At 67.5% G+C, this 55,912-nt stretch carries 51 protein-coding genes and 2 tRNA genes (2 of these 53 cut by a window edge); 30 read left to right on the forward strand and 23 right to left on the reverse strand.

All coding sequences use genetic code 11. The features are described from left to right. Positions 1-592, reverse strand: the start of a protein-coding gene (gene xseA, locus ABE434_RS05770) for an exodeoxyribonuclease VII large subunit (protein WP_319210540.1). 749 nt of this gene lie to the left of the window's left edge; the window shows 592 of its 1,341 coding nt (coding positions 1-592); the start codon lies at positions 590-592; its stop codon lies beyond the left edge, outside the window. Positions 593-652: 60 nt separating this feature from the next. Next, complete coding sequence (queG, locus tag ABE434_RS05775) at positions 653-1,741, reverse strand: tRNA epoxyqueuosine(34) reductase QueG (protein ID WP_346478147.1); 1,089 nt, start codon at positions 1,739-1,741, stop codon at positions 653-655. Between the two features lie 72 nt (positions 1,742-1,813). On the opposite strand from queG, the gene ABE434_RS05780 reads away from it, so the two are divergent. The 6 genes from ABE434_RS05780 (at position 1,814) to ABE434_RS05805 (ending at position 9,366) form a co-directional block, all read left to right on the forward strand. After that, positions 1,814-3,292, forward strand: coding sequence for an NAD(P)H-hydrate dehydratase (locus tag ABE434_RS05780; RefSeq protein WP_346478148.1), 1,479 nt, complete (start codon positions 1,814-1,816; stop codon positions 3,290-3,292). Between the two features lie 2 nt (positions 3,293-3,294). Continuing rightward, entirely contained in the window at positions 3,295-3,777 is a 483-nt protein-coding gene (tsaE, locus tag ABE434_RS05785; RefSeq protein ID WP_346478149.1) for a tRNA (adenosine(37)-N6)-threonylcarbamoyltransferase complex ATPase subunit type 1 TsaE, read from the forward strand. Positions 3,778-3,865: 88 nt separating this feature from the next. Beyond that, positions 3,866-5,467: an N-acetylmuramoyl-L-alanine amidase gene (locus ABE434_RS05790; RefSeq protein ID WP_346478150.1), complete on the forward strand. Its 1,602-nt coding sequence runs from the start codon at positions 3,866-3,868 to the stop codon at positions 5,465-5,467. Positions 5,468-5,574: 107 nt separating this feature from the next. Then, a complete protein-coding gene (gene mutL, locus ABE434_RS05795; protein ID WP_346478151.1) occupies positions 5,575-7,452 on the forward strand; it encodes a DNA mismatch repair endonuclease MutL in 1,878 nt (625 codons plus the stop codon). A 10-nt stretch (positions 7,453-7,462) separates the two neighbouring features. Then, the gene (locus ABE434_RS05800; protein WP_346478152.1) at positions 7,463-8,404 is read left to right on the forward strand and encodes a DUF1684 domain-containing protein; all 942 of its coding nucleotides are present in this window, start codon (positions 7,463-7,465) and stop codon (positions 8,402-8,404) included. Positions 8,405-8,406: 2 nt separating this feature from the next. After that, positions 8,407-9,366 (forward strand): TraB/GumN family protein, encoded by a 960-nt coding sequence (locus ABE434_RS05805; protein ID WP_346478153.1) that lies wholly within the window; start codon positions 8,407-8,409, stop codon positions 9,364-9,366. Positions 9,367-9,488: 122 nt separating this feature from the next. Here the strand turns inward: ABE434_RS05805 and phaR are convergent, their stop codons facing one another. The 3 genes from phaR to gluQRS all read right to left on the reverse strand — a co-directional run bounded on the left by phaR (position 9,489) and on the right by gluQRS (position 11,878). Beyond that, positions 9,489-10,046, reverse strand: coding sequence for a polyhydroxyalkanoate synthesis repressor PhaR (gene phaR / locus ABE434_RS05810; RefSeq protein ID WP_346478154.1), 558 nt, complete (start codon positions 10,044-10,046; stop codon positions 9,489-9,491). Between the two features lie 132 nt (positions 10,047-10,178). Next, positions 10,179-10,919: an acetoacetyl-CoA reductase gene (gene phbB, locus ABE434_RS05815; RefSeq protein WP_152153448.1), complete on the reverse strand. Its 741-nt coding sequence runs from the start codon at positions 10,917-10,919 to the stop codon at positions 10,179-10,181. Positions 10,920-10,972: 53 nt separating this feature from the next. Continuing rightward, positions 10,973-11,878, reverse strand: a complete 906-nt coding sequence (gene gluQRS, locus ABE434_RS05820; protein ID WP_346478155.1) for a tRNA glutamyl-Q(34) synthetase GluQRS — start codon at positions 11,876-11,878, stop codon at positions 10,973-10,975. Positions 11,879-11,971: 93 nt separating this feature from the next. Here gluQRS and htpX point away from each other — a divergent pair, with 93 nt between their 5' ends. Further along, a complete protein-coding gene (htpX, locus tag ABE434_RS05825) occupies positions 11,972-12,844 on the forward strand; it encodes a protease HtpX (protein WP_346478156.1) in 873 nt (290 codons plus the stop codon). A gap of 343 nt (positions 12,845-13,187) precedes the next feature. Here the strand turns inward: htpX and ABE434_RS05830 are convergent, their stop codons facing one another. Beyond that, positions 13,188-14,015, reverse strand: a complete 828-nt coding sequence (locus ABE434_RS05830) for an inositol monophosphatase family protein (RefSeq protein ID WP_019182815.1) — start codon at positions 14,013-14,015, stop codon at positions 13,188-13,190. Positions 14,016-14,134: 119 nt separating this feature from the next. Between ABE434_RS05830 and ABE434_RS05835 the strand changes: the two genes are divergently transcribed. From ABE434_RS05835 to ABE434_RS05845, 3 genes are all read left to right on the forward strand, one after another. Further along, positions 14,135-14,908 (forward strand): RNA methyltransferase, encoded by a 774-nt coding sequence (locus tag ABE434_RS05835; protein ID WP_346478157.1) that lies wholly within the window; start codon positions 14,135-14,137, stop codon positions 14,906-14,908. 94 nt (positions 14,909-15,002) lie between these two features. Beyond that, positions 15,003-15,893, forward strand: coding sequence for a phosphate/phosphite/phosphonate ABC transporter substrate-binding protein (locus ABE434_RS05840; protein WP_194243668.1), 891 nt, complete (start codon positions 15,003-15,005; stop codon positions 15,891-15,893). Continuing rightward, the gene (locus ABE434_RS05845; RefSeq protein WP_346478158.1) at positions 15,890-18,016 is read left to right on the forward strand and encodes an EAL domain-containing protein; all 2,127 of its coding nucleotides are present in this window, start codon (positions 15,890-15,892) and stop codon (positions 18,014-18,016) included. Before ABE434_RS05840 ends, ABE434_RS05845 begins: the two co-directional genes overlap by 4 nt. A gap of 7 nt (positions 18,017-18,023) precedes the next feature. On the opposite strand, the gene epmB is transcribed toward ABE434_RS05845, so the two are convergent. After that, on the reverse strand, positions 18,024-19,028 hold the full coding sequence (epmB, locus tag ABE434_RS05850) for an EF-P beta-lysylation protein EpmB (protein ID WP_346478159.1): 1,005 nt from the start codon (positions 19,026-19,028) through the stop codon (positions 18,024-18,026). Between the two features lie 126 nt (positions 19,029-19,154). On the opposite strand from epmB, the gene efp reads away from it, so the two are divergent. The 5 genes from efp (at position 19,155) to ABE434_RS05875 (ending at position 23,428) form a co-directional block, all read left to right on the forward strand. Next, complete coding sequence (efp, locus tag ABE434_RS05855) at positions 19,155-19,724, forward strand: elongation factor P (protein WP_019182820.1); 570 nt, start codon at positions 19,155-19,157, stop codon at positions 19,722-19,724. 210 nt (positions 19,725-19,934) lie between these two features. Continuing rightward, positions 19,935-21,278, forward strand: coding sequence for a TRZ/ATZ family hydrolase (locus tag ABE434_RS05860; protein WP_346465981.1), 1,344 nt, complete (start codon positions 19,935-19,937; stop codon positions 21,276-21,278). A 16-nt stretch (positions 21,279-21,294) separates the two neighbouring features. Further along, positions 21,295-22,026: a bifunctional 2-polyprenyl-6-hydroxyphenol methylase/3-demethylubiquinol 3-O-methyltransferase UbiG gene (ubiG, locus tag ABE434_RS05865; RefSeq protein ID WP_179458455.1), complete on the forward strand. Its 732-nt coding sequence runs from the start codon at positions 21,295-21,297 to the stop codon at positions 22,024-22,026. Further along, entirely contained in the window at positions 22,019-22,702 is a 684-nt protein-coding gene (locus ABE434_RS05870) for a phosphoglycolate phosphatase (RefSeq protein ID WP_346478160.1), read from the forward strand. Before ubiG ends, ABE434_RS05870 begins: the two co-directional genes overlap by 8 nt. Before the next feature lie 18 nt (positions 22,703-22,720). Next, positions 22,721-23,428 carry a squalene/phytoene synthase family protein gene (locus ABE434_RS05875; RefSeq protein ID WP_346478161.1) on the forward strand — a complete coding sequence of 236 codons (708 nt, stop codon included), beginning with the start codon at positions 22,721-22,723 and terminating at the stop codon, positions 23,426-23,428. A gap of 31 nt (positions 23,429-23,459) precedes the next feature. Here ABE434_RS05875 and ABE434_RS05880 read toward each other — a convergent pair whose 3' ends face one another. The 3 genes from ABE434_RS05880 to yidD are packed head-to-tail and all read right to left on the reverse strand — an operon-like array spanning position 23,460 to position 25,909. Next, entirely contained in the window at positions 23,460-24,305 is an 846-nt protein-coding gene (locus ABE434_RS05880) for a M23 family metallopeptidase (RefSeq protein ID WP_346478162.1), read from the reverse strand. Beyond that, the gene (locus ABE434_RS05885; protein WP_176989404.1) at positions 24,305-25,651 is read right to left on the reverse strand and encodes a dihydroorotase; all 1,347 of its coding nucleotides are present in this window, start codon (positions 25,649-25,651) and stop codon (positions 24,305-24,307) included. Before ABE434_RS05885 ends, ABE434_RS05880 begins: the two co-directional genes overlap by 1 nt. Continuing rightward, positions 25,652-25,909 carry a membrane protein insertion efficiency factor YidD gene (yidD, locus tag ABE434_RS05890; RefSeq protein ID WP_121038212.1) on the reverse strand — a complete coding sequence of 86 codons (258 nt, stop codon included), beginning with the start codon at positions 25,907-25,909 and terminating at the stop codon, positions 25,652-25,654. Between the two features lie 272 nt (positions 25,910-26,181). On the opposite strand from yidD, the gene dksA reads away from it, so the two are divergent. After that, positions 26,182-27,453, forward strand: a complete 1,272-nt coding sequence (gene dksA, locus ABE434_RS05895) for an RNA polymerase-binding protein DksA (RefSeq protein ID WP_176989405.1) — start codon at positions 26,182-26,184, stop codon at positions 27,451-27,453. Between the two features lie 799 nt (positions 27,454-28,252). Here dksA and ABE434_RS05900 read toward each other — a convergent pair. The 3 genes from ABE434_RS05900 to cysS all read right to left on the reverse strand — a co-directional run bounded on the left by ABE434_RS05900 (position 28,253) and on the right by cysS (position 31,462). Next, positions 28,253-29,506: an MFS transporter gene (locus tag ABE434_RS05900; protein ID WP_346478163.1), complete on the reverse strand. Its 1,254-nt coding sequence runs from the start codon at positions 29,504-29,506 to the stop codon at positions 28,253-28,255. Beyond that, positions 29,503-29,943 carry a SufE family protein gene (locus tag ABE434_RS05905; protein WP_346478164.1) on the reverse strand — a complete coding sequence of 147 codons (441 nt, stop codon included), beginning with the start codon at positions 29,941-29,943 and terminating at the stop codon, positions 29,503-29,505. Before ABE434_RS05905 ends, ABE434_RS05900 begins: the two co-directional genes overlap by 4 nt. Positions 29,944-30,094: 151 nt before the next feature. Beyond that, the gene (gene cysS / locus ABE434_RS05910) at positions 30,095-31,462 is read right to left on the reverse strand and encodes a cysteine--tRNA ligase (RefSeq protein ID WP_346478165.1); all 1,368 of its coding nucleotides are present in this window, start codon (positions 31,460-31,462) and stop codon (positions 30,095-30,097) included. 255 nt (positions 31,463-31,717) lie between these two features. Between cysS and ABE434_RS05915 the strand changes: the two genes are divergently transcribed. The 11 genes from ABE434_RS05915 (at position 31,718) to ABE434_RS05965 (ending at position 43,424) form a co-directional block, all read left to right on the forward strand. Further along, positions 31,718-32,290, forward strand: a complete 573-nt coding sequence (locus ABE434_RS05915) for a hypothetical protein (RefSeq protein ID WP_346478166.1) — start codon at positions 31,718-31,720, stop codon at positions 32,288-32,290. A 361-nt stretch (positions 32,291-32,651) separates the two neighbouring features. Next, positions 32,652-33,662, forward strand: a complete 1,011-nt coding sequence (locus tag ABE434_RS05920) for an N-acetylornithine carbamoyltransferase (protein WP_176989410.1) — start codon at positions 32,652-32,654, stop codon at positions 33,660-33,662. A 130-nt stretch (positions 33,663-33,792) separates the two neighbouring features. Next, the gene (locus tag ABE434_RS05925) at positions 33,793-34,986 is read left to right on the forward strand and encodes an argininosuccinate synthase (protein ID WP_346478167.1); all 1,194 of its coding nucleotides are present in this window, start codon (positions 33,793-33,795) and stop codon (positions 34,984-34,986) included. A gap of 154 nt (positions 34,987-35,140) precedes the next feature. Continuing rightward, positions 35,141-36,229: an acetylornithine deacetylase gene (locus ABE434_RS05930; RefSeq protein WP_346478168.1), complete on the forward strand. Its 1,089-nt coding sequence runs from the start codon at positions 35,141-35,143 to the stop codon at positions 36,227-36,229. Positions 36,230-36,302: 73 nt separating this feature from the next. Further along, a complete protein-coding gene (locus ABE434_RS05935) occupies positions 36,303-37,628 on the forward strand; it encodes an acetylglutamate kinase (protein ID WP_319211915.1) in 1,326 nt (441 codons plus the stop codon). A 5-nt stretch (positions 37,629-37,633) separates the two neighbouring features. Next, a complete protein-coding gene (locus ABE434_RS05940; protein ID WP_346478169.1) occupies positions 37,634-38,233 on the forward strand; it encodes a GNAT family protein in 600 nt (199 codons plus the stop codon). After that, positions 38,230-39,183: an N-acetyl-gamma-glutamyl-phosphate reductase gene (gene argC, locus ABE434_RS05945; RefSeq protein ID WP_346478170.1), complete on the forward strand. Its 954-nt coding sequence runs from the start codon at positions 38,230-38,232 to the stop codon at positions 39,181-39,183. Before ABE434_RS05940 ends, argC begins: the two co-directional genes overlap by 4 nt. 74 nt (positions 39,184-39,257) lie before the next feature. After that, a complete protein-coding gene (argH, locus tag ABE434_RS05950; RefSeq protein WP_293981763.1) occupies positions 39,258-40,553 on the forward strand; it encodes an argininosuccinate lyase in 1,296 nt (431 codons plus the stop codon). Between the two features lie 70 nt (positions 40,554-40,623). Then, positions 40,624-40,884: a YciI family protein gene (locus ABE434_RS05955; RefSeq protein WP_346478171.1), complete on the forward strand. Its 261-nt coding sequence runs from the start codon at positions 40,624-40,626 to the stop codon at positions 40,882-40,884. A 13-nt stretch (positions 40,885-40,897) separates the two neighbouring features. After that, positions 40,898-42,046, forward strand: coding sequence for a glutamate 5-kinase (gene proB / locus ABE434_RS05960; RefSeq protein WP_346478172.1), 1,149 nt, complete (start codon positions 40,898-40,900; stop codon positions 42,044-42,046). Between the two features lie 115 nt (positions 42,047-42,161). Then, a complete protein-coding gene (locus ABE434_RS05965; RefSeq protein ID WP_346478173.1) occupies positions 42,162-43,424 on the forward strand; it encodes a glutamate-5-semialdehyde dehydrogenase in 1,263 nt (420 codons plus the stop codon). Between the two features lie 107 nt (positions 43,425-43,531). Here the strand turns inward: ABE434_RS05965 and pgaD are convergent, their stop codons facing one another. From pgaD to ABE434_RS05990, 5 genes are all read right to left on the reverse strand, one after another. Further along, complete coding sequence (pgaD, locus tag ABE434_RS05970) at positions 43,532-44,017, reverse strand: poly-beta-1,6-N-acetyl-D-glucosamine biosynthesis protein PgaD (RefSeq protein ID WP_346478174.1); 486 nt, start codon at positions 44,015-44,017, stop codon at positions 43,532-43,534. Further along, a complete protein-coding gene (gene pgaC, locus ABE434_RS05975) occupies positions 44,014-45,261 on the reverse strand; it encodes a poly-beta-1,6-N-acetyl-D-glucosamine synthase (protein ID WP_346478175.1) in 1,248 nt (415 codons plus the stop codon). Before pgaC ends, pgaD begins: the two co-directional genes overlap by 4 nt. A 7-nt stretch (positions 45,262-45,268) precedes the next feature. Then, positions 45,269-47,158 carry a poly-beta-1,6-N-acetyl-D-glucosamine N-deacetylase PgaB gene (pgaB, locus tag ABE434_RS05980; RefSeq protein ID WP_346478176.1) on the reverse strand — a complete coding sequence of 630 codons (1,890 nt, stop codon included), beginning with the start codon at positions 47,156-47,158 and terminating at the stop codon, positions 45,269-45,271. 16 nt (positions 47,159-47,174) lie between these two features. Further along, complete coding sequence (pgaA, locus tag ABE434_RS05985; protein WP_346478177.1) at positions 47,175-49,211, reverse strand: poly-beta-1,6 N-acetyl-D-glucosamine export porin PgaA; 2,037 nt, start codon at positions 49,209-49,211, stop codon at positions 47,175-47,177. 345 nt (positions 49,212-49,556) lie between these two features. Beyond that, a complete protein-coding gene (locus tag ABE434_RS05990; protein WP_346478178.1) occupies positions 49,557-50,768 on the reverse strand; it encodes an MFS transporter in 1,212 nt (403 codons plus the stop codon). Positions 50,769-51,407: 639 nt separating this feature from the next. Between ABE434_RS05990 and ABE434_RS05995 the strand changes: the two genes are divergently transcribed. Next, the gene (locus ABE434_RS05995; RefSeq protein ID WP_346478179.1) at positions 51,408-51,599 is read left to right on the forward strand and encodes a hypothetical protein; all 192 of its coding nucleotides are present in this window, start codon (positions 51,408-51,410) and stop codon (positions 51,597-51,599) included. A 5-nt stretch (positions 51,600-51,604) separates the two neighbouring features. Beyond that, positions 51,605-52,003 (forward strand): hypothetical protein, encoded by a 399-nt coding sequence (locus ABE434_RS06000; RefSeq protein WP_346478180.1) that lies wholly within the window; start codon positions 51,605-51,607, stop codon positions 52,001-52,003. A gap of 80 nt (positions 52,004-52,083) precedes the next feature. Here ABE434_RS06000 and ABE434_RS06005 read toward each other — a convergent pair. The 5 genes from ABE434_RS06005 to ABE434_RS06025 form a co-directional block, all read right to left on the reverse strand. After that, positions 52,084-52,160 (reverse strand) — tRNA-Pro (locus ABE434_RS06005). Between the two features lie 139 nt (positions 52,161-52,299). Beyond that, positions 52,300-52,376 (reverse strand) — tRNA-Pro (locus tag ABE434_RS06010). Positions 52,377-52,424: 48 nt separating this feature from the next. Further along, positions 52,425-52,538 (reverse strand): cytochrome bd-I oxidase subunit CydX, encoded by a 114-nt coding sequence (cydX, locus tag ABE434_RS06015; RefSeq protein WP_019182852.1) that lies wholly within the window; start codon positions 52,536-52,538, stop codon positions 52,425-52,427. Positions 52,539-52,568: 30 nt separating this feature from the next. After that, positions 52,569-53,723: a cytochrome d ubiquinol oxidase subunit II gene (gene cydB, locus ABE434_RS06020; protein WP_176989427.1), complete on the reverse strand. Its 1,155-nt coding sequence runs from the start codon at positions 53,721-53,723 to the stop codon at positions 52,569-52,571. Between the two features lie 15 nt (positions 53,724-53,738). Next, positions 53,739-55,328 carry a cytochrome ubiquinol oxidase subunit I gene (locus tag ABE434_RS06025; RefSeq protein ID WP_176989428.1) on the reverse strand — a complete coding sequence of 530 codons (1,590 nt, stop codon included), beginning with the start codon at positions 55,326-55,328 and terminating at the stop codon, positions 53,739-53,741. Between the two features lie 227 nt (positions 55,329-55,555). On the opposite strand from ABE434_RS06025, the gene cydD reads away from it, so the two are divergent. Continuing rightward, positions 55,556-55,912, forward strand: partial view of a thiol reductant ABC exporter subunit CydD gene (cydD, locus tag ABE434_RS06030; RefSeq protein ID WP_346478181.1) — the start only. It continues 1,374 nt past the right edge of the window; the window shows 357 of its 1,731 coding nt (coding positions 1-357); it begins with the start codon at positions 55,556-55,558; the stop codon falls past the right edge of the window.

Consider the following 55,912-nt stretch of genomic DNA (forward strand, 5'->3'; position numbering starts at 1 on the left):
CGTCGTAACGGCCGCTGGCATCGGCCGAGCGCAGCAGCGCCGTGAGCTGCGCGGCAGCGCTGTCGCCCTGCACCAGGCTGGGCAGCAGATCGACCTCGAGCATCGGGAAACGGCGCTCGAGCACGCTCAGCACGTCGCGCACAGCAGCGCCGGTCGGCGAGGTGATCACCGCCAGGCGACGCACATGCGCTGGCAGCGGCCGCTTGCGCTCGGGGGCGAACAGGCCCTCGGCCTCCAGGCGTGCCTTGAGCTGCTCGAAAGCGCGGCGCAGGGCGCCTTCGCCGGCTTCTTCCATGTGGTCGAGCACCATCTGGTACTCGCCGCGGGCTTCGTACAGGGTCAGCCGGCCACGCGCGAGCACGCGCATGCCTTCGCGCGGCACGAACTTCAGCCACTGGCTCTTGGGCTTGAACAACGCCGCACGGATCTGCGAGCGCGCATCCTTCAGCGTGAAATACATATGGCCCGAAGCGGGGCGCGTGACGCTGCCCAGCTCGGCCTCCACCCAGATCAGCGGGAACGCGCCTTCCAGCAGGTCGCGGGCCAGGATGTTGAGCTGGCTGGGCGTGAGAATCTGCGCGCTGCGGTCCATGGAGGGATCAGGCCAAACGGTACGGACGGGACACCATGGTCGCACGTCGGCGGGGATGCTTCATCCCGCCGTGGCGCGCGCGGCGTGCTGCTGCAGGGCCCAGGCCACATGCTCGCGCACGATCGCCGAGGGATGCTCGCGCCGTGCGTGCAGCGCAGCGAGTGTCTCGGCGTGGGTCGGCGCATTGCCCAGTGCCACGGCGATGTTGCGCAGCCACCGCTCATGCCCGCTTCGGCGGATCGGGCTGCCCTCGGTACGGCGCAGGAACTCGTCTTCCTCCCAGGCGAACAGCTGGGCCAGCGAGGCGGTGTCCAGGTCGTTGCGCGCACGGAAATCCGGCTCGTCGGTGCGCTTGGCGAACTTGTTCCAGGGGCAGACCAGCTGGCAGTCGTCGCAGCCGTAGATGCGGTTGCCCATCGCCGTGCGCATTTCTTCGGGAATCGCACCGTCGTGTTCGATGGTGAGATAGGAGATGCAGCGGCGTGCATCCAGGCGGTGCGGGGCGATGATCGCCTGGGTCGGGCAGACATCGATGCAGCGCGTGCAGGTGCCGCAGTGCGCACTGGCCGGCGTATCCACCGGCAGCGGCAGGTCGATGTAGATTTCGCCGATGAAGAACCACGAGCCGCCCTGCTTGTCGATCAGGCAGGTGTGCTTGCCGATCCAGCCCAGCCCCGCGTTGCGGGCGAGTGCGCGCTCCAGCACCGGAGCCGAATCGACGAAGACGCGGTAGCCGAACGGTCCGATTTCGGCGGCGATGCTGTCGGCGAACTTCTGCAGCCGGTTGCGCATCAGCTTGTGGTAATCGCGGCCCAGCGCATAACGCGCCACGTAGGCGCGGTCGCCATCGTGCAGGGTGTTCCAGGCCTCGGCGTCGTCCTTGTGGCCGTAATCCATGCCGACCGAGATCACCCGCACGGTGCCCGGCAGCAGTTCGTCCGGCCGCGCGCGCAGCGTGCCGTGCCGCGCCATCCATTCCATCGTGCCGTACAGGCCCTTGCCCAGCCAGTCGGCCAGGTGCGCTTCGTCCTCGCGCAGATCGATGCCGGACACCCCGCAGCGCTGGAAGCCGTGCACGCGCGCGATCGCACGAATGCGTTCGGCGGCGCGGGCCAGATGGACGGGGGCGGGCAGGGGGACGGCGGACATGGCCTGGGCGGAAACGGAGCCTGGGAAGGGCGCGGCAAGGCTGCGCCTGGGCGACAAGTATAGAATCCCGGCATGCCCGAGCTTGCTGAACTGTTCGATATCGCCGCCGCGCGCCGCCTGGATGCGCAGGCCAGTGCCCTGCGGGGCGATGGCGGTGCCTCACTGATGGAACAGGCCGGCCAGGCCGCCTGGCACTGCCTGCTGGAGCGCTGGCCGCAGGCGCAGCGGATCGGGGTGGTGGTCGGTGCCGGCAACAACGGCGGCGATGGCTACGTAGTGGCGCGCCTGGCCCGCGAGGCCGGCCGCCCGGTGACGGTGCTGCGGCTGGACACCGATGCCCCGGCGACGCCGTTGTCCCGGCAGGCCGAGCAGGCCTTCATCGCCGCCGGCGGTGGGGTGGAACGCTTCGATGGCCGCATGCCGGCGATGGACCTGCTGGTGGACGCGCTGTTCGGCATCGGCCTGAACCGCGCCCCGGCCGGTCCGGCCGCCGATCTGATCACGGCCATCAACGCGGCGGGCGTGCCGGTGTTGTCGCTGGACGTCCCCAGCGGCGTGGATGTGCAGACCGGCAACGTGCCGGGCGTCGCGGTCCGCGCCACGCTCACGCTGCAGTTCATCGTGCGCCACCAGGGCCTTTACACCGGCGCGGCGCTGGAACATGTCGGCGGGCGTCGCCTGGCACCGCTGGAGCTGCCTCAAGCCGCTGCGGCAGGCGTGCAGCACAGCGCCGAGTGCTGGCAGCCATCGCGCCTGCGTGAGCAGCTGCCGGCGCGCCGCGCCAACACCCACAAGGGCGAATCCGGCCACGTGCTGTGCGTGGGCGGCAATCTCGGCAGCGGCGGGGCGGTGATGCTGGCCAGTGAGTCGGCGTTGCGCGCCGGCGCGGGGCTGGTCAGCGTGGCGACCCAGCCACCGCACGTCGCACCGCTGCTCGCGCGCCTGCCCGAAGCGATGGTGCATGCCGTGCAGGACGCGCAGGAGCTGCAGTCCCTGCTGCCCCGTGCCGGGGTGATCGCGATCGGGCCCGGCCTGGGCCAGGACGACTGGGCGCACGAACTCTGGCGGCAGGTGCTGGCCAGCGGCAAACCGCTGGTGATCGATGCCGACGCCCTGAATCTGCTGGCCAAGGCGCCACGGACACTCAGCGACGCGATCCTGACCCCGCACCCGGGCGAGGCGGCGCGGCTGCTCGGGCTGACCACCGCGCAGGTGCAGGCCGACCGCTTCACGGCGGCGACCGCGCTGGCCGCGCGTTTCCACGCCGTGGTGGTGCTGAAGGGCGCCGGCACCGTGGTCGCCGCGCCCGACGCGCTGCCGCGGGTCGTGGCCGCCGGCAACCCCGGCATGGCCGTGGGTGGCATGGGCGACCTGCTCACCGGCATCATTGCCGCCCTGCGCGCGCAGGGGCTGGGCGCCTTCGACGCCGCCAGCACCGGCGCGCTGCTGCACAGCCTGGCCGGCGATGCCGCCGCCAGTGACGGCCAGCGGGGCCTGCTTCCCACCGATCTGCTGGCGCCGCTGCGCCGGCTGGTCAATCCGGACGTTTGAACATGATCGAGTTTTTCCTCGCGCAGCCTGAAGACACCGACCTGCTCGGGCAATGGCTGGCCGCGACCCGGCCGCCGCAGGCGGTGATGCAGCTGCAGGGCGACCTGGGCGCCGGCAAGTCCACCCTGGCCCGCGCACTGCTGCGCGCGCTGGGCGTGCAGGGCGCGATCCGCAGCCCCACCTACACCCTGGTGGAGCGCTATCCGCTGGCCGACGGCCATGAGGCCTGGCACCTGGACCTGTACCGCATCGGCCAGGCCGAAGAGCTGGATTTCCTGGGGCTGGACGAAGGCAGCGCTTCGCTGTGGCTGGTCGAATGGCCCGAACGCGGTGCCGGCGCGCTGCCGCCCACCGACCTGGAAGTGGCACTGGACATCCAGGGCCACGGACGCCGTGCCCGGCTCACCGGGACCAGTCCGGCGGGTCGCGAATGGCTCCAACGGCTGCCTCAAGGGGGTGACTTGCAGGCCCTTTCTGTCGGCTGACACTAGGAAACACCGGCAGGTTACGGATTATTAAGGGAAAAGGAGTTGCATTTCATTCAGCGCGGTGATTGAATCCTGACCTATGCCAATGGGGAAATCTCTCGCTGCCCTCTGCACTGCCGTCGGACTCTGTCTGGCGAGCGCGCTGTCGTGGGCGGGCGAAGTCCGCCAGGTGGCCGTGGAGACCGGTGCGACCGGGACCCGTGCGGAGATTTCGCTGGCCGGCAGCGGGGGCTACAAGACCCTGTCGCTGGCCGGTCCGAACCGCCTGGTGGTCGATTTCCCGGACTCCAGCGCGATCCGCAACCTCAAACTGCCTGCGCCGAAGGGCGTGGTCACCGCGGTCCGCACCGGGCAGCCGGTACCGGGCACCTTCCGCGTGGTGTTTGACCTGGCCGAATCGGTCGCGCCGTTCCGCCCGCAGATGATCAAGCAGGGCGATCAGTCGCGGCTGGTGATCGAGTGGCCGGGCGATGCGCCGGCCGCGACCACCGTTGCCACTGCGCCCGCGCCAATGCCTGCCGCTGCGCCTTCGCCAGCGGCGTCGACGCCGGCCGCCGCGCCCGCACCGACCCCCGCGCAGACCGCCGCCCAGTCCGCACAGGCGCGCAGCGATGCCGCGCGCGCCACGGCCTTGCTGACGGCTTCGGTGCGCCAGCAGGCCAGTGCCACGGTCGCCACCTCGGCGCCTGCCCCGGGCCCGACGGCGACCACCGCGACCACCGTGAATGTCGCGGCTGCCGGCACCGCCAACGCGGCCAGCAACAGCGCCTCGCCGGCGGCGATCCTGGCCGGTCAGGCAACCGGCGCCGTCGTCGCCAGTACGCCGGTTCCCACGCCGGTGCCGACGCCGACCCCGGTCACGCCGCAGGACAATCCGCGTCCGGCGATGCCCAGCGATGCCTCGCGGGTCAAGATGCGTGCCGGGATGCGGCCGCTGGTGATCGCGATCGATCCGGGCCACGGCGGCCAAGATCCCGGCGCGGTCGGCCCGACCGGCAAGCGCGAAAAAGACATCACCCTGGCGGTGGCGCGTGAACTGGCCCGCCAGGTCAACGCAACGCCCGGCCTGAAGGCTTACCTGACCCGCGACAGCGACGTGTTCATCCCGCTGCCGATGCGCGCGCAGAAGGCACGTGCGGCCAAGGCCGACATGTTCATTTCGATCCATGCCGATGCCGCCGAGAACCGTGCGGCGACCGGCTCGTCGGTGTATGTGCTCTCGACCAAGGGCGCCTCCTCGCAGCGCGCCCGCTGGCTGGCCGACAAGGAAAACGCCGCCGATCTGGTCGGTGGCGTACGCCTGCAGCAGACCGAAGGCACCCTGGCCAACGTGCTGCTCGATCTGGCCCAGAGCGGCTACATGAAGGCCTCCGAAGACGCGGCCGGGCACGTGCTCGGCGGCCTGAAGCGGATCGGCAAGAACCACAAGCCCAACATCGAACGCGCCAACTTCGCGGTGCTGCGCACCTCGGACATGCCGGCGATGCTGGTCGAAACCGCCTTCATCTCCAATCCGGATGAAGAGCGCCGCCTGATCGACCCGGCGTACCAGCGCCAGATTGCCGGTGCGGTGCTCGATGGCGTGCATACCTTCTTCAGCCGCCAGCCGCCGCCGGGCACCCTGTACGCCGCGCGCGCCCAGGCCGAAATCGACGCCGCCGGTACCGTGGCGGGTGGCAGCAAGTAACCCCTGCGGGTTGCATCGCCCGGCGCACGCTATCATCACGGGATGACGTCCGTTTCCCGCCTCCGCCTCGCCGCCCCGCCTGCCACCTCCGCTGCCGGGAGGTGCGCATGAGCATCCGCCAGCTCCCCGACATCCTGATCAACCAGATCGCCGCCGGCGAAGTGGTCGAACGCCCTGCGTCCGTGGTCAAGGAACTGGTCGAGAACGCGCTGGATGCGGGTGCCACCCGGGTCGATATCGACCTGGAAGAGGGCGGCGTGCGGCTGATCCGGATCCGCGACGACGGCGGTGGCATCGCACCGGAAGAACTCGCGCTGGCGGTGTCGCGCCACGCCACCAGCAAGATCGCCAGCCTGGATGATCTGGAATCGGTGGCCACGCTCGGCTTCCGCGGCGAAGCGTTGCCGTCGATCGCCTCGGTGAGCCGCTTCACCCTGAGTTCGCGCCGCGCCATCGACGAGCACGGCTCCGCCCTGCAGATCGAAGGCGGCCGGCTCGGCGAAGTGACCCCACGCGCACATGCGCCCGGTACCACGGTGGAAGTGCGCGAGCTGTTCTACAACGTGCCGGCGCGCCGCAAGTTCCTGCGTGCCGAGCGCACCGAACTGGGCCATATCGAAGAGTGGCTGCGTTCGCTCGCGCTGGCGCGCCCGGATGTCGAGCTGCGCGTATCGCACAATGGCAAACCCTCGCGCCGCTACAAGCCCGGTGATCTGTATTCCGATGCGCGCCTGGGCGAGACCCTGGGCGAAGATTTCGCCAACCAGGCGCTGCGCGTGGACCACAGCGGTGCCGGCCTGCGCCTGCATGGCTGGATCGCGCAGCCGCATTATTCGCGGGCCAGCACCGATCAGCAGTACCTGTACGTCAACGGCCGCTCGGTGCGTGACCGCAGCGTCGCGCACGCGGTGAAGATGGCCTACGGCGACGTGCTGTTCCATGGCCGCCAGCCGGCGTATGTGCTGTTCCTGGAACTGGACCCGACCCGCGTCGACGTCAACGTGCATCCGGCCAAGCATGAAGTGCGTTTCCGCGATTCGCGGCTGATCCATGACTTCGTCTACCGCACGCTCAAGGAAGCCTTGGCGGAAACGCGCGCTGGCATGACCGCGGCCGGTCCGCAGGTGCATGCCACCGAGAGTGTTGCCACTGCGGCGCCCGCCTACGGTCTGCCGTCTTCCGGCGGCAGCGGCTATGCACTCGCCGGTAATGGAGCAGGCGGTGGTGGTGGCATGGGTGCCGACTGGCGCCCGCAGCAATCACCGCTGGGGCTGCGCGTGGCCGATGCGCCATCCGCCTATGCAGCGCTGTATGGCGCGCCCGGCGGAACCCCGGCGGCGGGCAGCTTGCCGCCGATGCCGACTGAAAACGGTCTGCCGGTGACCGCCGCCGACAGTGGCGTTCCACCGCTGGGCTATGCGATCGCGCAGCTGCATGGCATCTACATCCTGGCCGAGAACGCCGAAGGCCTGATCGTGGTGGACATGCATGCCGCGCACGAACGCATCGGCTACGAACGCCTGAAAACCGCGCACGATGGCATGGGCCTGCATGCGCAGCCGCTGCTGGTACCGATCACCCTGGCGGTCGGCGAACGCGATGCCGATACCGCCGAGCGCGAGGCCGAGACCTTGACCTCGTTGGGCTTTGAAATCACCCGCGCCGGCCCCGGCTCGCTGCACGTGCGCAGCATTCCGGCGCTGCTGGCCAATGCCGAACCCGAGGCGCTGCTGCGCGACGTGCTGACCGACCTGCGCGAACATGGCCAGAGCCGACGCATCGCCAGTGCCCGCGACGAATTGTTGTCGACCATGGCCTGTCACGGTGCGGTGCGCGCCAACCGGCGCCTGACGGTGCCGGAAATGAACGGACTGTTGCGCGACATGGAAATCACCGAACGCTCGGGTCAGTGCAATCACGGCCGACCGACCTGGGCGCGTTTTTCACTGGCGGAAATCGACCGCTGGTTCCTGCGCGGACGTTGAGGGGAAGGTCATGGGGAAGCACTGGGGAGTGTGGGCCGCCGCGTTGCTGCTGGCAGTGGGCGTGTCCGCATGTGGCGGCGGGAACGAGGCGGCGCCGGCCAAGGTCGCCATCGATCCGGCCTTCGAAGCCGGACAGCAGCAATGGCGACAACAGCGCTACGAGGAACTGCATGCCGCCGATGGCTGGACCAGCCTGGTCGGCCTGCATTGGCTGGAGCACAAAGCGCATTACATCGGTCGCGGGCCCGGCAGCGGCATCCGCCTCGCCGTGGGCCCGGACAAGCTCGGCATGGTCGCGCGTGAAGGCACGACCGTCTGGTTCACGCCGGAGCGTGGCGTGCCGATGCGCGTGGACGGCAAACCGGTCACCGGCCGCATCCGCTTCTTCAGCGATCGTGATCCCACCCCGACGGTCATCGCTTTCGACGATGACAAGGGCCGGCTCAGCCTGATCCATCGAGGCGAGCGTTTCGCGCTGCGGGTCAAGCATGCCGATGCGCCGTCGCGGACGAACTTCACCGGCCTGACTTACTGGCCGGGCGGTCCCACCTGGCGCGTCAGCGCGCGCTTCGTGCCGCATCCGGCCGGCAAGACGCTGCCGATCGTGGACATCACCGGGCTGACCACCAACATGCCCAATGCCGGCGCGCTGGAATTCGAGCGCGACGGCCGCACCTGGCGGCTGGAAGCGATCGGCGAACCGGGTCGCGACCTGTTCGTCATCTTCGGCGACCGCACCAGCGGCCACGGCAGCTATCCGGCGGGTCGTTATCTGGATCTGCCCGCGCCCGATGACCAGGGCCGCGTGGTGATCGATTTCAATCACGCCTACAACCCACCGTGCGCGTTCACCCCGTTCGCGACCTGCCCGCTGACGCCCCCTGAAAACCGCCTGGACCTGCGCGTGGACGCGGGCGAGCAGGCGTACCACGCTCCCGAAGGAGAGGTTTGAACATGTCGATGTTGTCGCGCCTGTTGTCCCCGATGCTGATCGCCGCGGGCCTGTTGATCGGGGCCGATGGTGCCGCCGCACGTCCGGCCGCGCCCGCCGCGCCCGTGGCCAAGGCCACCCCGCCGGTTCCGCTGCTGTGGAAAGTGACCGGCCCCGGCGACAGCCGCCTGTACCTGCTGGGCTCGTTCCACCTGCTGCAGCCCAGCGACTACCCGCTCTCGCCGGACGTCGACGCCGCGTTCGCGGCCTCGCAGCGCGTGGTGTTCGAGCTGTCCCCGCAGGACATGGAATCGCCGCAGCTGGCGCAGAAAATGGTGCAGGCCGCGGTGCGTACCGATGGTTCGGAGCTCAAGCGCGATCTGGATGCGGCGACCTGGACCAGGCTCCAGGCCTACGCACAGGAGAACAAGCTGCCGCTGGCCCAGTTGCAGGGCATGAAGCCGTGGTTCGTCGGCCTGACCATCACCCTGAGCCAGTTCACCAAGATGGGCCTGGACCCGGCGCTCGGCCTGGATCGTCATTTCATGACCCGCGCCGCGAGCGCAGGCAAGGCGACCGACGGGCTGGAGGACATCGACACCCAGGTCGCGGTGCTGTCGGGGATGTCGGCCAAGGAACAGCAGCAGATGGTGGCCGAGGCACTGGAGCAGGCCGGCAAGGGCGATGAGATGGGCCGCAAGCTGCACGATGCCTGGCGCCGGGGCGACGACAAGCTGCTGTGGACCTCGATGGCCACCGAAATGCGCGGCCAGTACCCGCAGCTCTACAAGCGCATCAACAGCGACCGCAACGACGCCTGGGTGCCCAAGCTGCAGCAGCACCTGCAGGCCGGGCAGGGCGGCACGATGGTGGTGGTCGGCACCCTGCATCTGCTGGGCAACGATGGCGTGGTCGAAAAGCTGCGGGCCAAGGGCTACAAGGTCGAGCGCGTCTGCACCGGCTGCGCCAAGCCCAGGCGCTGATGCGCGCGGGCGGGACGGCGACAGGGCCGACTGGCCGGCGACGCTGACGTCGCCCGGCCTCTGAACGAAAAAAGGCGCGGCCCGTGGGCTGCGCCTTTTCTCTGTGTGCGGGGACCGCGGACTCAGCGGCGGGTCTTGCCCGCGCCCGGTGCCGGGGTTTCCGGCTTCTTGCCGGTGCCGGTGCCCGTGCCCGTGCCCGTGCCTGTGCCGGTACCCGTTCCGGTGCCACCCGGGCGGCCGCCGAAGCCGGTGCCCATGTTGCGCTGGAAGTCCTGCCACATTTCCATGTTGCGCTCGGTCAGCTGGTTCATCATCGCCCACGGGGTCTGGCCGAGGAGATTGCCCATCTGCTGGCGGAACTGCTGCTGCTGGTCCAGGAAGACCTGCATGCTGCGCTCCAGGTAGTTGCCCATGAAGCCCTGCAGCGAGTCGCCGTAGAAGCGGATCAACTGGCTGAGCAGCTGGGTGGACAGCATCGGTTCGCCGTCCTGCTCCTGGTCGGCGATGATCTGCAGCAGCACCGAGCGGGTCAGGTCATCGCCACTCTTGGCGTCACGCACCTCGAAGTCCTCGCCATCCAGGATCAGCTGGCGCACATCCTCTATGGTGATGTAGCTGGAGATTTCCGTGTCGTAGAGCCGGCGGTTCGGATACTTCTTGATAATGCGGGTCGCAGCCATGAAGCAGTCACTCATCACAGTAGGCGCGCAGCATGGCGCAGTGCAGCAGCCTATGCAACCGCCATAGGTAGCAAGGGGCCGCATTTATGTTGCGCAACATGGGGTGCAGCAAATTCGCCCTTCTCCGGGGCCTTACCACCCCATGTGGTGGCCGCCGTTGATGTCCAGGTTGGAGCCGGTGATCCAGGACGCTTCGTCGTTGACCAGGAAGGCCACCGCGTAGGCGATCTCTTCCGGCTTGCCGAGGCGGCCGGTGGGGATGTCGGCAATGATCTTGGCACGCACCTCGTCCGGCACGGCCATGACCATGTCGGTGGCCACATAGCCGGGCGAAATCGTATTCACGGTGATGCCGAAGCCCGCATTCTCACGCGCCAGGGAAATGGTGAAGCCGTGCATGCCGGCTTTGGCGGCGGCGTAGTTGGCCTGCCCATACTGGCCCTTCAGGCCGTTGATCGAGCTGATCTGGATGACCCGGCCCCAGCCGCGGCGGCGCATGCCCTCGATGACCGGGCGGGTGACGTTGAACACCGAGTTGAGGTTGGTGTTGATCACATCGTGCCACTGGTCCGCGCGCATGCGGTGGAACGTGGTGTCGCGGGTGATGCCGGCGTTGTTGATCAGGATCTCGACCGGGCCCAGCGCCGCTTCGACGGCCTGCACCATGCTCTCGGCGGTGCCGGGGTCGGACACATCGCCGGGGAAAATCGCCACATCGCAGCCGCGGGCCAGCATCTTCTCGCGCCAGGCCTTTGCTTTTGCTTCGTCACGGTAGTTGGTGGCGACCCGATGGCCCTGGTCGGCCAGACGTTGGCAGATGGCAGTACCGATACCGCCGGTACCACCGGTGACCAGTGCGACGCGAGATGTCATGAGCAGCTACTCCGAAAGGCAGGGCCAACAAGGGGGAAAGCGATTCTGCAACATCAGCGGGCAAAAGGGGCAGCCTCGCCAGCCGCGTGCAGGGTTGAAATGTCGCCCGGTGGCAACCGTGCCGGATCGAAGCTGGCGGCGGCCTGCCGCAGCCAATGGTCGACCTCGTCGACCGCCGCGCCGATGGTCGGGTCCTGGCCGAGCTGCCGCCACGCCTGGCGCAGGGCCGGCAGCGGTTGCGCGGGGTCGATCGGCAGCGCCGCCTCGGACTTGGACAGCTTGCGCCCGTCGGGGCCGAGCAGCAGTGGCAGATGCAGGTAGCGCGGCGTCGGCAACCCGAGCGCCTGCTGCAGCAGGATCTGGCGCGGGGTCGAGTCGAGCAGGTCGGCCCCGCGGACCACGTCGGTCACCTGCTGCGCGCCATCGTCGACCACCACCGCCAGTTGGTACGCCCAGTAGCCGTCGGCCCGGCGCAGCACCACGTCGCCGACCTCGGCATGCACGTCCTGGACGACCGTGCCCTGCAGCCCGTCATCGAAGCGGACCACGCTGCCCGGTGGCACCCGCAGCCGCACGGCAGGGTGCGCGCGTTCGGCGCGGGCCACGCAGCGGTGGTGGATGCCGCCCTGCGCGGCCAGCTCGCTGCGGCTGCAATGGCAGACAAACGCCTTGTCCTCGCGCAGCAGCCGCTCCAGCGCCGCTTCATACAGCGCGTCGCGCTGGCTCTGCTGCACCACCGGCCCGTCGCTGACCAGTCCGCAGGCGGCCAGCATGGCCAGCTGGCCGCTTACCGCGCCGGGCACCGTTCGAGGAGGATCGACGTCCTCCACCCGCACCAGCCAGCGGCCGCCGGCGTGGCGTGCGAGCAGCCAGCTGCCCAGCGCCGCCAGCAGGGAGCCGGGGTGCAGGGGGCCGGTGGGCGAGGGCGCAAAGCGCCCGCAATAGGAGGGATCAGACATGGACTATGAATCGTCGGTCAGTTTGCGACTTGAATTCAAGCTGAAGTCACCGCAGATTTGCACTCATCAACCTCCCACGAGCGTCCTTTTCCCATGTTCAGTCGCATTGCTCTCTTCCTTCTGACCAACTTTGCGGTGCTGATCCTGGCCGGCATCGTGATGTCGGTACTGGGTGTCGATCCCAACCGGATGGGCGGTCTGCTGGTCTTTGCGGCCATCTTCGGCTTCGGCGGCTCGTTCATTTCACTGCTGCTGTCCAAGTTCATGGCCAAGCGCTCCACCGGCGCGGTGGTGATCACCGAGCCGCGCAACCAGACCGAGCGCTGGCTGCTGGCCACCGTGGAACGCCAGGCCCGCGAGGCCGGCATCGGCATGCCCGAAGTGGCGGTGTATGAAGGCCCTGAAATCAATGCCTTCGCCACCGGCGCCAACCGCAACAAGGCCCTGGTCGCGGTCTCCACCGGCCTGCTGCACAACATGAGCGAAGACGAAGCCGAAGCCGTGCTCGGCCATGAAATCGCCCACGTCGCCAATGGCGACATGATCACCATGGCCCTGCTGCAGGGCGTGCTCAACACCTTCGTGATCGTCCTTGCCCGCATCGTCGGCGGCTTCATCGACAGCGCCCTGTCCGGCAACCGCGAAGGCGGCGGCCGCGGCTTTGCGTACTACATCATCGTGTTCGTGCTGGAAATGGTGTTCGGCCTGTTCGCCACCATGATCTCCATGTGGTTCTCCCGTCACCGCGAATTCCGCGCCGATGCCGGCGGTGCCCACCTGGCCGGCCGCCAGAAGATGATCGCCGCGCTGGAACGCCTCAAGGTCAACCACGGCCAGAGCACCCTGCCGACCCAGATCGCTGCCTTCGGCATCGCCGGCGGCGCTGCCAAGAAGCTGTTCATGAGCCACCCGCCGCTGGACGAGCGCATCGCCGCGCTTCGCGCCGCCAACAACACCGTGGTGTAACCCACACCGCAGTGCGCTGACCAGAACGCCCGGCTTTCGCCGGGCGTTTTTGTTGGCGGGCAGGTGCCCCCAGTGGACTCAGCAGCACGAGTTCTTCCATCCGCCACATCGAGATCTGTCGAGAGGCCGGTGGGTAGCCTGGGCCAAGACCGTCAGGGCGCCATGGATGGCGCCCACGAGCCCCCAGGGATGGGTTGACGGCGCGTCTTGGCCCAGGCTACCCACCGGCCTCTCGCCCCCGGCAATGGAAGCGCTGCCGTTGCCGTCGCCGTCATAGACCCAGCCCCACATACAACAACGGCGCCCGAAGGCGCCGTCATCATGCAGATCAGATCCAGCCCGATCAGAACTTCGCGTCGAACTCCGCCGCGTAGCCGGTATTGACCAGAACCTTCTGCAGCGCATCGCTGATCTTCACGTTGCCCGCGACGATCTGCTGGGTTTCCGGACCACGGCTGTCCATGCGGGCCGGGGTCGCGCCCTTGAAATCGCAGACCCGGCCACCGGCCTCACGGACCAGCAGCACGCCGGCTGCGATATCCCATGCCTTCACGCCGGCCTCGAAGTACGCATCGGCGCGGCCACAGGCGACATAGGCCAGATCCAGCGCCGCCGAACCGGTGCGACGCACATCTTCGGCCTGCACCAGCAGCGCATCGACGGCCTTCAGCTGCGCACTCGTGCGCTGGCGCTCACGCGGGGCAAAGCCGGTATGGATCATCGCGCCGCCCAGATCCTTGCGCTCGGCAATACGGATACGGCGGTCGTTGAACACCGCGCCCGCGCCACGGCTGGCGGTGAACAGCTCATTGCGGAGCGGATCGAAGATCACCGCGTCGATCGGCTCACCGTTCTCGACCAGGGCGATGGACACGCAGTAATGGGGGAAGCCGCGCAGGTAGTTGCTGGTGCCGTCCAGCGGATCGATGACCCACATGTAACGGTTGACCGACTGCACGCCACCTTCCTCACCCATGATCCCGTACTCGGGATAGGCGCGCTTGAGTTCCTTGACGATGACCTTTTCCGCATCTGCATCGACTTCACTGGCATAGTCCATGCGGCCCTTCTGCACGACGTTCAACGCCTCGAGCTTGTTGATGTTGCGCAACAGGACGTTGCCGGCGAGGCGGGCGGCCTTGACCATGACGGTGACGGCGGGTTTCTGCATGGCGAAAAGCTCCCGTAAAGGCAGAGTAGGGGTTTGGCGGGGGAAAAGAGCGGTCCCGGCGCAGAGGCCGGTCGCACAGTTTACCATTTGTCGCTGTCCTGCTCCCATTTGGCCTGTTCATGTCCGTTGAAACCGCTCCCGCCCGCATCCGTTTCGTCCTGGTCGGCACCCAGCACCCCGGAAACATGGGGGCGGCCGCGCGTGCCATGAAAACCATGGGCCTGGGCCGCCTGGTCCTGGTGGCCCCGGAAAAACCGCTGGATGAAGAGGCCTTCCGCCGCTCCGCCGGCGCCGAAGATGTCCTCGGTGACGCCCCGGTCGTGGGCACCCTGGCCGAGGCCGTCGCCGATTGCCGCTTCGTGCTGGGCTGCACCGCCCGCTCGCGTCGGGTGCAGCTGGAAGAACTGCTGCCGGCCGTGGCTGCCCAGCGGGTGCTGGCCAAGGCCGCCGAGCCGGCCGAAGTCGCCTTCGTGTTCGGCCGCGAGCGCACCGGCCTGACCAATGAAGAGCTGCAGCTCTGCCATGCGGCCGTGCACATTCCCTCCAACCCGGAGTTCAGTTCCTTGAACCTGGCCGCCGCCGTCCAGGTGCTGGCCTATGAAGTGCGCATGGCCATCCTCGGCGCCGCCGAGGCCCCGGTCGCTGCCCCGGCCGACCCCGGTTTCGGCGAAGCGCCGGCCAGCCATGCCCAGGTCGAAGGCCTGTTCGGCCAGCTCGGCGATACCCTCGATGAGATCGATTTCCACAAGGGCCGTGCGCCCGAATCGGCGATGCGCAAGCTGCGCCGCCTGTTCCTGCGGACGGAACTGAGCGAACAGGAAGTGCGGCTGCTGCGCGGCATCCTGTCCGACGCGCAGCGGATGGCGCGGTTGGCAACGAATAAGCCCCTGTAAGCTGACGCAGTTCTCATTTTTTCGGGTAGTCTGTCTCGATTCCTTGGGGGGAGTGATGGGCTTGTCGAGACTGCGAAGGCTGCTGCAGAGCGTAATGCTGTGTCTGGCCATCGCCGCGATGACCGGTCCGGCGCTGGCCGGACCCGCCCACGTCCTGGTGCTGGGACGGATCAGCGACGACCCGAAGTCACACTATGCGCAATTGCAGCCCCTGCTCGATTACGTGATCCCCCGCATGCACGACGTCGGCATCACCGAAGGCCGCATCCTCATGGCACGCGATGCCCAGCAGATGGGCAGCTACCTGCGCCGTGGCCGGGTCGACTGGGTGACCGAAACCTCCGGTACCGCCGTGGCCCTGGGGCTGCGCAGCGGCGCCAGACCGCTGCTGTTGACCGAGCGCAGCGGCGTGCGCGACTACCACACCGTGTTCTTCGTGCGCCGCGAGAGTCCCATCCAGACCCTGGAAGACCTGCGCGGGCACACCCTGGCGCTGCAGAACGTGGCGTCCACCAGTGCGTATCTCGTGCCGGTCATGACCCTGCTGCAGCATGGCGAAACGCCGGAGATCCTGGCCTCGATCGGTGATGTCGCCGCGCCGGATACGGTGGGTTACGTGTTCGCGCGGTCGGAGTCGAACATCGCCACGTTCGTCCACAAGGGGCTGGTCGACGCGGGGGCGGTGAGCAGCGTGGACTGGTCCGATGGCAAGCGCATACCGGCCAATTTCCTGCGCGACTTCCGCGTGATCCATCGCACCGCGCCGTATCCGCGGGCGGTCGAGATGGTGCGCGAGGGCCTGGACCCGCAGGTGCGCGACCGCCTGCAGCAGGTGCTGCTGGACGCCGCGTCCGATCCGCAGGCACGGCCGGCATTGAAGACGTTTTTTGGTACTTCCGGGTTCCACCGGGTGGATGCGCAGATGCAGCACCGGCTGGATGAATTGAAACAAGGCTTGACGCGCGTGCGGATGGAAGTGGAATGAGTCGCTTGGGTTCCGGAATGCAGGCCCGCTTCGTGCTGGCGATGGGCGGCGCGATGCTGGTCGTGGTGGCGATCGTGGCCGTGGTGCTGGGGCGCCAGGCCACGATGCAGGATGAGGTGCAGCACCTCAGTGGCACGGTCATCCATGACCTGTTCGACCGCAGCGTGCGAAGCCGGGGCGAAGCGCTGGCGCGTGAGCTGTCCGATGCGCTGGCCAACCCGCTGTACTACAACGACCTGGAGCAGGTCGGGGCGCTGGTGCGCAATACCTCCCGGCAGCAGGTGGTGCGTTATGTGCTGGTGTTCGACGACCAGGGCCGGCTGATCCACGATGGCACGGTGGACGTGCTGGAGTTCGGCCAGCCCATGACCGACCCGCTCGCTGCAGGTGCCGCCGGCGCACGCGAACTGGTGGTGCAGGCCTCGCCCAAGGTGCTGGACAACGCGATGCCGATCATGATCGGCAACCAGCGGATCGGCGGGGTGCGCGTGGGCATGGCGCTGGACGACGTGCAGGCGATGGAGCGGCAGGCCAACCGGACCCTGGGCGATCGCCTGCAGCAGGTCGGAAAGCGTCATCTGGGGTGGTTGCTGCTGATGCTCGGCCTGCTGATCGGGATCGGCGCGGTGGTGATCATCTACGTGCAGCGCACGCTGGTCACGCCGATCCGTTGGCTGGCCGGTGCTGCCCGCCAGATCGAGGCGGGCGATTACACCCTGCGGATGCCGGAGAGCCGCCGGCAGGACGAGGTCGGCGAGTTGATGCGTGCGTTCGACCGCATGAGCCAGGCGATTGCGCGGCATGACCGCGAAGTGCGGCACATGGCCTATACCGATGCGCTGACCGGCCTGACCAACCGGCTGGCGTTCCGCGAGGCGCTCGATCATCGCCTGATGGCGGCGCGCGCCTCCGGACACCGGCTGGGGCTGCTGTTCGCCGACATGGACGATTTCAAGCGGGTCAACGACACCCTGGGGCACGAGGCCGGCGACGAGGCGCTGCTGCAGTTCGCGCAGCGGATCAGCGCGGCGGTCGCCCAGGCCGGCGGCGACGAGGCGCTGTTGGCGCGCTTCGGCGGCGATGAGTTCGTGATACTGATCGGTGAGGGCGATGTCGCCGCCGGGGCCCGCGAACTGGCCGAGATCCTCGTGCGCGAACTGGGCAAGCCGCTGGTGGTGCAGGGCCGGGAGTTGTTCCTCGGCACCTCGATCGGCGTGACCCTGTTCCCCGACGATGCCGCCGATGCCACCACGCTGCTGAAGAACGGCGACATCGCGATGTACCAGGCCAAGATGGCCGGCAAGAACTGTTACCGCTATTACAGCCGGGCGATGGACCATGCGGTCGAGCGCCGCGTGCACATGGAGCAGGAGCTGCGCGGTGCCTGGGAGCGCGGCGAACTGCGCCTGGCCTACCAGCCGATCTTCCGCACCCGCGACCGCCGCATGGTCGGGGTGGAGGTGCTGCTGCGCTGGCAGCACCCGACCCTCGGCACGATTCCGCCCTCGGTGTTCATCGAAGTGGCCGAGCAGAGTGGCCTGATCGAGGTGATCGGCCCCAAGGTCCTGCGCGCGGCCTGCACCGAGGCGGTGCAATGGCCGGCCGGTGTGGACGGCGAGGGCCTGTTCGTGTCGGTCAACGTGTCACCGCGCCAGCTGCGGGGCGGGGAACTGCCGACCCTGGTCGCCGACTGCCTGCGCGATACCGGCCTGCCGGCCTCGCGCCTGCACCTGGAGCTGACCGAAACGGCGGTGATCGGCGATGAAATGCTGGCTGCGGCGCTGCTGGACAAGCTGCACCGGACCGGCGTCAAGGTCTGGCTGGATGATTTCGGGACCGGCTTCTCGGGCTTGAGCCACCTGCGCCAGGTGCCGGTGGACGGGGTCAAGATCGACAAGAGTTTCGTCGCCGACATGCAGCGCGACCCGGACGACCTGGCCTTGACCACGGCGATCATCGCCATGGCCCATGCGCTGGGGATCACCGTGGTCGCCGAAGGCATCGAGCAGGAAGTGCAGTTCGACCTGCTGGCCCAGCGCGGCTGCGACCTGGCCCAGGGCTACTGGCTCAGCCACCCGGTCAGCGCGACCGAGGTGGTGCAGCTGCTCGAATCGGGCCGCTGATTAACAATTACACCGGCCGCTTGCTGGTGTCGCCGGAGATCTCGCGGACCAGCTTCGGCACCAGGTAGCCGGACAGGCGCGCGGTCAGCTGCGCATGCAGGTCCTTGGCGGTGTCGTCGTCCACTTCGAAGTGGGCCACGCCTTCGACCCGGTCCACCTGGTACAGGTAGTAGGGCAGCACGCCGGCGGCGAAGCTGCGCTCGCTCAGCGCCTGCAGCGCCTCGATCGAATCGTTGACCCCGCGCAGCAGCACCGCCTGGTTTAGCAGGGTGGCGCCGGCCTCGCGCAGGCGCGCCATCGCGGCATCCACGGTCGCATCGAATTCGTTGGCGTGGTTGGCATGGATCACGAACGCTACCGGCCACGGCAGGCTGCCCAGCCACTGCACCAGTTCGTCGTCCACCCGTTCGGGCAGCACTACCGGCAGCCGGCTGTGGATGCGCAGGCGGCGCAGGTGCGGGATCTGCCTGAGCGCCTGGGTCAGCTCGACCAGCTTGTGCGTGGCCAGCGACAGCGGGTCGCCGCCGGACAGGATCACCTCGTCGATGTCCGGGTCCTGCGCGATCGCGTCCACCGCATCGCGCCAGCCCTCGCGGGCCGCGTTCTCGGTGCCGTAGTCGAAATGGCGGCGGAAACAGTAGCGGCAGTTGATCGCGCAGCTGCCGGTGGTGACCAGCAGGGCGCGGCCGCGGTACTTCTGGATGACCCCGGTGGCCTTCTTTGCCGCGCCGTCACCGACCGCGTCCAGGCTGAAGCCGGGGACGATCTTCAGCTCGTCGGTGATCGGCAGCACCTGGCGGAGCAGGGGGTCGTGGCGGTCGCCGTGGCGCATCCGGGCCGCGAAGCCCTGCGGCACGCGCACCGCGAACTGGCCGGCCGCTTCGTCCGAGACGCCCAGCTCCACCGGATCCAGCCCCAGCTGCCGCAGCAGCTCGCGCGGGTCGCGGATCGCCTCGCGCCACCGTTGCTGCCAGCGGACGGGGGCGGCCAGGGGCGTGGCGGAAAGCTGCATGGAATGGGGGCCTGCGGTTATCATGTGGGTCAGAAATATCGAGTCACCCCACCGGTGTCGGTGGGATTTCCCATTCTATCCGGCTCGCCGCGCCTGCGCGGCGTTTGCCCATTCAGGAGTTTCAGCATGGCCACTGTTGGCATGAACGACGTCAAGAACGGGATGAAGATCCTGGTCAACAATGAACCAGCGGTCATCACCGAGACCGAATACGTCAAGCCGGGCAAGGGCCAGGCCTTCACCCGCATGAAGTACCGCTTCATCAAGTCGGGACGCGTGGTCGAAATGACCATGAAGGCGACCGATGACGTGGAGAAGGCCGACGTCGTCGACACCAACATGGACTTCATGTACAGCGACGGCGAGTTCTGGCACTTCATGGACCCGGAATCCTTCGAGCAGGTCCAGGCCACCAAGGCCGGCATGGGTGGCGCGGAGAAGTGGCTGAAGGGCGAAGAGTCCTGCATCGTCACCCTGTGGAACGGCGAGCCGATCTTCGTGCAGCCGCCGAACTTCGTCGAACTGAAGATCACCGAAACCGACCCGGGCGTCCGTGGCGATACCTCGGGCGGCGGCGGCAAGCCGGCCACCCTGGAAACCGGTGCGGTGGTCCGCGTGCCGCTGTTCGTCAACCAGGATGAAATCATCAAGGTCGACACCCGCTCGGGCGAGTACTCCGCGCGCGCAGGCAAGTAATCCGGTGAAGCCGGATTACGTGTAGAGCCGACCGTTGGTCGGCTGCGCCACCCGGTAGCCGACCATTGGTCGGCCCCCAGGCGCAGCCCGGCGGCACTTCCCGGCGTTCATGATGCCGACACCACGCGCAGCCGAGCATGGCTCGGCTCTACCTCCAGAGCGCCCCGGTCGCACACGCCTTCGGGTCGCCGCCCAGCACAGTGAGTCCGCATGACCGACACCGCCCGCATTCCCGAAGCCTGTGACCTGTTGATCGAAGCCGGTTACGTGGTCCCGATCGAACCGCATGCGGTGGTGCTGGAAGACCATGCCGTGGCCGTGCGCGGTGGCGAGATCATCGCGATCCTGCCGCGTGCCGATGCGCGCGAGCGCTTTGCGCCCAAGCAGACGGTCTCGCGCCCGGAGGCGGCGCTGATGCCGGGCCTCGTCAACGCGCATACCCACAATCCCATGACCCTGCTGCGGGGCGTCGCCGACGACCTGCCGCTGATGGTCTGGCTGCAGCAGCACATCTGGCCGGTGGAAGCAGCGGTGATCGGGCCGGAGTTCGTGGCCGACGGCACCACCCTGGCGATCGCCGAGATGCTGCGCGGCGGCACCACCTGTGCCAACGAAAACTATTTCTTCTCCGACGTCCAGGCCGCCGTCTACAAGCAGCACGGGTTCCGTGCGCTGGTCGGCGCGGTGATCATCGATTTCCCGACCGCCTGGGCCAAGACCGACGACGAGTACTTCGCCAAGGCCGGCGAGCTGCACGACCAGTGGCGCAACGACCCGCTGATCGGCACCTCGTTCGCGCCGCACGCCCCGTACACCGTCAACGACGCGAACTTCGAACGCGTGCGCATGCTGTCCGATCAACTGGACATGCAGGTCCACCTGCACACGCATGAGACCGCGCAGGAAATCAGCGACTCGATCAAGCTGCATGGCCAGCGTCCGCTGGCGCGGCTGGATCGGCTCGGCCTGGTCAACGATCGCCTGATCGCCGTGCACATGACCCAGCTGACCGAGGCGGAAATCCACCTGTGCGCCGAGCGCGGCGTCAGCGTGGTGCACTGTCCGGAATCCAACCTCAAGCTGGCCTCCGGCTTCTGCCCGGCCTGCGCCCTGCAGCGTGCCGGCGTGAACCTGGCGATCGGCACCGACGGTTGCGCCAGCAACAACGACCTGGACATGTTCAGCGAGAACCGCACTGCGGCGATCCTGGCCAAAGCCGTGGCCAATGATGCGACCGCGCTGGACGCGGCCACCACGCTGCGCGCGGCCACGCTGGGCGGCGCCCGCGCGCTGGGCTTCGGCGACCGCATCGGCTCGATCGAGGTCGGCAAGCAGGCCGATCTGGTCTGCGTGGACCTGTCCGCGCTGGAAACCCAACCGCTGCACCATGTGCTCTCGCAGCTCGTCTACGCCGCCGGCCGCCATCAGGTCAGCGATGTCTGGATCGCCGGCCAGCCCAAGCTGGTGCAGCGCGAACTGGTCGGCATGGACACCGCGGCGATCGTCGCCAACGCCCGCCAGTGGCGCGAGCGTATCCGACACATCCGTGCTTGATGCACCAAGGATCCCCATGAACACCCCCCATGCCTCCACCAATTTCGATCAGGCCGAACTGGACAAGTTCGCCGCGCTCGCCAACCGCTGGTGGGATGTCGATGGCCCGCAGAAGCCGCTGCATGCGCTGAACCCGGTACGCCTGAAGTACGTCGCCCAGCGCGTCACCCTGCGGGGCGCCCGCGTGCTCGACATCGGCTGCGGCGGCGGCCTGCTCAGCGAGGCGCTGGCGAAGGAAGGTGCGGACGTCACCGCGATCGACTTGGCCCCGGAGCTGGTCAAGGTCGCGCGCCTGCACGGGCTGGAGTCCGGCGTCAGCGTCGATTACCGCGTGCAGGCCGCTGAAGACCTGGCCGCCGAGCAGCCGGGCAGCTTCGACGTGGTCACCTGCATGGAAATGCTCGAGCACGTGCCGGACCCGGGCGCGATCATCGCCGCCTGCCACCGCCTGCTGAAGCCGGGCGGCCAGCTGTTCCTGTCCACCGTGAACCGCACCCCGGCCGCGTTCGCCGTGGCGATCGTCGGTGCCGAGTACGTGGCGCGGCTGCTGCCCAAGGGCACGCATCACTACCAGGATTTCATCAAGCCGGCCGAGCTGGGCAAGTGGCTGCGCGAAGCGGATTTCAACCTGCGCGATGTCAGTGGCATGGCCTATGAGCCGTGGCGCAACCGGGCCCGCCTGAGCACGCGCACCGACATCAATTACCTGGCCCATGCGGTCAAGCCGGACGCCGCCGCCCGTGTCTGAGCTCGGTTTCCCGCCGGCGGTGCTGTTCGATCTGGACGGCACCCTGCTGGACAGCGCGCCGGACATGCTGGCCACCGCCAACGCGATGCTGGCCGAGCGCGGACGTGGGCCGATCACCCTGGGCGCGCTGCGCCCGGTGGTCTCCAAGGGTTCGCGCGCGATGATTTCGGTGGCCTTTCCCGAACTGGGGCAGGTCGAGCGTGATGCGCTGGTGCCGGAGTTCCTGGAACGCTACGAGGCTCTGATCGGCCAGCACGCGGCGCTGTTCGATGGCATCGCCGGCATGCTCGACGCACTTGATGCTGCCGGCTGTGCCTGGGGCATCGTGACCAACAAGCCCGAATACCTGGCCCGCCTGATCGTGCCGCAGCTGGGCTGGGAACAGCGCTGCAAGGTGCTGATCGGTGGGGACACCCTGGCCCAGCGCAAGCCGCATCCGCTGCCGCTGCTGGCCGCGGCCGAGCGCATGGGAATCGCGCCGGGCACCTGCGTTTACGTCGGCGATGACGAGCGCGACATCGTCGCCGCCAACGCCGCCGGCATGGCCTCCGTCGCCGCCCTGTGGGGCTATCGGCTCGATGCCGACGATCCGATGGCCTGGGGTGCCGACACCCTCGTCGATCTGCCCGAACACCTGCAACATGCCAAGGCGTGGCCGCTTCCGCGCACGCTCTAGCCTTTCAAGGAATACACCGTGAGTACTTCCAGCGCCCTGGACAGCTTCCTGGACAAGTGGCGGACCCGCTGGCCCGAGTGGCAGGTGGCCGAACGCTTCGTTCCCGAGAACCAGCGCACCCTGGTGGTGGCGTGGTTCTCGCTGCTGCAGGAGTTCGACGACATCCTCAACACCGCCGGCGATCCGATGCCGTCGGACGCCAAGCTGGCGTGGTGGGGGGAAGAACTGCGCAGCTGGGCGGCGCAGCGTTCGCGCCATCCGCTGGGCCGGGTGCTCGAGCCGGTGCGTGCGCCGTGGGCACAATTGGCCGAGACCCTGCCGGATCTGATCGACGCGCGTGCGGTACCGGTCGATCCGGCGCAGGCGCTGCGCGCGTTGCAGGCGTATGCGGCCGCTGTGGCTGCGGTCGAAGCGGTGATGTTCGACAGCCCGGCGCGTGGCGATGTCGCCACCCCGGTGCTGGTGCAGACCCTGGCCCAGCGCCTGCACGAGAGTGGTGTTGCTGCCATTCCGCGTTCGCTGCTGGCCGAGGATGACACCGCCGCGCCGCGCAGGTGGGCGCAGCAGTTGCTGGCGAAGTGGCCGGCGCGGGTAGCCGGCCCGCGGCCCCGACGGCTGTACGCCGCGTTGGCCCGTGCCCGCCAGCAGACCTGGGCGCAGGACCGCCAGTACCAGGCCACGCCGATGCGTACGCTGTGGCTGACCTGGTGGGCTGCGCGCGGCTGAGTGTGCGTGCCGGCCAGCGGCCGGCACGCCGTTATTTCCCGCGTTCCAGCACCAGCAGCGGGTCGATACGGGTATCGAACCAGTTCATGCCCCAGTGAAGGTGCGGGCCCGTCGCGCGACCGGTCGCCCCGACCGCGGCGATCACCTGGCCCTGTTCCACGCGGTCGCCGACCTTCACGTCGATGCGCGACAGGTGCAGGAAATTCGAACTGATCCCGAACCCGTGATCCAGCAGCAGCGTGCCGCCGGTCAGATACAGGTCCGGGCCGGCGAAGGTGACCACGCCGGCGGCCGGTGCTTTGACCGGCGTGCCGATGGGGACCGCGATGTCCATGCCGGAGTGGCCCGAACCGGGCTGCCCGTTGTAGACGCGCGCATTGCCGAAGCGGCCGCTGATGCGGCCCTGCACCGGCCAGATGAAGGGCTGCGCGAAGTCGGCGCGGTTGTCATCGCGGGCACGCGCGGCGGTGACCTGGGCCTGCTCGCGCTTGATCCGCTCGGCAATCGCCGGCGGCGGGTTGACCGTCTTCGGCGGTACGCCGTTGACACGCTCGGTCGGCCAGTCACGCGGGGTGACGGCGATGCTGACCGTCTCACTGCCGCCGTCCGGCCGCTGCACCTGGACCTGCAGCGGGCCCTTTTCATCGCGGCCGATGCCGAACACCACGCTGCCGTACCCGCTCACGCGCAGGGTGCGGCCGCCGTACTGCACGACGCTGCCGGCGGGCACCTTGCCGATCACCATCGCGCCCTGCGAGGCGCTGGCCGGAAACACGACCCGCGCATCGGCCTGGGCCACGGCGGGCGAGGGCAGCAGGCTGCCCATCGCCGCGACGCCTGCGGCCGCCAGGGCCGCACTCAACAGCCGTGCCCGCATCAGCGGTCGAAGCTCATGCGCTGGCCGTTCGGCGAACCCACCAGCTTTTCGCCATCCCACGCCAGCTGCCCGTTGACCCAGGTCGAGGCGATGCGCGAGCGGAACGTGGTGCCTTCGAACGGCGACCAGCCGCACTTGGACAGCACGTCTTCGCGTTTGACGGTGAAGGGCACGTCCTCGACCAGCACCAGATCGGCGAAGTAGCCCTCGCGCAGGTAGCCGCGCTGGCTGACATCGAACAGCTGCGCCGGCGCGTGCGCGAACTTCTGCACGACCTGGGTGATCTCCAGCTTGCCTTCGTGCACCAGCTCCAGCGCGGCGACCAGTGCGTACTGGACCAGCGGCAGGCCGGACGGCGCCTGCGCATAGGGCTTCTGCTTCTCTTCCCAGGTGTGCGGCGCGTGATCGGTGGCGAGCACGTCGATCACGTCATCGGCCACGGCACGGGTGAGTGCCTCGCGGTCGCTGGCTTCCTTGATCGCCGGGTTGCACTTGATCAGGTTGCCCAGGCGCGCGTAATCGCTGCGGTCGAAACGCAGGAAGTGGATGCAGGTTTCGGCGGTGATCTGCTTGCGGCTGCCATCGGCGCGGATCAGCGGGCCACGTTCGAACAGGGCCAGCTCGTCGGCGGTGGAGATGTGCAGGACGTGCAGGCGGGTGCCGTGCTTCTTCGCCAGCGACACGGCCAGCTGGGAAGACTTCAGGCAGGCCTCGCGCGAGCGGATGTCCGGGTGCTGTTCGGCACTGAGGGCATCGCCGTACTTCTCGGCGTACTCCTTGGCCTTGGCATCGATCATCGGGGTGTCTTCGCAGTGCGTGATGATCGGCGTGGGCGCGTCGCGGAAGATCGCGTCCAGCGTTTCGGGGTTGTCGACCAGCATGTTGCCGGTGGAGGCGCCCATGAACACCTTGATGCCCGGTGCGGTCTTGGGATCCAGCGACTGGATGTGGGCCAGGTTGTCGTTGCTGGCGCCCATGTAGAAGCCGTAATTGGCGCGCGCGCGGCCAGCGGCGGCGTCGTACTTGGACTGCAGGATCTCGGCGTTGAGCGTGGGCGGGTTGGTGTTGGGCATGTCCATGAAGCTGGTCAGGCCCCCGGCGACGGCCGCGGCGGATTCGGTCGCGATGTCACCCTTGTGGGTCAGGCCGGGCTCACGGAAGTGGACCTGGTCGTCGATCATGCCCGGCAGCAGCCAGCGGCCGGCGGCGTCGACGACGGTTTCGCCCGGACGTGCCTCCAGGCCAGGACCGATCTGCGCGATGCGGCCGTCTTCGATGCGCAGGTCGCCCTGGGTGATGGTGCCTTCATTGACGAGGCGGGCGTTGACGATGAGCGTGGAGGACATTCAGTGTTTTCCTGTGCAGCGGCAGGTGGCGTCATGCGCGGCGCGCGGGGGCACCTCGTCGATACCACCGGGATGGAAGGGATGGCAGCGGCCCAGCCGGCGCGCGGCCAGCCAGCTGCCGCGCGCGGGGCCATGGGTGGCGATGGCTTGCATGGCGTATTCAGAACAGCTGGGCATGAAGCGGCAACGCGGCCCCAGCAACGGGCTGATGAAGCGCTTGTAGAAGCGCAGCAGGGCGATGAGCAGGCGTGAGATCACCCCCCAATCTTATTCCAGTTGGCATGAAGGCCGCATTTGTCGCAGGATGGGGCGTTGGACCCGTCCGCACCCACGCGCGCGACGGGCCGCCCCGGCGGTGTCGCCGGGTCAGGTACCGAACTGCGCACGTTGGCCCGCCTGCCAGGCGGACCGGTCGCACGCCTTGCGACTCCGGGGCTGAACGGAGTAGGCGGTGTGGTTGCTGCTGCTGGTCGGGTAGGCTATAAAGGCCCGCTTTCCCGGGCCCCGGGGAATCCAAGGAAGAGCGTTTCGTGGCTGCTAAAAAAACTGCAAAGAAGGCCGTCAAGGCCGCCAAGAAAACCGCCAAGCCTGTTGTAAAGAAGTTGGCGGCCAAGACCGTTGCCAAGAAGCCGGCTGCCAAGCCGGTCGGCAAGCCTGCATCCAAACAACCGGCGGCCAGGACGGCACCCGTTAAGAAGGCGGCCAGCAAGTCGCCCGCCAAGGCCGTCAAGAAGGCTGTCGCCAAGAAGCCTGCTGCCAAGACGGTGGTGGCCAAGAAGACCGTCGCCAAGAAGGTCGTTGCCAAGAAGTCGACGGTCGCCAAGCCGGTTGCCACGCCCGCCAAGCGCGCGGCAGGCAAGCCGGTAACCAAGGCGCCCGTCAAAAAAACCGCGGCCGGCAAGCCGGCGGCCAAGAAGACCGTGACGCCTGCCGCCGCCAAACCCGCGGCCAAGCCGGCCCCGGCGAAGAAGACCGCAGTCAAGCAGGCACCGGCCACGCCGGTGAAGGCCAGCAAGACCGCCAGCAAGCCCGTGGCATCCAAGCCGGCTGCCAAGCCGGTTGCAGCACCCGTAGTGAAGTCCGCACCGAAGCCGGCATCGCCGGCGCCGGCCAAGTCTGTCCCGGCCAAGAGCGCGGCCAAACCTGTCACCTCTCCGGCCTCCGCGCCGGCGCCGGTCGCAGCCGCCCCCGCCTCCAAGGCCCCGCAAAACAAGAATCCCGTGCCCGTTTCGAAATCGCCTGCAAAAACCCCCGCCAAGTCCGAGTCCGCCCCCAAGCCGGTGTCCCGTCCGGTCGGCAAGGTCGCCGTTGCCGTGGCAGCGCGTTCGGCCGCCCCGGCCCCGCGCACCAAGGTGAAGGTGGTGGAATACAAGACTGACGAAGCCACCGGTCGTCCGATCCTGCCCGACGGTTACAAGCCGAGCGCGGAAGAGGAATACATGAGCCCGCTGCAGCTGGAGTATTTCCGCCAGCGCCTGCAGCACTGGCGCAATGATCTGGTGGAAGAATCCAAGCAGACCATCGCGAATCTGCAGGAAGAAGTGCGTGATATCGGCGATGAGGCCGAGCGCGCCACCCGCGAGACCGAGAACTCGCTGGAACTGCGTACCCGTGATCGTTACCGCAAGCTGATCGGCAAGATCAACAGCACGCTGAAGCGTCTGGAAGACGGCGACTACGGTTTCTGTGTCGATACGGGCGAAGAAATCGGCCTGGATCGTCTGGAAGCCCGCCTGACCGCTGAGCGCACGATCGATGCGCAGGAGCGTTGGGAGCATCTGCAGAAGCAGCAGGGCGACTGATCGCGCTGTTGGTGTTGCTGTTCTACGGAAAACCCGGCTTCGGCCGGGTTTTTTGTGGCTGTTCGCTTTTGGATTGGTCGTTCGTGGAGAGCGCTGGCGCCTTGATGCCTCGTGCTTGGAGTGGGTCGGGCAGCCCTGTCCGGGACCCGCCGTGAACCCAACCATGGGGGCTCGTAGTGCGCCATCCATGGCGCACTACGGTCCCGGCCAGGGCCACCCGACCCCCTCCCGACAGGTTCATGGGTGGGCGGATGGAAGAGCTTGGACTCCCGCTTCTGACGCTGTTTCGGCAGTCTGCCAGCGCTGGCTGGATCGTCGGGACATGCCGGGTGCTGGTCCGGATGCTTGTGCCGCGCTCTGCGAGGCATCCACGCATGGCGTGGATCTACAGGCGTGGCGGGTGCGCCAAAAATTGCGCGGTCTGCAGTCTGCAGTCTGCAGTCTGCACTTAGCAGTGAGAACTCAGCAGTCAGCCGAAGCCGAAGTTCTGAAAGCTGTGGTGCGTCAGCTATCTGCCGGTCGCCGGTCGCCGGTCGCTCTTCGCCGTCAATTCCGCGCAAGGAACTGACTGTCTATGGGTGGACGGGTAGCGCAGTGAAGGACCGTGTGCGGCATGGATGCCGCACTACGAGCCCCCAGGGATGGGTTTACGGCGGGTCCTGCACTGCGCTGCCCGGCCGCCCAACCCCAGGAACAAGCAGGCGCCGAACCCGCGGCCCCGGCAGCCCCAGCCGCGCAGCGCGAGCCAACCAGCCCGGCGTCCAGCTGGGGAGCCCCAAGCGGCCGGCCGGGCAAAAGCTCAATGCAGATCGCGCAGATTCAACCGCCGCAGCGTCGGATTCTTCCAGGCCGTGATGCCGGCCACGCTCAACACCGCAAAGCCACCCAGCACCACCGCCGGGACCAGCCCCAACAGCTTCGCCATCGTGCCCGCATAGAACGCACCCAGCTCATTCGACGAACTGATGAAAATGCCATTGATCGACGACACCCGGCCGCGCATCTCCTCCGGCGTCGCCAACTGCAGAATCGTCGAACGCACCACCACCGACACCCCATCGAACGCACCGTAGAACAGCAGGATCGCGGCCGACAGCCAGAAATTCGACGACAGCCCGAAGCCGATCACGCACAGACCGAACCCCGCCACCGCGAACAACAGCACGCGCCCCGCATTGCGCTGCAGCGGCCGCCGCGCCAGCCACAGGCCGACGCATACCGAGCCGAGCGCCGGTGCCGCACGCAGCACGCCCAGCCCCTCCGGGCCGTGGTGCAGGATCTCGTGCAGGAACGCCGGCAGCATCGCCACCACGCCGCCGAGCAGGACCGAGAACATGTCCAGCGCCATCGCCCCGACCATGATCCTGTTGCCCAGCACGAAACGACCGCCCTCGGCGATGCTCTTGAAGATCGGTGCCGCCGGGCCCCTGTGCACCGGCTCGGAGACCCGCAGCGCCGCCAGGCAGCCCAGCGCGATCAGCGATACGCCGACCGCTACGCCATAGGCCACGCCCTTGCCGCCCCAGGCCACCAGTGCGCCACCCAGTGCCGGGCCGAGCACCATGCCCGCCTGGAACACCACCGCGCCCAGGCCCGCACCGCGCGCGTACTGGGTGCGCTCGAGCACGCGCGCGAACAGCGCGTTGTAGATCGGCGACAGGAACGCGCGGACCATGCCGGTCAGCGCGATTGCCGCATAGATCGGCCATACCCCGTGGAAGGGCAGCCAGCCCTGGGCGACCGCGGTCAGCACCAGGGCCGTCATCACCAGCCCGCTGCACGCGACCATGCCCAGCCGGCGGCGCGGCAGGTGGTCGACCAGGTAGCCGGCAAACGGGGCCACGCAGAAGAATGGCAGCACCTCGGCCAGGCCGACCAGGCCCAGCGAGAACGGATTGCGGGTGACTTCGTAGATGTGCCAGCCGACCGTCACCGCGACGATCTGGTAGGAGAGCATCGCGAAGATGCGGTACGCGAGCACCAGCGAAAAACCCGGGCGGGCCAGCAGCTGCAGGGCGCTGTCGGGCTCCTGCGGATCGGCGGAGACCGTCACGACTGTGCTTTGGCGGTGTCGCGGATGAAGGCCAGCATCGCCGCCACGCCATTGCTGCGGGTCGGTGACAGGTGGCGCGACAGCCCGATGTCCTGGATGTAGTTCGGCTCGGTGGCCAGGATTTCGGCCGCGGAACGGCCCGAGTACACGCGCAGGGCCAGGTAGATCAGCCCGGAGACGATCGCCGAATCACTGATGGCGTGGAAGCGCAGCGCCTCGGCATTGCCCTCCGGCACGATCCAGACCATCGACTGGCAGCCGAGCAGGCGATGCTCCTCGGTCTTCCACTCTTCCGGGAAGGTGGGCAGTTTGCGGCCGAGGTCGATGAGGTACTGGTAACGCTCGGACCAGTCACCGAAGAAGGCGAATTCCTCGGCGATGGCGGCCTGGGCCTCGGCCGGGGTGGGTTCGAGCGGGAACGGGGATGCAGGGGTCATGGGGGTACTCCAGGCCGGTCATGCGCCTTCCGTGGTCTGGCCGTGATGGTTCGAAGGAGGCGCCGGCCATCCGTGGCCGGGTCTGTGTCGTGGCAACGCCCAATGGGTCGGGCAGTATCTGGCAGCGCCCGGCGGTCGGCCGGGCGGTCTTTCAGCGCTTGCGCGACCAGCGCACGCCCTGGGCGGTGTCTTCCAGCACGATGCCGTCGGCGGCCAGCTGGTCGCGGATCGCATCGGCGCGGGCGAAATCGCGGGCCTGCTTGGCGGCCGCCCGCGCGTCGATCAGGGCCTGGATGGCGGCATCGTCATCGTGGCCGACCGCCGTGCCGAACCACGCGCCCGGATCCTGCTGCAGCAGGCCCAGTGCCAGGCCGGCGCCGAGCAGGGTGGACTTCCAGTGCGCCTTGTCCGCGTCGGCGGCCTTGCGCGCCTCGCCGGCGATGCGGGCCAGTTCGGCCAGCGCCTGCGGCGTGTTGAGGTCGTCATCCAGCGCGGCCTCGATCTCGGCCGGGATCACCGCCGTGGCGTCCACGTCGACCAGGTCGCGCAGGGTGCCGTACAGCCGGTCCAGGGTGCGCACAGACTGCTCGATCAGCGCATCGGACCAGTCCAGCGGCTGCCGGTAGTGGGCCGACAGCAGCGCGTAGCGCAGGGCCTCCGGGGCATGCTGGCGGACCAGGTCGTGCACCCGCTCGATGTTGCCGATCGACTTGCTCATCTTGGCGCCGCCGAAGTTGAGCATGCCGTTGTGCAGCCAGAACCGGGCGAAGGTCTGCCCGCCGTGCGCGCACTCGCTCTGCGCGATCTCGTTCTCGTGGTGCGGGAACTGCAGGTCCACGCCGCCGGCATGGATGTCGATGGTCGGGCCGAGGTGAGCGGCGGCCATTGCCGAGCACTCGATGTGCCAGCCCGGACGGCCGCGGCCCCAGGGCGATGCCCAGCCGGGCAGGTCGTCGCTGGAGGGCTTCCACAGCACGAAGTCACCCGGGTCGCGCTTGTACGGGGCCACGTCCACGCGGGCACCGGCCAGCATCTCGTCCGGGTCGCGGCGCGAGAGCTTGCCGTAGTCGGCGTAGGAGCCGACCGCGAACAGCACATGGCCCTCGGCCGCGTAGGCGTGCCCGTTGGCGATCAGCTGCTCGATCATCGTGACGATCTGCGGGATGTGCGCGGTGGCTTCCGGCTCGATGTCCGGCGGGACCACGCCCAGCGCCGCCATGTCCTCGCGGTAGGCGGCGGCGAAGCGGTCGGTGATCGTGCTGATCGGTACGTTCTGCTCGCGCGCGGCCGTGTTGATCTTGTCATCCACGTCGGTGATGTTGCGCGCATAGCGCAGGCCACCGAAGCGGCGCCGCAGCAGATCGGCCAGCACCCCGAACACCACCGGGCCACGGGCATTGCCGATGTGGACGTAGTTGTAGACCGTGGGGCCACACACATACAGGGTCGGACAGGTCGGATCGAGCGGGGTGAACGGTTCGAGCTGGCGTGTCAGGTTGTTGTGCAGGCGCAGGGTCATGAGGGTCGGGAGCGGGGGTAAGCGGTCGATTTTAGAACGTGTCGGGGGCTTTGGGGGGATGCGGGGGAGGGCAGGTGGGCGGCGGGGCCGGCCGGCGGGATCGCTGAAGGCTTCAGCCGTTCCGGCCCGTGGTGGCGGGTTCCGGGGCCGCGGGTGGGTCCGGCCTATGGGCAGAAACGTCGCGGAAGGGTAATGTTCAGCCCCTTGTGCTTGGCACTGCCTAAACTATCCCCCTTGTCCTTTTCCTTGTTGCCAATGAAATCCGCTTCGTTGTTGACGCTGGTCTGCCTGCTCGGAAGTGCCGCCTTCGGGGCGTGCGCCCAGGACGGTGAGGTGCGCAACCGGGTGGTGATCGTGGAGAACGTCAAGTTCGACTACGCCCAGGTGCTCAACGTCGAGCCGGTGTTCCAGACCCTGCGCGCCACCCGCACCGAGGAGCACTGCGAGCCGATCTCGACCCGCACGCTGGCCCCGGTCAACGTTACGGGGGAGGAGCCGCAGGAAGACAAGGGTCGGTTCGGCCGCTTCATGGACTCGGTGCGCTCGATCTTCCGCCGCGAAGACGGCAGCACGGACGAGAACGGCTATTCCGAGAACGTGGTCGTCGAGACCGCGCCGGCCAATACCGGCCCGCTGCTGACCCGTGACTGCAAGATCATTCCGGTCGGTCGCGAGTTCCGCCGGCCGATCGCCTACGACGTGGACTACGTCTACAAGGGCACCAAGTACCGCTCCCGCCTGCCCGAAGATCCGGGCAACCGGCTCAAGATCCGGGTGTCGATCACCCCCTGGGTGGGCAACGAGCAGGCCGGCGGCGCCAACCCGTGACCCCCGGCATCGCCCCGGGCGTGGATGCCTTCAACCTGAATAGTCATTCAGGCCTTGCACGCACTCCGGGTGCATGCAAAGATGGGCGGCCATGAAACTCACCGACTTCCAGCACGACACCAGCGCCGCCCGTATGGCTACGGGCATGACGTCGCGTGCCCGCCGACCGGAACCCCACATTTTCGCTGGGTAACCGGAGCTTCGTGCTGTCTGTTCGGAAAACCCAGCCCCCGCGCTGGGTTTTTTCGTTTCTGCGATTTGAAAAGTTTCATCTGTATACGTTTTGTTGAGCCCTGAACGCGCCCCGGCGCCCCCAACCTCCGCCGGAAACGGTGGAAAACCAGCCGCAAAGGATCGATCGATGTCCCTGAAGCACTTCCTGAACACCCAGGACTGGAGCCGCACCGACCTGGATGCCCTGCTGACCCAGGCCGCGCTGTTCAAGCGCAACAAGCTGGGCGACGAGCTCAAGGGCAAGTCGATTGCCCTGGTGTTCTTCAATCCCTCCATGCGGACCCGCACCAGCTTCGAGCTGGGCGCGTTCCAGCTGGGCGGCCATGCGATCGTGCTGCAGCCGGGCAAAGACGCCTGGCCGATCGAATTCAACCTGGGCTCGGTGATGGACGGGGACACCGAGGAGCACATCGCCGAAGTGGCCCGGGTGCTGGGTCGTTACGTCGACCTGATCGGCGTGCGCGCCTTCCCGAAATTCATCGACTGGACCAAGGACCGCGAGGACGAAGTGCTCAAGAGCTTCGCCAAGTACTCGCCGGTGCCGGTGATCAACATGGAAACCATCACCCACCCGTGCCAGGAACTGGCCCACGTGATGGCGCTGCAGGAACACTTCGGTACCCAGGACCTGCGCGGCAAGAAGTATGTGCTGACCTGGACCTACCACCCCAAGCCGCTCAACACCGCCGTGGCCAACTCGGCGCTGACCATCGCCACCCGCATGGGTATGGACGTGACCCTGCTGTGCCCGACCCCGGATTACATCCTGGATGAGCGCTACATGGGCTGGGCCGAGCAGAACGTCGCCGAGAGCGGCGGTTCGCTGCAGGTCAGCCATGACATCGCCAGCGCCTACGCCGGCGCGGACGTGGTGTACGCCAAGAGCTGGGGCGCGCTGCCGTTCTTCGGCAACTGGGAACCGGAAAAGCCGATCCGCGACCAGTACAAGCACTTCATCGTCGACGAAGCCAAGATGGCGATGACCAACAACGGTGTCTTCAGCCACTGCCTGCCGCTGCGCCGCAACGTGAAGGCCACCGACGGCGTGATGGATTCGGCGCAGTGCATCGCGATCAACGAAGCCGAAAACCGCCTGCATGTGCAGAAGGCGATCATGTCGGCGCTGGCAGGACGATAAGCAGCACGGCGGCCGTAGAGCCACGCCATGCGTGGCTTCGCGGCGCCCAACGAAGAGCAGCCACGCATGGCGTGGCTCTACCGCCCCGAAAAACGCATTCCACATTGCATTCCACTTGGACCTGACCCCCATGAGCAAGAAAGACATCGTCCTGGCCTTCTCCGGCGGACTCGACACCAGTTTCTGCGTGCCTTACCTGCAGGAGCGCGGTTACAACGTGCACACCGTGTTCGCCGATACCGGCGGCGTGGATGACGAAGAGCGCGATTTCATCGAGAAGCGTGCCGCCGAGCTGGGCGTCACCAGCCACGTCACCGTCGATGGTGGCCCGGCGATCTGGAGTGGCTTCGTCAAGCCGTTCGTGTGGGCCGGCGAAGGCTACCAGGGCCAGTACCCGCTGCTGGTCTCCGACCGTTACCTGATCGTGGATGCCGCGCTCAAGCGCGCCGCCGAACTGGGCACCAACATCATCGCCCACGGCTGCACCGGCATGGGCAACGACCAGGTCCGTTTCGACCTGGCCGTGAAGGCGCTGGGCGATTACCAGATCGTCGCGCCGATCCGCGAAATCCAGAAGGAACACACCCAGACCCGCGCCTACGAGCAGAAGTACCTGGAAGAGCGCGGCTTCGGTGTGCGCGCCAAACAGCAGGCCTACACCATCAACGAGAACCTGCTCGGCCTGACCATGTCCGGCGGCGAGATCGACCGTTGGGAAGCGCCGGGTGAGGGTGCCCGCGGCTGGTGCGCCCCGCGCAGCGAATGGCCGGTCGAGCCGCTGACCGTGACCCTGAAGTTCGTCGAAGGCGAAGCCGTCGAACTGGACGGAAAGGCGCTGCCGGGTGAGCAGATCCTGGCCAAGCTCAACAAGCTGTTCGCCGCTTACGGCGTCGGCCGTGGCGTCTACACCGGTGACACCGTGATCGGCCTGAAGGGCCGCATCGTGTTCGAAGCGCCGGGCCTGGTCTCGCTGCTGGCCGCGCATCGCGCGCTGGAAGATGCCGTGCTGACCAAGCAGCAGAACCGCTTCAAGCCGGACGTGGCGCGCAAGTGGGTGGAGCTGGTGTACGAAGGCTTCTACCACGACCCGCTGAAGACCGACATCGAGGCTTTCCTGAAGTCCTCGCAGGCCAAGGTCAACGGCGAAGTGGTGCTGGAAACCCGCGGTGGCCGTGTCGATGCGGTGGCAGTGAAGTCGCCGCACCTGCTCAACACCAAGGGCGCCACCTACGCGCAGTCGGCCGACTGGGGCGTGGAAGAGGCAGAAGGCTTCATCAAGCTGTTCGGCATGAGCTCCACGCTGTACGCGCAGGTAAACCGCTAAGGCGATTCACCGGGGTGCCGGCCGCTGGCCGGCGCCTCGCAAGGCCGATGGAGGGTAGTGCCGGCCGCTGGCCGGCTCGTGGCACGGCTGGATCATTGCAGAGCCGGCCAGCGGCCGGCACTACCGATTTTGAACCCTACGGATATCCAGAAACATGTTGGAACAGACACTCGATCACCTGCAGCAGCTCGTGTCCTTCGACACGCGCAATCCGCCGCGTGCGATCACCACCGGCGGCATCTTCGATTACCTGCGCGCGAACCTGCCCGGGTTCAACGTGGAGGTGATCGACCATGGCGACGGTGCAGTCAGCCTGTATGCGGTGCGTGGCGCACCGAAGTACCTGTTCAACGTGCACCTGGATACCGTGCCGGACTCCCCGCACTGGACCGCCGACCCGCATGTCATGCGGCGTGCGGACGATCGGGTGATCGGCCTGGGCGTGTGCGACATCAAGGGCGCCGCAGCCGCCCTGGTGGCTGCTGCGAACGCCAGCGATGGCGACGCCGCGTTCCTGTTCTCCAGCGACGAGGAGGCCAACGATCCGCGTTGCATCGCAGCGTTCCTCGCCCGTGGCATTCCGTATGAAGCGGTGCTGGTGGCCGAGCCGACGATGAGCGAAGCGGTGCTCGCACACCGTGGCATCAGCTCGGTGCTGATGCAGTTCAAGGGCCGCGCCGGGCATGCCTCGGGCAAGCAGGATGCGGCCGCCAGCGCGTTGCACCAGGCCATGCGCTGGGGCAACCGCGCGCTGGACCATGTGGACACCCTGGCCCATGCGCGCTTTGGCGGGCTGACCGGCCTGCGTTTCAACATCGGCCGGGTGGAAGGCGGGATCAAGGCGAACATGATCGCGCCCGCTGCCGAAGTGCGTTTCGGCTTCCGTCCGCTGCCGTCGATGGACATCGATGCGCTGCTGGCCACATTTGCCAGCTTCGCCGAACCGGAGGCGGCGGTGTTCACCGAGACCTTCCGCGGGCCCAGCTTCCCGGCCGGCGACATCGCCGAGGCCGAGAACCGCCGCCTGCTGGCGCGCGACGTGGCCGATGCCCTGGATATCCCGATCGGCAACGCGGTGGATTTCTGGACCGAGGCCTCGCTGTTCTCGGCCGGGGGTTACACCACCCTGGTGTACGGTCCGGGCGACATCGCCCAGGCCCACACCGCCGATGAGTTCGTGACGCTGGAGCAGCTGCAGCGTTACACCGCGTCCGTGCACCGCATCATCGCGCGCGGCGCGTGATCCAATGATGCCGTCGTGGCTCCCCACTGACGGAACTCCCATCGCGGCCCCGGCCGCCTGCGACGATATCGAAATGCCTTCTTCCCAGCCCCACCGCCAGACCCGCCAGACCATCGTGCGCCTGCTCTCGAGCATGGCCAGCGCGAAGGAGATCAGCCAGTACCTCAAGCGTTTCTCGCAGCTGGACGCCAAACGCTTCGCCGTGGTCAAGGTCGGCGGCGCGGTGCTGCGCGATGACCTCGATGCGCTGACCTCTTCGCTGTCGTTCCTGCAGGAAGTCGGCCTGACCCCGATCGTGCTGCATGGTGCCGGCCCGCAGCTGGACGCCGAACTGTCGGCGGCCGGCATCGAGAAGCAGACCGTCAACGGCCTGCGCGTGACCTCGGCCGAAGGCCTGGCGATCGTGCGCCGGGTGTTCCAGGCCTCCAACCTGCAACTGGTCGAAGCGCTGCAGCAGAACGGTGCGCGCGCGACCTCGATCACCGGCGGCGTGTTCGAAGCCGAGTACCTGGACCAGGACACCTACGGCCTGGTCGGTGAGGTCAAGAAGGTCAACCTGGCCCCGATCGAAGCCAGCCTGCGCGCCGGCTCGATCCCGGTGATCACCAGCCTGGGCGAAACCCGCTGCGGGCAGATCCTCAACGTCAACGCCGATTTCGCCGCCAACGAGCTGGTGCAGGAACTGCAGCCGTACAAGATCATCTTCCTGACCGGCACCGGCGGCCTGCTCGATGAAGAAGGCAAGGTGATCGACTCGATCAACCTGTCCACCGAGTACGACCAGCTGATGCAGCAGCCGTGGATCCACGGTGGCATGCGGGTCAAGATCGAACAGATCAAGGACCTGCTGGATCGCCTGCCGCTGGAGTCCTCGGTGTCGATCACCCGGCCGGCTGACCTGGCCAAGGAACTGTTCACCCACAAGGGCTCAGGCACGCTGGTGCGCAAGGGCGAGAAAGTGCTGCGCGCCACCGCGTGGGAGGAACTCGATCTGCCGCGCCTGAAGCAGCTGATCGAATCCAGCTTCGGGCGTACCCTGGTGCCGGACTACTTCCAGAAAACCAAGCTGCTGCGCGCCTACGTGAGCGAGAATTACCGCACCGCGGTGATCCTCACCGACGAAGCCGAAGGCGTATACCTGGACAAGTTCGCCGTGCTCGACGATGCGCAGGGCGAAGGCCTGGGCCGTGCCGTCTGGAATGTGATGCTGGATGAAACCCCGCAGCTGTTCTGGCGTTCGCGCAACGGCAACCCGATCAATCACTTCTACTACGCCGAATCCGATGGCTGCTACAAGCAGGGCCACTGGAAGGTGTTCTGGTTCGGCGCCGACGGCTTCGACCGCATCAAAGCGTACGTCGAGCATTGCGCCGCACGCACCCCCAGCCTGGAGGGCTGAACCCGATGAATCTTGCCGATTGGACCAAGGTCCCCACACTGGCCGGCACACATGCCCGGCTGGAGCCGCTGCAGATGGCGCATATCGATGGCCTGCGCGGTGCACTGGGGGATGGCACCTTGTCCAGGCTCTGGTACACCCAGGTGCCCAGCGCGAAGACCATGACCGCCTACGTCCAGGCCGCGCTGCAGGCGCAGGCCGAGGGCAAGGTGCTGCCGTTCGCGGTCCTCAACGAGGCCGATGAGGTCGTCGGGACCACGCGCTATTACAGCCTGGAAGCCGAGGTGCCGCGCCTGAGCATCGGCTACACCTGGTACGGCGAGGCCGCCCAGCGCACCGGGATCAACACCGAAACCAAGCTGATGCTGCTCACCCACGCCTTCGAGCGGCTGGAATGCCTGAGCGTGGTGTTCGAGACCAGCTGGTTCAACTTCACCTCGCGCACCGCGATCTCGCGCCTGGGCGCCAAGCAGGACGGCGTGCTGCGCAACCACAAGCGCCATCCGGACGGCACTCCGCGCGACACCGTCATCTTCTCCATCATCGATGCGGAATGGCAGGGGGTAAAACGCCACCTGCAGCACCGCCTGGACGCACACGCATGAGCACCACGACCTTCACCGTCGGCATCGTCGGCGCCCGCGGCCACACCGGCGCGGAACTGATCAAGCTGATTGCCGCACATCCCCGCCTGCAGCTGGGTTTCGTCTCCTCGCGCGAGCTGGCCGGCCAGCGCGTCAGCGACCACCACAGCGACTGGCAGGGTGAACTGCAGTTCGAAAACCTGGATGCCGACGCCGTCGCGGCCAAGGGCATGGACGCGGTGATCCTGGCGCTGCCCAACGGCCTGTCCGCACCGTTCGTCACCGCGCTGGACGCGGCGAAGCCGGAGACGGTGATCGTCGACCTGTCGGCCGATCACCGTTTCGAGCCGAGCTGGTACTACGGCCTGCCCGAACTGACCCGCGGCGACTACCTGGGCCAGAAGCACATCAGCAATCCCGGCTGCTACGCCACCGCGATGCAGCTGGCGATCAGCCCGCTGCTGCAGCAGCTGGCCGGCCCGCCGCAGTGCTTCGGTGTTTCCGGTTACTCCGGCGCCGGCACCACGCCCTCGGACAAGAACAATCCCGAGCTGCTGCGCGACAACCTGATGCCGTATGCGCTGACCAATCATGTGCACGAGCGCGAAGTCACTGCGCACCTACGCGTGCCGGTCGAGTTCATGCCGCATGTGGCGCCGCACTTCCGCGGCATCACCATGACGGTGAACCTCTGGCTCAACACGGTGGTCAAGCGTGAGGACGTGGTCGCGCTGTACCAGAAGTACTACGCCAACGAGGCCCTGATCGAAGTGCTCGACGAAGCACCGTGGGTCAGCCGCATCGCCGGCCGGCATGGCGTGCAGATCGGCGGCTTCGACGTGGCCCCGGGCGGCAAGCGCGTGGTGGTCGTGGCGACCCTGGACAACCTGCTCAAGGGCGCGGCGACCCAGGCGATGCAGAACCTCAACCTGGCGCTGGGCCTGGACGAACTGGCCTCGATCCCGCACTGAATTCCCACGGCGCTGCGCGGCCCCTGCGCGCGCCCTGACAACCCGGCGGAGCGAATCCGCCTACGGAGCAAGACATGGCAGACCTTCTGTGGCAGAAGCCCGGCGTCGCGGTAGACGCCAAGATCCAGACCTTCCTGGCCGGCGATGATGTGATCCTGGACCGCGAGTTCTTCCTGTACGACGTGGCGGCCAGCAAGGCGCATGCGCAGGGCCTGGAGAACATCGGCATCCTCGGCAACGACGAGCGCGTCGGCCTGCAGCGCGAGCTGGACGTGCTTGCAGAGGATTTCCGCAGCGGCGCGTTCGTGCTGGATGAGCGCTTCGAGGATTGCCACTCGGCGATCGAAGCGCGCCTGACCGAGCGCCTCGGCGATGCCGGCCGCAAGATCCACACCGGCCGCAGCCGCAACGACCAGATCCTGGTCGCGACCCGGCTGTGGTTGAAGGACAAGCTGCTGCGCGTGGCCGAGCTGAGTCGCGAGATCGCCAAGGTCGCACTCGACCGTGCCGAGGCCGAGAAGGACCTGCCGGTTCCGGGCTATACGCACATCCAGCGCGCCGTGGTGTCCTCGGCGGGCATGTGGTGGGCCGGCTGGGCCGAGGCCTTCATCGACAATGCGATCCGCGCGCACGACACCTTCAACCTGGTCGACGCCAATCCGCTCGGCACGGCCGCCGGCTACGGCGTGAACCTGCCGCTCGACCGCGCGCACACCACCGAGGCGCTCGGCTTCGCACGGATGCAGATCTCGCCGATCTACGCGCAGCTGTCGCGCGGCAAGTTCGAGCTGGCCGCCCTGGAAGCGCTTGGCGGTGCCACCCTGGATCTGCGTCGCATCGCCTGGGACCTGTCGCTGTTCACCAGCGGCGAGTTCGGCTTCGTCGCGCTGCCGGCGCAGTACACCACCGGCAGTTCGATCATGCCGAACAAGCGCAACCCGGATGTGATCGAGCTGATGCGTGCTACCCATGCCAGCGTGGCCGCGGCACGGACCGAGATCGAGCAGCTGCTGTCGCTGCCGTCGGGCTACCACCGTGATCTGCAGAGCAGCAAGGGCGCGATCTTCCATGGCTTCGGCCGTGGCCTGGCCGCGCTGGAACTGCTGCCGGCGCTGCTGGCCAATCTGGAATGGCGCGACGACAAGCTGCGGGCGGCGATCGACTCGGGCATGTACGCCACTGATGTCGCCGTGGAAGCGGCGGTGGCCGGCGTGCCGTTCCGCGAGGCCTACAAGGCCGCGGCCGCCGCGGCGGATACGGCCGGGCAGGGGCGTACCCCCGAAGGCAGCCTGGCCGCGCGCGTGTCGCCCGGCGCGGCGGCCGACCTGCGGCTGGATGAGCTGCGCGCCCGCTGGGCCGCACTGGTGTAATCACGACGGCGGCCGCAAGGCCGCCGTTTTTGTAACGTCTTGCCGGGCACTGCCCGCGAAAAGGACTCACATGAAAACCTGTTACCTGGTAGTGGTCACCCGCACCCCCGACTTCCGCGATGAGGTCGGTGCCGAGCATGTGCGCTTCCTCGATGACGTGCGCGCCCGCGGGCAGCTGCTGCTGACCGGCGGCTTCACCGACAAGACTGGTGGCGCGTACGTGCTTCAGGACATCGCCGACCTGGCCGCCGCGCAGGCGCTGGTCGACACCGATCCGCTGCTGGTGCACGGCAGTGCCACCGCCCGCATCCACGAATGGAGCACGCGCTGAGCGCGCCGATCACATGAACCAGTCCGTGCTTTCGCCGTTCACCGAACAAGCCGTTCCGCAGTGGAAACGTGCCGTGCTCAAGGTCGGCAGCAGCCTGCTGGCGGCCGATGGCGGCGGCCTCTCGCCACGCCACGCACTCGGTCTGGCCCAGTTCGTCTCGGCCAATGTGCTGGCCGGTCGGGAGGTGGTGATCGTGTCCTCCGGTGCGGTCGCGGCCGGCCGGGCGATCGTGCCCCGCGCGCTCGAAGCCGGGGCGGCGATGGCCGCGCGGCAAGCGCTTGCCGCGCTGGGCCAGGCGCAGCTGATCGGGCTGTGGCAGCGCTTCTTCGAGCGCCCGGTGGCCCAGGTACTGCTGACCCACGACGACCTGCGCAACCGCCGCCGTTACCTTAATGCCCGCGCCACGCTCAACGAGCTGCTGCGGCTGGGCGCGCTGCCGGTGGTCAACGAGAACGACACGGTCTCGGTGGATGAGCTCAAGCTGGGCGACAACGACAATCTGGCTGCCACCGTGGCCGCGTTGATCGACGCCGACGTGCTGTTCATCGCCACCGATATCGACGGCCTGTACAGCGCCGATCCGCGCCGCGATCCGCAGGCACGGCCGATCCACGATGTGCCTGAGCTGACCGTCGAGGTGCTGGCGATGGCCGGGGGGGCCGGCAGCGGTGCCGGCACCGGCGGCATGCATACCAAACTGGAGGCCGCGGCCAAGGCCGGCCGCGTCGGCATCGAGACCTGCCTGTTCAACGGGCGCAGTGCCGAGGTCGTGCGTGCGCTCAGCCAGGGACGCCTGTTCGGCACCCGCATCCACGCCGCGCAGACCCGCGTGGCGGCACGCAAGTACTGGCTGCGCCACGCACCGCTGGAGCCGGGCGCGATCCTGGTCGACGCGGGCGCCGCCGATGCGCTGCGTGGCAAGGGCGCCTCGCTGCTGCCGGGCGGTGTGGTCGGCGCGGAGGGGGACTTCCGCCGCGGCGACATGATCGAGATCCGGCAACGCACCGAGGCCGGCGAGGTCTGCCTGGCCCGTGGCGTCAGCCAGTACTCGGCCAGCGACATCCGCCGCGTCGCCGGGCGCCACTCGCGCGACATCGAAAGCGTGCTCGGCTACAACTACGGTGGCAACGTGATCCACCGCGACGATCTGGTGTTGCTGTAAAGCGTAAGAACATCCACGGTAGAGCCACGCCATGCGTGGCTGCGCAACCTGGGCCCGTTCGACATCCCCCAGCCACGCATGGCGTGGCTCTACCGTTTTTTTCGAGGATATTGAGATGGTCGCCAGCTCCAGTACCGACATCCGCACCCAGGCGCTGGCCTGCCGCGAGGCTGCCCGGCAACTCGCCCAGCTGTCTTCCGCCGCCAAGGCCGCTCTGCTGGAGGCGATGGCTGCCGCACTGGACGCGGATACCGATCTGATTCTCGCCGCGAACGCGCGCGATCTCGCCGCGGCGACGGAGAAGGGCGTCGGGACCGCGATGCTGGACCGCCTGGCCCTGAACCCGCAGCGGCTGGCCGGTATCGCCGCCGCGCTGCGCGAGGTGGCCGCGTTGCCCGATCCGGTCGGCCAGGTCACCCGCGATGACGTGCGCCCGAATGGCATCCGCGTGCAGAAGGTGCGCGTGCCGCTGGGCGTGATCGCGATGATCTACGAAGCGCGCCCGAACGTGACCGCCGATGCGGCCGCGCTGTGCATCAAGGCCGGCAACGGTGTGATCCTGCGCGGTGGTTCGGAAGCGATCCACTCCAATACCGCCATCGCGGCGTCGCTCAAGCGCGCGCTGCGCGAGGCCGGTGTCGCCGATGCCGCGCTGACCCTGGTCGAGGACCTGCGCCGCGAGACCATGCTGGCCCTGCTGCAGCTCAACGACCTGATCGATCTGGCGATCCCGCGTGGCGGGGAAGGCCTGATCCGGTTCGTCGCCGAGCACGCGCGGGTGCCGGTGATCAAGCATTACAAGGGCGTCTGCCATCTGTACGTGGACCGTGCCGCCGATCCCGCGCGTGCACTGGGCCTGCTGGTGGACGGCAAGTGCAGCCGCCCCTCGGCCTGCAATTCGCTGGAGACGCTGCTGGTGCATGCCGACATCGCGCCGACCTTCCTGCCATTGGTGGCGCAGGCACTGGCGGGGCAGGGCGTGCAGGTCCGTGCCGATGCGGTGGCGCGGCAGTGGTTGCCCGACGCCGGGCCGGCCAGCGACGACGATTACGCCGCCGAGTACCTGGACCTGATCATCGCGGTGCGCGTGGTGAAGGACCTCGATCAGGCACTGGCGCATATCCAGCAGTACAGCTCGGACCATACCGAAGTGATCGCCACCGAGGACGCGGTCGCCGCCGAACGCTTCGTGCAGGCGCTGCGGTCGGCCGTGGTCATGGTCAACGCCTCTTCGCGGTTCTCCGATGGTGGCGAGCTGGGCCTGGGCGCGGAGATCGGCATCTCCACCACCCGGCTGCACGCCTATGGCCCGATGGGACTGGAAGCACTGACCGTCGAGCGCTTCGTCGTCCGCGGCGAAGGCCAGACGCGCGCGTGACCGGGTAGAGCCGGGGGGGGGGCGGCCGCCGCCCGCCCCCGCCCCGGCGGCCCCCGCGGGGGCGCGCCCCCGCCCCCGCCACTACCGGTTTGTCGGCACCCGCGCGATTACCCGTATGCGACCGCCAATGCCTGCGCGGTGACCCGTACCGGCCGCGCGTGCTCATCCAGGTGCAGGGTCACCGACTTGCCATCGGCCAGCGACGCGGCCACGGAGGCACTCGCACCGAGGTCGTGCGCGATCTCGGCGCGGGTCACATCGTCATGCGGCAGCCGACGTTCCTTGCCCGTGAAGCGCATGCGGTTGTACTCGGCCCAGGCGATCAGCAGCGCCGCGCAGCAGAGCAGCATCACCGGCAGCGCGATCACCACGAACGGGTCGATCGTCTGCTTCTGTTCGTACAGTTGCGCCCAGGCCATCTGCCCGCCCAGCAGCCACGAGATCAACGTCACCAGCGGTGCCCACAGATAGAAGTAGAACGCCCAGAAGGCGATGGTGACAAAGCCCCAGGCAGTGCGCTGCAGGCGCGGCTGCTGGCGCGGTTTCTGGATCAGCCGCGAGTCGAAGCGGCGGGTGGATTTGACGGTGTTCATCGGATACCCCGGTCAGGACTGACCCAGACCGCGCGCTTGCCACGACGTTTGAAGATCGTCTTGGGGAACGCCACCAGGGTCGTGAACAGACTGATGAGCCAGTACGCCATCGGGTACCAGATCACCCAGAAGTAATTACGTCCTATATGCGTTTCGTAACGGCGGTCGATGATCAGGCTGCTGGCGAACTGCAGCAGGCAGACCAGGGCCAGGATCACGCCATGCCACTGCGGCAGCAGCGTGGCGATATACAGATCAGGCGGCAGCTCCATGAACTTGCCCAGCGCCCACAGCACGATGATCGCCAGCATCGTGTACGCCCACAGCACGCTGAGGATGTACTCCATCAGCACCCCCCACATCCGCCGCTTGCGCCAATGGAACAGCGAGCCGCCATGCCGCAGCAGTACTTCCACGCCACCCTGGGCCCAGCGCAGGCGCTGCCGCCACAGTCCCTTCAGCGTTTCCGGCATCAGGATGAAGCACAGCGCATTGGGCTCGTAGCGGATGTCCCAGTGGTCCAGCTGCAGCCGCCAGCTGATGTCGATGTCCTCGGTGACCATGTCATCGGACCAGTAACCGATGCGATGCAGGGCGGTACGACGGAACGCGGCGATCACGCCGGAGATGGTGAAGATGCGCCCGTACACCCGCTGCGCACGCTTGATCATGCCGATGATCGAGGAGAACTCGGCCACCTGCAGCCGGCCCAGCAGGGTGGACCGGTTGCGTATGCGCGGGTTGCCGGTGACGGCGCCCACGCGTGGGCCGGAGGTCAGGTGCCAGACCATCCAATGGGTGGCGTACTCCTCCAGCATCGCATCGCCATCGATGCAGACCAGGAACTCCGAGCGCGCCGCCAGCGCCCCCATGCGCAGCGCGTTGGCCTTGCCCATGTTGCGGTCCAGGTGCACGACACGCAGCCGGGGATGCAGGGCGGCCAGGGCATCCAGGCGTGCCCCGGTGTCGTCGCTGCTGCCATCGTTGATGGCGATCACTTCGAAGTCCGGGTAGTTCTGCCTGAGTGCGGAGTCGAGCGTGTCCTGCAGGTTCTCCGCTTCGTTGTGGCAGGGGATCAGGATCGAGGCGGACGGGTAGACCGCCATCGGCGGCGGATCATTGCGATCGCGCGCCTTGCGTTCGCGCCGGAAGAAGTAATAGAGGCCGCCGGACATCCAGAAGAACGCCATCACCATCGGGTAGAAGAAGGCGAACTGGAACAGAATGTAGAGAAGAGGATGCATGGCGACCTCACTTTTCCTCGTACGGGAAGCTGCGGGCCGACATGGCCGCGCGGGCGTCATACGTGGAGGGACGTCCGGCGATGAAGTCATCCGGATACCAGGCGAAATGGCGCACGCCCTGCGCCTGCAGGCGACGGATCTGCGCGCGCAGGCGGTCGCCGGGGATCGGCTTGCCGGTGCGCCAGTCCAGCGTCTGCAGCTCGAACATCGTCTGCGACAACTGCGGATCGTGCTGCTTTACCGCCACCACCAGCCGGTCCAGCCAGCGTTCCGGGCTGCGGCTGCCTTCCATCCACGGCATCGCCATCAGCGCGGTGTGGTCGTAGGCCTTGTTGAACAGGTCCAGGCGCTGGGCGAACCAGCTCGCGCTCTGCGGTTCCAGCACGGGCTGGGCATACAGGTTGCGCACGGTGCCCAGTTTCGGGCGCCAGCGCTGCGCGGCAGTGCGCAGCTCCAGGGTGAAATCGATCAGCGCCTGGGTACGTGCACCGTCATCGCCTTCCTGCGGCAACCGGGTCAGCTCGGTGTCGCGCAGGTAGGCGTCATCGTGGAACAGCAGGCCCTCGAAGTACGCGTTGATCGCCAGGTCTTCGTAGATGTCATCGATGATCCTGCGGACCTCTGGCCGGGTGAAGTCCAGCCGGAAGATGCCGTCGCTTTCCGGGCTCTCGATGGCCAGCGCCCTGCGGATGGCCGGGTCCTTGAGCTCATAGCCAAGCACCGGCAGCCAGGCGAACACCTTCACACCGGCACGCGTCTTGAGCTGCCACGCCACCCGGTTGAACAGGTCCGCGCGCATTGGCAGATGCCGGTTGGGGAAGTACAGCGCATCGGCCGAGCCGTTGCCGTCCGGGTCGGCGAAGGCCTGCAGGAACACGTGGGTCGGGCCGATCTTCTTGACCCGGTCGATCAACGCATCCAGGTTTTTGCCCTGTTGCACCGGGTCGGCATCGTAGACCGCATCCAGGTCGATCTGCAGCGCACGCATCCCATCGCGTTCCACATCGCGACGCAGTTCGTAGGCCAGCTGCACCACGGTCGGGTTGTTGGTCACCAGCAGGCGCGCCAAGCCGTGCAGATCGCGCTTGACCGGGGTGCTGCGGCCTTCCAGATCGAAGGAGACCGGCATGCCCAGCTGCTCGGCGATATCGTTGCTGAGCGCGTTGTACGCGGCGTACGGCCACACGATCGCCTTCGGGTTGACGCCGACATTGCGCTGGATGCGCGCCACGCTGCGGCCCAGGTCGGCGCGCAGGCGGGCCTCGTACTCGGCCGCGCTTTCATAGGTCCTGCGGGTGGGGTCGTAGATGCGCGTGATCACCGCCGGCGTCGAGTTGCCCTGCGGGTTGGACTGCACGCCGTGGTGCAGGTTGTCGGTGTGGCTGGCCAGTTCGATCAGCCCGCTGTTCTGCATCTCGCGCAGCTGCGCCCAGGTCAGGAAATCGTCGCGGGTGAAGGGGCGGTAGCCGTAGTCGATCTGGCGCCCGGCCGGCATGTCCACGTAGTCGGTGATCACCGCGACCAGCGCCGGATAGTTGTAGGCGCGCAGCAGCGGGAAGACCTTGCTGTACACGCTGCGCAGTCCGTCATCGAAGGTCAGCAGCACCGGCTTGGGCGGCAGCGGGGTGCCACCCTGTGAGGCAGTGATCAACTGCGACAGCGAGACCGGGTGGTAGCCATGCGCGGACAACCAGTCCAGGTGCGCGGCAAAGTTCTGCGTGCTGACCGCATACGCATCCGGGTCGCCGCGCTCGGCCACCTCGTCGCGGATGTCGTGGTAGCTGAGCACGAGCAGGCCGTTGTCGGCGGCATCGAGTGCGGCCGGCGTCTGCTGTGCCTGTGCCGGCAGCACCACGGCGAGCAGGGCCAGCAACAGCCAGTGGGACCAGCGCTTCATGTCGATGTGCCGCATCTCATTCTCCCCACCGCAGGCCGGCATCCAGGCCGATGTGTCGTTCACGCTGTCCGTCATAGACCGGTCGCGACCAGCGGATGCCGTACTCGAAAATGCGGCCTTCGCCGAGCTGCCATTCGTGGCGGTACTCGGCCGAGGGCACGATCGCGCTGCCATAGCCCTGCTGCCAGTACTGCCCCACCGAAACGGTCAGGCGATGGCGGAAGTGGCGTTCGTAGTGGCGCCACAGCTGCTGGTCCACGCGCAGGCCGATCTCCACCGAGCGATCCTCGGACGGATTGAAGTAGGGCACGTCGCCGCGGCTGCCGCGGCTGGCGTACAGACTGCCGAGGCCGTCCACGAACACGGTCGGCCGGGTCATCAGGCGCTGTTCGATGGCGGTGCTGACGGTGTCGCGGCGGTTGCCGTCGTCGTAGCGGAACCGGCTGGCGCCCAGGCTCCAGTGGGTCCGCTCGTCGCGCCGGTAGTCGGCCGCCAGCGCGATGCTGTCGGCGGTGATGCCGGAGACGCGCGCCTGCATCGAGGCCTCCGGGTCGTTGCGTGCGGCGGTGATGCCCGCATGCCACTGATCGCTGAACTGCCAGCCGAACCCGGCGCTCAGGCCGGTCTCGCCGATGTGGTCGTTGGCGCGGTGGATGAACGCTTCCGCATCCGCGCGGCCGTAGCGGTAACGCGTGCCCACGCCGATCCGCAGCGGGTCGATGCTCTCGTCCTGGAAATCCACGCTGCGCCGGTCGGCGAACGCGACCAGGCGCCAGCGGTCGTCGAGTACCGGGGACTGCACTTCCACGCCATAGCGGCCGTCGTCGTTGCCCAGCGGCGACGCACCGCCACCGCCGGAGCTGCGGCCGCCTTCGGCATAGGCATGCCATTGCCAGCCACGGTGCGCGCGCCAGCTGCGGTCCATGCGCTGCACGGACGGCTGGTTGGGATAGGCGGCAAGCAGGGTGTCGTGGATCGGCCGCGCCAGATCATCGCGCTGCACCTGCACGTAGGCGTCGTACTGCCCAAGGCGCGCCGGCACATCGCGCGGGTCCAGTGTGTTGGCCATGCTGTAGCGCTCCAGCGCCCGCCGCGGCCAGCCGCGCATCAGGTAGACGTTGCCCAGCGAGGATTGCGTGCCGGTGTTGCCGGGCCCGACCTCGACCATCTTTTCCAGATCGCGCTGGGCGGTGGGTAGATCGCCGCTGTAGGCGCGCACCATGGCCAGGTTGAGGTCGGCCTCGTAGCGCGGCCAGTTGGGGTACGGCGCCTTGGCCCCGTTGGCCCAACGCCAGGCCGGCTCATCGGCCTGCCAGCGCGTCAGCAGGGCGATCGCGGTCTCGGCCTGCTCGTCTTCCAGATACGCATATGCGAGCTCGGAGCGGGCTTCCGGCAGCGACGGATCGGCCTTGAGCGCCGCCTCCAGCACCGGGATCGCTTCGTCCGGATGCTGGGTGGCCATCAGCGAATCGCCGACCGCTGCCAGCAGATAGTTGGGGACGGGGTGGCCCTCGGCGAGGAGGTCGCGGTACTCATCGCGCACCTGTGCGTGGCGCCCCAGCCGGTTGAGCAGGATCAGGCGGTCATGGCGGATCCGCAGCGGCGCCTGCTGCACCGTGGTGCCGTCGCGTTCGAGATACTGCTGCATCTGCACCAGCGCGGCGTCGGCTTCATCCAGGCGGGTGTCCTCGCTGGGGCCATAGGCCAGGCTCCAGCCCACCAGCTTGGCCAGGTAATTGCCTTCCAGCCGTTCTTTCTGGGCGGTGTCGAACAGGTCGGGGCGGGCCAGGTACAGCTGCCACGCGCGGTGCGCGTTGCCGATATCCGAGAGGGTCAATACCTGCAGGCGATACAGCAGGGTGTCGTCAGGTGCCTGCACCCGGGCCCGCTCAATCGCCGCCAGTGCATCCAGCCATTGGGCGTGGTCCCGGAACTGGCCGATCTCGGCCAGGGCGTCGGCCCGCGGTTCGGCGGAAAAGGCAGCCGGAGCGGAGAAAGCGAGTGCGGCACATGCCAGGCCGACGCCGAGCGCCAGCGGACGATGGTCGTACATGGAACCCCCCTTGGAGCATCCTTTCGAATGGCATTAGCGTCACAAACTGTGACGCACATCACATGCCAGTCGTGCCTGACTGCGCGCTTGGTGCCAAATCGCCAAGAACCGGGTACGGCCGATCAGCCCCCGGGTAGCACCCGGAGGGGAGGAGCAAGTCGTTGAAATACTGAAGATTCCCGCCATGTCGCCAGCAGGGGAACGCACTCCGTCGCGATGAAGCTGTTCATCCGGCTGGCGATGCCAGCGGACCCGAACATCACCCGTTGCCGCGCAGCGGGTCAGTTAGCGACACGCTACGTCAGCTGTTGCGCACAGCGCGTGTAGATGGACGCAGCGGGGCACTCACCACTGGTCTTCGAGCTTCTGCGGTTTGCAGGCAACCCAGGAGGCGCACAACAGGACTACCGCGCACACCACCAGGAAGCCGAACGGCAGGTGCCAGCCGCCACTGACCGCATGCAGCCAGCCGAACAGGAACGGGCCCAGGCAGCTGAACGCATAGCCCACGCCCTGCATGAAGCCGGACAACGCGGCCGAACCGGCCGGGGTGCGGGTGCGCAGGTTGATCAGGGTCAGCGCCAGCGGGAAGGTCGACGGCCCGATGCCGAGCAGTACCGCCCACAACCACGGCGCCTTTATCGGGGCGAACAACAGGCCGGCGAAGGCGATCAGGAAGGCGCTGAAGCCGATCAGCACCAGCCCGAAGGGATTGCGCAGGCGCACGGCCAGCGCCGGCATGGTCAGTGATGGCAGCAGGCCGCAGGCAGCGAAGATGGCGACCATGATGCCGCCGAAGGCCGGCGTGGCACCGGCTTCGACCACGATCCGCGGCAGCCAGGTGAACATCGAATAGGTCATCAGCGAGGTCATGCCGAACATCAGGGTCATGCCCCACGCCAGCGGTGTCTTCCAGACCTTGCCGTGCGGCGCGCTGGACGGGTCGTTGGCGGCGCTGATGGTGTCCGGATGCGGGCGCGCACGCGAAAGCATCAGCCACGGCAGCGCGGCGGCGAGCGACATCAGCGCCCAGATGCCCAGCGACACGCGCCAGCCGGCCTGCTGCGCGACCGGCACCGCCAGCAGTGCCGGCATCATCGTGCCGATCTGCAGCACGGTGATGTAGAGCGTGCTCATGGTGCCCACGCGGTTGGCGAAGTAGCGCTTCACGAGCGGCGGTACCACCACGTTGCCGATGCCCATGCCAGCCAGCGCCACCACCGAACCGAACAGCAGGCTGCCCACGCCGCCGGCCATCGAGCGCAGCAGCAGGCCCACGGTGGCCAGGCTCATCGCCAGCAGCGCGGTGCGCTCCAGGCCCAGGCGGCGCGCCACGGCCGGGGTAGTGACGCCGAACAGCGCGAAGGCCGCGGTGGGCAGCATGCCGAGCACGCCGGTCATCGTGGTGCCGAAGCCGAACGTCTGGCCGAGCACATCCAGCAGCGGGGTCAGCGAGGTGACCGCAGTGCGCAGGTTCAAGGCGGCCAGCAGGATCGCGGCAAACGCCAGCAGGCGTCCGTGCAGCAGGGACTGGGACGGTGAGGTGGGGTGAGTCATCAGCATGTTCCTGACAGGTGGCGCACCGCGGCCATGCCGGCGCGCGGGTGCAACGGCAGAGACCGGCCAGCGGCCGGCATCTGCGGGGAAGGGGACTGGGCCGGCGCCGAAGGCGAGGCCAGGACCGTCCATTGTACGGGTTCGATCCCGGCAGGTCGCGCCGGGAGCCGCCGGGGCCCTGACATGAGCGACGGCAACGTGCAGGGTTGTACGATGAGCCGGGCAGTGCGCGTCGTGGCCGTACCATGAGTGTCCCGCGTGCAGGAAACAGGCTTCTACTGACCTGTACGACGTTGATGCTCGCCAGTTGCGGCATCTTCGGCATGTGGATGGGGATATACGCAGTCGGTATCCCGCATGCCAGAAGCAAGGCGGCTGCGGACAACCAGGACGAAATGCATGAGGCAGGTTCGGAGGCAAGGACATGCGAGGGGGTACACCTCGCTGCTGGTGGCGACTCTACTTCTTACGGTGGCAGGCTGTGCCACTGCTCCTGCCGTGCCTGGCCAGGTAGCGACGGCGGACAGGGGACCCATTCCGGCGGGTTCCGTCCGGGTCATGCCCACCCGGCAGTACTGGCGCAGGGCCGGTACCAGCAAGGCCGAGGCGGACCGGGTGCGGCAACGATGCAGTCAGGAGATGCGCAACGACGCAGAGTACGCGGGGCTGCTCAAGGAGGGTGCTGTGATTACGAAGGTCTGGCATGCCGAACGCACGGCTGCCCAGAAGAAGCGGTACAGAGAGATCAACGCCCGGCTGGGCCAGCTTTACGACGCATGCATGATCGGCAACGGGTTCGAGTTTGTCCGTCGTGGATTCCCGGTGGAGTAGGAGCGATGTCAACGACGCTGCTGTTCGTACGAAGGGGTTTCATTGGTGCGATGGCGGTGCTGGGAGTGCTGCTTGGCCTGACCGCCTGTGGCGCAGGTGGCATGTGGATGAATGGACATCCCGCCGCGACCCGGCACCTGGTCCCTCCGGGCCACGACTGGAGCAGGCCGGACGCGGGCACGCTGGTGCGTGACATGGATTGGCAGGCCTGCGGCGGCCAACGCAGTGGGAACATCTCGCCGGACCGGCAAGGTGCCACGGGCAGGGAAACGGCCGATCTTTCCCGAGACACGCTCTACGCGGCACAGCGCTGCATGTTGGGGAAAGGCTACCGCTACACCGGTAGCTGCAAGGGCGACATTCCGAGCCGCTATCCGGCGTGTCAGGCCCGCCCATCGCCCTGATTGCTGACGTGCCTCAATCGACAGACACAAAAAAACCCGGAGGACACTGAAGTCTTCCAGGCTTGATTGTGACCATCAAATGGTCGGGGAGACAGGATTCGAACCTGCGACCTCTACGTCCCGAACGTAGCGCTCTACCAGACTGAGCTACACCCCGTAAGGAGCCGCCTATTGTATCGATCCCGCCGGTCGGCGGCAAGGGGGGATCGCGTTTTTCACCTTCGGTGCCGTGTTGCCACGGCCCTTGATAAAGAAGCCTGGAAACGTGTTCCCAGGCTTCAATACGACCACCGAAGTGGTCGGGGAGACAGGATTCGAACCTGCGACCTCTACGTCCCGAACGTAGCGCTCTACCAGACTGAGCTACACCCCGAAGGAGCCGACAAGGATACGGTGTGAAGACCCGATCGGCAACCTTTTTTTAGCCTTCTTCGTGATCCGTGCGGCTCTGCTCGCGGGCTTCGAACCACATGCCGTTGAGGATGGCCACGACCGAAGCCAGCCCTGCACCCAGAATCCAAGCGAAGTACCACATGGTAAGTCTCCTATCGCGCCGTGGGGCGCATCAGTAAGCGTTGGGGTTGTCGCCCATCTCTTCGGCCGTGGTCTTGCCCTTCATCACGCGGTAGACCCAGGAGGTGTAGGCGATGATGATCGGCAGGAAGATGGCCGTGGCGATCAGCATGATCCCCAGGGTCAGGTGGCTGGAGGAGCTGTCCCAGACCGTCAGGCTGGAGCCCGGCTGGCTGGAGGAGGGCAGCAGGAACGGGAAGATCGCAAAACCGACGGTCAGGATGATGCCGGCGATCGAAGCACCCGAGGCCAGGAAGGCCAGGCCACCCCGACGGGCCCGCAGCAGCACCGCGCTGGCCAGCGCACCGACCAGCCCGAGGATCGGGGCCAGCAGGGTCAGCGGCATGCTCTGGTAGTTGCGCAGCCAGCCACCGGCCACCGCACCGGCGGCAGCGGTCTTGAGCAGCGGGTTGGTCGGGCCATCGGTGACCACCTGCGAGGTGATCTGGTAGCCCGGCAGGCCGAAGGCCACCCAGACGCCGGCCAGGGCGAACAGCACGAAGGTCAGCACCGCCGCGATGCTGCCGTAACGGGCCGAGCGCTCGGCCACCGGACCATCGGTCTTGAGCACCAGCATCGCTGCACCATGCGAGACCACCATCGCCACGCTCACCAGGCCGGCCACCAGGGCGAACGGGTTGAGCAGACCGATCAGGGTGCCCGTGTAGAAGATGCGCATGCTGTCATCGAAGTGGAACGGCACGCCGACCAGCACGTTGCCCACCGCCACGCCAGCAATCAGTGCCGGCAACAGGCCACCGACGAACAGCGCACGGTCCCAGTTCTCACGCCAGCGCTTTCCGGGCATCTTGCTGCGGTACTTGAAGGCGACCGGGCGCAGGATCAGCCCGAACAGCATCAGGAACACCGCCAGGTAGAAGCCGGAGAAGCTGACCGCGTACAACGGCGGCCAGGCGGCGAAGATCGCACCACCACCGAGCACCAGCCACACCTGGTTGCCTTCCCACACCGGGCCGACGGTGTTGATCACCAGCCGGCGTTCGTCATCGGTCCTGGCCACGAACGGCAGCAACGTGCCGACGCCGAGGTCGAAACCGTCCATCACCGCCCAGGCGATCAGCAGGATGCCGAGCAGCAGCCACCAGATCACGCGGAGCGTGGTGTAATCGAGTCCAATGAATTCCATCTGGGTTCTCCTGCCTTACGCCCGACCGTGGGTCGGCGCAGCGGCATTGGGGGAAAGGGACGTGGCTGCAGCCTGCAGCGACGGCAGGATGTCGTCCGGGCCCTTGCGGATCGCCTTGAGCATCAGCTTCACTTCGATGACCAGCAGCACCGTGTACAGCGCGGTGAATACCGCCAGCGTGGTCAGGATTTCATGCAGGGCCAGGCCCGACGCGGCGTAGAAGGTCGGCAGCACGCCGTCCACCGCCCACGGCTGGCGACCGTACTCGGCCACGAACCAGCCGCATTCGATCGCGATCCACGGCGCCGGCAGCGACCACAGGGCGAGCTTGAGGAACCAGCGCTTGTCCTGGAAGTTGTGGCGGCACGAGTAGTAGAAGGCCAGCGCGAAGAAGGCGATCAGGTAGAAGCCCAGGCCCGCCATGATGCGGAAGGTCCAGAACAGCGGGGCGACCCGCGGCACGGTATCCATCGCGGCCTTGGAGATTTCTTCCGGGGTGGCGTTGAGGATGTCCTCGCGATAGCGCTTGAGCAGCAGGCCGTGGCCCAGATCCTGCCAATGGCGGTCGAACATCTCGCGCGCTTCGACGTCGTTCTTGTCCTTGCGCACGCGTTCCAGTGCACCGTAAGCCAGCTGGCCACCGCGGATGCGGTTTTCGGCACGCCCCACCAGTTCCAGGATGCCCGGGATCGGCTGGTCCAGCGAACGGGTGGCGATCAGCCCCATCAGGTACGGGATCTTGATCGCATAGTCGTTGGTATGGGTGGTCTGGTTCGGAATGCCGAAGGCGGTGAAGTCGGCCGGGGCACGCTCGGTTTCCCACATCGCTTCGATCGCGGCCAGCTTCATCTTCTGGTGTTCGCTGGCGGCGTAACCGCTTTCGTCACCCAGCACCACCACCGACAGCGAGGACAGCAGGCCGAAGGCCGCCGCCACCGCGAACGAACGGCGGGCCATGTCCTTGTGCTTGTTGCGCAGCAGGAACAGGGCGCTGATCGACATCACGAACACCGCGCCGGTCACGTAGCCCGCACTGACCGTATGCACGAACTTGGCCTGCGCCACCGGGTTGAACAGCACGGCGGCGAAGTCCACCACCTCCATGCGCATCGTTTCCGGGTTGAAGATCGCGCCGGTCGGGTTCTGCATCCAGCCGTTGGCGATCAGGATCCACACCGCCGAGAGGTTGGTGCCCAGGGCCATCAGCCAGGTCACCGTGAGGTGCTTGACCGGGGTCAGCCGCTTCCAGCCGAAGAAGAACAGACCGATGAAGGTCGCTTCCAGGAAGAACGCCATCAGCCCTTCGATCGCCAGCGGTGCGCCGAAGATGTCACCGACGTAGTGGCTGTAGTACGACCAGTTCATGCCGAACTGGAATTCCATCACGATGCCGGTGGCGACGCCGATGGCGAAGTTGATGCCGAACAGCGTGCCCCAGAACAGCGTCATCTGGCGCCAGACCTGTTTGCGGGTCATGACGTAGACGCTCTCCATGATGGCCACCATGAACGACAGGCCAAGCGTGAGGGGAACGAAAAGGAAGTGGTACATCGCGGTCAGAGCGAATTGCAGCCGCGACAGTTCTACGACTGTCTGATCAATCATGGCCTGGCTACCTCGTTGGGTTTTGCCGTTTCAGGTGGCGGGAAGGGGGGTCTACGGGGTGAATTCTGTGACCAGCAACTTCAAACAGCCTTGATTCAGATCAATGTACAAGGACACTCGCGCGGGGATCGTATGCGCTCCCATCCCTGCGACCGCTGGCCGCACGGGGACGGGGCCAGCACCTACTACAATCGACGGAACCTCCCTGTGGCCGCCAGTGACCTGTTTTGAGCATACCCCCCGACGCGCCCCTTGATGAGACAACCGCCCTGCGCCGCCGTCGCCTGCACTGGCTGGGCGGGCTGGCAACGGCCGCGCGCGGCAAGCAGCGCCTCGCGGCGATCTGCATCTGCCTGTCCGGCGCGTTACTGATCGGGCAGGCCGCCGCCATCGCCTGGCTGATCCAGGCGGTGCTGGTCGATCATCGCCCGTTGGCAGAGGCCACACCGGTGCTGCTGGGACTGCTGGCGGTGCTGGGAATCCGCACCCTGCTCGGCAGTGCGACCCAGGCGGCGGCCGGCGATGTCGCCGATGCGGCGCGGCTGGCCCTGCGTGAACGGGTGTATCAGCGGCTGCTCGGCCGG

Source organism: Stenotrophomonas sp. TWI1183 (assembly GCF_039673115.1).
Lineage (GTDB): Bacteria > Pseudomonadota > Gammaproteobacteria > Xanthomonadales > Xanthomonadaceae > Stenotrophomonas > Stenotrophomonas maltophilia_AA.

What these genes read in the sequence shown, in the direction of transcription:
- queG (WP_346478147.1), bottom strand. Translation starts at nt 1,741, where the DNA reads ATGTCCGCCGTCCCCCTGCCCGCCCCCGTCCATCTGGCCCGCGCCGCC.
- ABE434_RS05780 (WP_346478148.1), top strand. Translation starts at nt 1,814, where the DNA reads ATGCCCGAGCTTGCTGAACTGTTCGATATCGCCGCCGCGCGCCGCCTG.
- tsaE (WP_346478149.1), top strand. Translation starts at nt 3,295, where the DNA reads ATGATCGAGTTTTTCCTCGCGCAGCCTGAAGACACCGACCTGCTCGGG.
- ABE434_RS05790 (WP_346478150.1), top strand. Translation starts at nt 3,866, where the DNA reads ATGGGGAAATCTCTCGCTGCCCTCTGCACTGCCGTCGGACTCTGTCTG.
- mutL (WP_346478151.1), top strand. Translation starts at nt 5,575, where the DNA reads ATGAGCATCCGCCAGCTCCCCGACATCCTGATCAACCAGATCGCCGCC.
- ABE434_RS05800 (WP_346478152.1), top strand. Translation starts at nt 7,463, where the DNA reads ATGGGGAAGCACTGGGGAGTGTGGGCCGCCGCGTTGCTGCTGGCAGTG.
- ABE434_RS05805 (WP_346478153.1), top strand. Translation starts at nt 8,407, where the DNA reads ATGTCGATGTTGTCGCGCCTGTTGTCCCCGATGCTGATCGCCGCGGGC.
- phaR (WP_346478154.1), bottom strand. Translation starts at nt 10,046, where the DNA reads ATGGCTGCGACCCGCATTATCAAGAAGTATCCGAACCGCCGGCTCTAC.
- phbB (WP_152153448.1), bottom strand. Translation starts at nt 10,919, where the DNA reads ATGACATCTCGCGTCGCACTGGTCACCGGTGGTACCGGCGGTATCGGT.
- gluQRS (WP_346478155.1), bottom strand. Translation starts at nt 11,878, where the DNA reads ATGTCTGATCCCTCCTATTGCGGGCGCTTTGCGCCCTCGCCCACCGGC.
- htpX (WP_346478156.1), top strand. Translation starts at nt 11,972, where the DNA reads ATGTTCAGTCGCATTGCTCTCTTCCTTCTGACCAACTTTGCGGTGCTG.
- ABE434_RS05830 (WP_019182815.1), bottom strand. Translation starts at nt 14,015, where the DNA reads ATGCAGAAACCCGCCGTCACCGTCATGGTCAAGGCCGCCCGCCTCGCC.
- ABE434_RS05835 (WP_346478157.1), top strand. Translation starts at nt 14,135, where the DNA reads ATGTCCGTTGAAACCGCTCCCGCCCGCATCCGTTTCGTCCTGGTCGGC.
- ABE434_RS05840 (WP_194243668.1), top strand. Translation starts at nt 15,003, where the DNA reads ATGCTGTGTCTGGCCATCGCCGCGATGACCGGTCCGGCGCTGGCCGGA.
- ABE434_RS05845 (WP_346478158.1), top strand. Translation starts at nt 15,890, where the DNA reads ATGAGTCGCTTGGGTTCCGGAATGCAGGCCCGCTTCGTGCTGGCGATG.
- epmB (WP_346478159.1), bottom strand. Translation starts at nt 19,028, where the DNA reads ATGCAGCTTTCCGCCACGCCCCTGGCCGCCCCCGTCCGCTGGCAGCAA.
- efp (WP_019182820.1), top strand. Translation starts at nt 19,155, where the DNA reads ATGGCCACTGTTGGCATGAACGACGTCAAGAACGGGATGAAGATCCTG.
- ABE434_RS05860 (WP_346465981.1), top strand. Translation starts at nt 19,935, where the DNA reads ATGACCGACACCGCCCGCATTCCCGAAGCCTGTGACCTGTTGATCGAA.
- ubiG (WP_179458455.1), top strand. Translation starts at nt 21,295, where the DNA reads ATGAACACCCCCCATGCCTCCACCAATTTCGATCAGGCCGAACTGGAC.
- ABE434_RS05880 (WP_346478162.1), bottom strand. Translation starts at nt 24,305, where the DNA reads ATGCGGGCACGGCTGTTGAGTGCGGCCCTGGCGGCCGCAGGCGTCGCG.
- ABE434_RS05885 (WP_176989404.1), bottom strand. Translation starts at nt 25,651, where the DNA reads ATGTCCTCCACGCTCATCGTCAACGCCCGCCTCGTCAATGAAGGCACC.
- ABE434_RS05905 (WP_346478164.1), bottom strand. Translation starts at nt 29,943, where the DNA reads ATGACCCCTGCATCCCCGTTCCCGCTCGAACCCACCCCGGCCGAGGCC.
- cysS (WP_346478165.1), bottom strand. Translation starts at nt 31,462, where the DNA reads ATGACCCTGCGCCTGCACAACAACCTGACACGCCAGCTCGAACCGTTC.
- ABE434_RS05915 (WP_346478166.1), top strand. Translation starts at nt 31,718, where the DNA reads ATGAAATCCGCTTCGTTGTTGACGCTGGTCTGCCTGCTCGGAAGTGCC.
- ABE434_RS05920 (WP_176989410.1), top strand. Translation starts at nt 32,652, where the DNA reads ATGTCCCTGAAGCACTTCCTGAACACCCAGGACTGGAGCCGCACCGAC.
- ABE434_RS05925 (WP_346478167.1), top strand. Translation starts at nt 33,793, where the DNA reads ATGAGCAAGAAAGACATCGTCCTGGCCTTCTCCGGCGGACTCGACACC.
- ABE434_RS05930 (WP_346478168.1), top strand. Translation starts at nt 35,141, where the DNA reads ATGTTGGAACAGACACTCGATCACCTGCAGCAGCTCGTGTCCTTCGAC.
- ABE434_RS05935 (WP_319211915.1), top strand. Translation starts at nt 36,303, where the DNA reads ATGCCTTCTTCCCAGCCCCACCGCCAGACCCGCCAGACCATCGTGCGC.
- ABE434_RS05940 (WP_346478169.1), top strand. Translation starts at nt 37,634, where the DNA reads ATGAATCTTGCCGATTGGACCAAGGTCCCCACACTGGCCGGCACACAT.
- argC (WP_346478170.1), top strand. Translation starts at nt 38,230, where the DNA reads ATGAGCACCACGACCTTCACCGTCGGCATCGTCGGCGCCCGCGGCCAC.
- argH (WP_293981763.1), top strand. Translation starts at nt 39,258, where the DNA reads ATGGCAGACCTTCTGTGGCAGAAGCCCGGCGTCGCGGTAGACGCCAAG.
- ABE434_RS05955 (WP_346478171.1), top strand. Translation starts at nt 40,624, where the DNA reads ATGAAAACCTGTTACCTGGTAGTGGTCACCCGCACCCCCGACTTCCGC.
- proB (WP_346478172.1), top strand. Translation starts at nt 40,898, where the DNA reads ATGAACCAGTCCGTGCTTTCGCCGTTCACCGAACAAGCCGTTCCGCAG.
- ABE434_RS05965 (WP_346478173.1), top strand. Translation starts at nt 42,162, where the DNA reads ATGGTCGCCAGCTCCAGTACCGACATCCGCACCCAGGCGCTGGCCTGC.
- pgaD (WP_346478174.1), bottom strand. Translation starts at nt 44,017, where the DNA reads ATGAACACCGTCAAATCCACCCGCCGCTTCGACTCGCGGCTGATCCAG.
- pgaC (WP_346478175.1), bottom strand. Translation starts at nt 45,261, where the DNA reads ATGCATCCTCTTCTCTACATTCTGTTCCAGTTCGCCTTCTTCTACCCG.
- pgaB (WP_346478176.1), bottom strand. Translation starts at nt 47,158, where the DNA reads ATGAAGCGCTGGTCCCACTGGCTGTTGCTGGCCCTGCTCGCCGTGGTG.
- pgaA (WP_346478177.1), bottom strand. Translation starts at nt 49,211, where the DNA reads ATGTACGACCATCGTCCGCTGGCGCTCGGCGTCGGCCTGGCATGTGCC.
- ABE434_RS05990 (WP_346478178.1), bottom strand. Translation starts at nt 50,768, where the DNA reads ATGACTCACCCCACCTCACCGTCCCAGTCCCTGCTGCACGGACGCCTG.
- ABE434_RS05995 (WP_346478179.1), top strand. Translation starts at nt 51,408, where the DNA reads ATGCGCAACGACGCAGAGTACGCGGGGCTGCTCAAGGAGGGTGCTGTG.
- ABE434_RS06000 (WP_346478180.1), top strand. Translation starts at nt 51,605, where the DNA reads ATGTCAACGACGCTGCTGTTCGTACGAAGGGGTTTCATTGGTGCGATG.
- cydX (WP_019182852.1), bottom strand. Translation starts at nt 52,538, where the DNA reads ATGTGGTACTTCGCTTGGATTCTGGGTGCAGGGCTGGCTTCGGTCGTG.
- cydB (WP_176989427.1), bottom strand. Translation starts at nt 53,723, where the DNA reads ATGGAATTCATTGGACTCGATTACACCACGCTCCGCGTGATCTGGTGG.
- ABE434_RS06025 (WP_176989428.1), bottom strand. Translation starts at nt 55,328, where the DNA reads ATGATTGATCAGACAGTCGTAGAACTGTCGCGGCTGCAATTCGCTCTG.